This window comes from Gemella cuniculi DSM 15828, from assembly GCF_000425665.1.
GTDB classification, from domain to species: Bacteria; Bacillota; Bacilli; order Staphylococcales; family Gemellaceae; genus Gemella; species Gemella cuniculi.
The window spans coordinates 1-50,493 of record NZ_AUDW01000022.1; the positions used below are offsets into that span (position 1 = coordinate 1).

Sequence of the window (50,493 nt, forward strand, 5' to 3'; positions counted from 1 at the left end):
TAACATTTACTTCTCTTTTCTTCTCTATCGTTCGTCTCTTCTCTAAGACTTTTTTATTCTATCATCTTCTTCCCTCTATGTCAAGGCGATTTTTAAAAAAAAGTAAGTAATTATTAGATAATAATTACTTACTTTTTTTACATTCAATAAATCAATGTCTTTAAGCTAAATGTCTACTATAAGTGTACTATCTTCTCAACAAAGAAATATTCAACTCTAATAACTGCTCTAAGTCTACTGTAGATGGTGCTTGTGTCATAGGATCTGCTGCATTTGCAGTTTTAGGGAATGCTATTGTATCACGTAGATTATCACGTCCTGCAAGTAGCATGACAAATCTATCCAACCCTAATGCACATCCTCCATGTGGTGGTACCCCGTATTCAAAAGCATCCAACAAAAATCCAAATTGTTCTTGTGCTTGCTCCTCAGTAAATCCTAACGCTTTAAACATAGATGACTGTATATCTTTATCATAAATGCGAATACTTCCTCCACCTAATTCATAACCATTTAAGACTATATCATATGCTTGTGCATATGCTTTTTCTGGTGAAGTCTCTAATAGCTCAACATCCTCTGCTTTTGGCATGGTGAATGGATGATGTGCCGCACTATATTTTCCTTTTTCCTCATCATATTCTAGTAAAGGCCAATTTATAACCCACAAATAATTATATTTGTCTTTATCGATTAGATCCAAATCTGTTGCTAGTTTTTGACGTAATGCTCCCAAAGAGGCATAACAAACTTTTTTACTATCGGCTGCAAATAGTATTATATCCCCGACTTCTGCGTCAACACGAGCTACCAATTCTTGGGCAACTTCATCAGTAAAGAATTTGGCAACAGCTCCATTCAAACCTCCTTCAGTTACTTTAACCCATGCTAGCCCTTTTGCTCCATAATTAGATACGTATTTTGCTAAAGCATCTATATCTTTGCGTGAATATTTTTCTGCACAATTTTTGGCCACTATACATTTTACAGCACCACCTTGTTCAATTGCATTAGAAAAAACTTTGAAATCCAGAGTTCCAACAAGATCACTAACATCTTTAAGCTCCATTCCAAAACGAGTATCAGGTTTATCACTACCAAATCTTTCCATAGCTTCTTCATAATCCAGTCTTGGAAATGGTAACACTACATCTATATCTTTTACTTCCTTCATAACATGAGCTATTAATCCTTCTATCATGGTAAGAATTTCTTCTTGTGACATGAAGCTCATTTCCATATCTATTTGTGTGAAGTCTGGTTGCCTATCCGCACGTAAATCTTCATCTCTAAAACATCTAGCAACTTGATAGTATCTATCAAATCCTGCAACCATTAATAGCTGTTTAAATAATTGTGGTGATTGGGGTAATGCATAAAATTCTCCTGGATGAACTCTACTTGGAACTAAATAATCACGTGCTCCTTCAGGAGTTGATTTTGTTAAAATTGGTGTTTCTACGTCAATAAACATATTGTTATCTAAATAATCGCGTGTTGCTTTTGTAATCTTTGAACGAAGTTGTAACACTTCTGCTAGTTCACTTCTTCTAAGATCAAGGTAGCGATATTTCAAACGAAGTTCTTCGCTTGATAGTGAGGCATCATCTAAAACAAATGGCAAAGTTTTAGCTTTTGAAAGGATTTCAAGTTTATCCGCGATAATCTCTACTCTTCCTGAAGCAATCTTTTCATTTATCGTATTTTCATTTCTTAATACGACTTCCCCTTCTATAGAAACCACGAATTCATTTCTCAAAGTTTCTGCGACCCCATGTGTTTCTAAGTTTTTTTCTCCTGAGAAAACACATTGAACCACACCCATTCTATCTCTCACATCTATAAATATAAGGTTTCCTAAGTCACGACGTTTACTTACCCAACCTTTAACTGTAACTTTCTTTCCTACATATTTTTCATCAATACGTCCAGCATATTCTGTTCTTCCATATGCACCCATTATTTTTCTCCTCTCAGTTCTCTTTTTAAATATTCTACTATTTCTGTACTTTTAATATTTTTTTGCTCAGAATTACTCATATTTTTCACTACAAATTCATTGTTTTGAAGTTCACTTTCTCCGATTATAATAGAAACTCTTGCTTTGTATCTACTTGCAATTTTCATTTGAACTTTCATTTTTTTATCAAAATAATCATTTTGAGCTTTATAACCTGCTATTCTCAACTCATTAGTAAGTTTAACACTGACATCAGCCGCTTTTTCTCCCATGGCTACTACGAAAACATCAATGGTGTCTTCTATAGGGAGCTCTATGTTCTCACTTTCTAATGCTAAAAGTAATCTTTCTATACTCAAAGCAAAACCAATTCCTTTTTTATCCTCAGGACCATCTAATAATTTTACAAGTCCATTGTAACGACCACCCCCACAAAGAGTCTTAAGTTCAACTTTTGGGTTATCAATCATTATTTCAAAGGCTGTATGTGTATAATAATCTAATCCACGTACCAAGCTATGATCAATTTCATATTTCACACCAAGCGCATCTAAATGCTTCAATACTTGTGCAAAATATTTTTTTGATTCTTCTCCAAGATATTCCAATAATTTAGGTGCTGTTTTTATTAACTCATGCTCTGCATCTACTTTACAATCTAATATTCTCATAGGATTTTTATAAAGGCGATTATTACAATCTTCATCAAACTCATGGATTCTTGGCTCAAAATGTTTAATTAGCGCCTCATTATAAGCTTTTCTTTCTTCTGGATTCCCCAACGAATTTATACTTACTTTTATATTTTCTATTCCAAACATTTTATATATATTATAGGCTAAACTTATTACTTCTGCGTCAATTTTTGGGCTTTCTTCCCCAATAACTTCAACTCCATATTGAACAAATTGACGATATCTTCCTTTTTGCTTTCTCTCATACCTGAACATTGGACCAATATAATAAAGTTTTTGTGGTTGAATAGTTTTAGCAAATAATTTATTCTCAATATATGAACGAACTACACCTGCCGTACCTTCTGGTCTTAAAGTTATTGAACGATTTCCCTTATCTAAAAAAGTATACATTTCTTTTTGGACTATATCTGTTGTATCTCCAACTCCCCTGCTAAACAATTCAGTTGATTCAAACATAGGTGTTCTAATTTCTTCATAACAAAAATTATCACTAATTTTTCTCAATTTTTCCTCAATATATTGCCACTTTTTACTCTCTTCTGGTAAAATATCTTGTGTTCCTCTAGGCATCGTTATTACCATTATTCTTCTCCTTTCAAAATTTTAAAGATTATAAACTAAAATCGTCCCATATAGATTAATTATCTACATGGGACGATTGGAATTTTCGTGGTGCCACCCTGATTCGTACCAAAACTATTTGATACCTCAAATAATACTATTTTATTGTGCAAAAAGTGTTCCTTATTTCAATCAATAATGCTTAATTTTTCAGCCTGCGAATTAAACTCTCTTTTATTAAAACATGAAATAAAATTCTTTTTACTCATACATTGTCACGGTTTATTTAAATATATTATACCAAACTATATTTCTTGTCAAGATATTACACAGATTTTATTCTTCAAAAAATAGAATTATTATTTACATTATTCAATAATAAACAAGTAAGTTTTTGTTAGTTATTAGACTTTAGAGTATATATAATTCTATCACTATTTTAATCTTAATATTTTTATTTCCTTGATTTTTTATTGTAAAAATTGTACAATCAAGTTGTTCTATAATTTATAAATAAAAGGAGATAAATATACATGAAAAGATTTTTTGCTATACTCACCCCGATTATCATTATCTTTTTAGTTATTGGTGGTACATACTTTTACATGAATTCAGGTGAAAGTAAATTGAAAAATGAGCATAAAAAATATATTTCTCTAATAAACGATTCACATGATTTTGATGCAGGATTGTCAGGATTAGAAACTTTAACTACAGAAAAAGCAAAACAAGTTTTAAAGAATATTGAAAACGAAATAAATATCGCCTCTGAATTAAAAAATACAGATTCTTATTTAAAGAAAATTGATATAAACTCAGCTTCTGAAAGTCTAAATAAAGCTGAAAAGCTTGATAATGAAAAAATTTTTTCTAAAGCTATAGATTGGTTAAACAATGATATAGAAAACTATAAAAAGGCAAGTTCTGAAATCTCAGACCTAGACAAAAACGACAAAAATTATGACGAATTATTGAAAAACATTATTGATAAGTATAGTTTTAATTATAATAACCTAAAAGAAAGTTTACTTGATTCTAATAATTCAAATAAACGAGCACATACAGAAAATATTAGCGACAATAATGAGAAAGATAATAAACCAAATGAAAATACTCAACAAAACAATAGTGAACAGTCAGAAACAAAAAAAACATCTTCTATTTCTGATTCTCAAGTTCACCCACGTATAGCAGGGCAACAAGTACCAGAAACTTATTATACTCTTAGATACACACAAGAAGGTAGTGTTAGTAGAAATATTATCGAAAATGAGTTAAAAGGAGATATTTCTAATTTTACTAATGAAGAAATAAATGCTGCTATAGCTAGATATAATGCAAAAAATGCAGGATAACCATATGGTTACCTTGCATTTTTTCTATTTTTTCATTAGTGAAAACCTCCACTAAATTTAATAAATCTTTACATAATATATAAAAATGAACTTTATATATTTTTTTCATTAATTGTTCTTATACATAAACTTATTTAAAATTCACAACAAAACTGAAATATCCTACTTCTCTATAGCGATTACTTCTATTTCAATACTTCCACCTAGTGGCAAAGCTGCAACTTGAAACGCAGATCTTGCTGGCAAAACATCTTGAAACTGCTCTGCATAAATTTTATTTACTTCTGCAAAATCAGAAATATCTTTCAATAAAACTAATGATTTAACTACATGATTCATAGAACTACCAGCTTCTTCTAATACTGCTTCTATATTTTTAAAAATTTGTTTTGCCTCTTCTAATACGCCACCTTCAACAATTTTTCCAGTTTCTGGATTAATACCAAGTTGCCCTGAACAAAAAATTAAATTTCCTACTTTATTCGCTTGAACATATGGTCCCACCGCTTTAGGTGCTTTTTCTGTATTTATTTTTTTTATTTCCATTTTAAAATCTCCTTTGTCATTCATTTTATTTTTTATTGTTTATAAATTAATATTTTACTTTAATGCTTGTTCTAAATCTTCTAAAAGATCCTCTATGTCCTCTATCCCACACGAAAATCTTAGAAGCGTTTCTGTCACTCCTTGAGCTAACCTATCCTCTTCACTCATACAAGCATGTGACATAGTTGCTGGATGGGAAATTATTGACTCTACCCCACCTAAACTAATAGCATAAATAGGAATCTCTATTTTTTTTAAGAATGACTCCATATCTTCCTTTTTAAAAAAGTCAAAAGAAAATACTGCTCCACCAGAACCAGATTGTAAACTATGTATATCATAATAAGTACAACTTTCTAAACTTGGGTAGTATACCTTTTTTATCTTCTTATGCTTTTCCAAAAAAGCAGTTAATAATTTTGCATTAGACACGGATTTTTCCATACGAAGTCCCATAGTTTTCATCCCACGTAGAACTAACCAGGCATCTTCTACACCTAGTATCCCACCAAAATTTTTTTGTAACAACCTTATGTCTTTTGCAATCTCTTCATCATTTGTCACTAATGCTCCTGCAGTAACATCACTATGACCATTGACAAATTTTGTTAAACTTTCTATTACTATATCACAACCCAAATCTAAAGGTTTCTGATACAATGCAGTCATAAAAGTATTATCAGCTATAGTTTTTAAATTATATTTTTTTGCAAGATTCGTTAACCTTTTTATATCTGAAACTTTTAACAGTGGATTTGAAGGCGTTTCAATGTAAATTAATGTTGTATTTTCACGTATAGAATTTTCTAATTTCTCTAAATTTTGATAATCTAAAAAACTAGCTTCTATTCCATATTTCGGCAAAATTACTGAACTAAACTGAAAAGTTCCACCATAAACATCTTTTGGCAAAATAATATGATCACCGCTATTTAACAACATTAATGCCGTTGTTATGGCAGACATCCCAGAAGCAAAAGCAAAGCCAAACTTTGCCTTATGTAAATTTGCAACTGCATCTTCTAACGCTAATATTGTTGGATTCCCAAATCTACTATAAGAGTATTTCCCGCAATCTCTATAACAATCTTTCTGATCAAAAGTTGTAACTTGATATTTTGGAATCGAAGCAGCCCCAGTATAATTATCAATAACTGGATAACCATGAAGTAAATTTGTATTTGTACCTTTCATCATTTAATCTCCTTTTTTTATCTCTTGGATATATTTATAAATACTTACCTCTGACATATTAAAAATATTAGCAATTTGAGAAATAGATTCTTTGACTGCAAAAAAACCACGTTCATTCAATATGCTCACTATTTTTAATCTATCATCTTTTTTTAATTTTTTATCTTTTATATTATAATATCCTGTAACCTTATATATCGTATCTTCAACTATATTATCCATAGTTCCATAAAGGTTCTCAATTTCTTCATTTGCTTCTTTGTTATAAAATTCCTTATCGTTAACTTTTGAAAATTGTTCAAGAAATTCTTCCAGTTTATCAAACATCAACATTTCTTCTGAATAATCTATGTTAACACAAATCATACCAATAAGTTCATTTTCATCATTTTTTATGAAAAAGCTAGATGACTTAAATTTTTTTCCTCCATCTCCCTTACTTTTGTAATTTGTTAAGTAAGATTTTTCTTTATAAATTTCTTTATTGAGAATATCTACTAATAAATCAGTAGCAGGAGAACCAACCTTTCTTCCAGATAAGCTATTTTTTATATAGATTATCGTTTTATTCAAGTCACCTCTAAGATCATGAAGGACAACCTCACATTTATTTCCAACTATTTCCGAAATAAAATCAACTATTGGAATATAATTTTCCATAATCATCACCTTTATAATAAATTATATTTTATTTATAATTTATTATAATTTATTTCTTAAAATTATGCAAATGTTTTCCTAAAAATAATACCCCTATACGGTATTCAAATAAAAATAGAAGTTTTAAGAAATATTTCATCACTTAAAACCCCTATTTTCTGGCTGTATACTAAATATCAGAGTAAAAATATTAATTCTTTTTATTCAGTGTCTTTAGCTATTGCTCTAGCTTCATCTTCCAATTTATCCAAGTGCATCATTTTATTTAAATACCCTTTTACTAATATCAGTAAAACACCAAAAATCAGTACGACTACACCTATATAAGTGAATACTTGAGTAAAATTTAGTTTAACTGTTAATTTTGCTAAATATCCAGAAATTATATTTGCTAAAGAAAATGTTAAATACCAAATTCCCATTGCTAATGAAGCATATTTTGCTGGTGCAAGCTTATTAAACATTGCCATACCAATTGGAGATAATAATAACTCACCTACAGTTAATAATACATAAGTTATTAAAATGTAAATAATATTAATTTTTGAACCACTCTCTATATTTCCTCCAATGGTATTTAATCCTAAAATCATAACTCCAAATGCTAATCCTGATATTATCATACCTAATCCCATTTTGGTTCCGGTATCTAAATCACCATGTTTTGTTTTACTAAGTTTAATCCATAATGATCCAAAAACTGGTGCTAAAACTGCACATAACAATCCATTAAATGAAACTAACCATGGGGTAGGTATTGTCCATCCAAAAATACTTCTATCCACTGCTTTTTGTGTAAGAATAGTGAACGAAGTTTGTGTTTGATACCAAGCAGACCAGAATAATGTAGAAAAAATAAACATCACAGCCATTGCTTTCATTCTATCAACATCTATATTTGTAAGTGGATGATTAACTGATTTTTTTGCAGTTTTAGCTGCGACTGGGTATTTTCCTTTTTCTTTCAACCAAGATGGTGCTAATAACATAAATACTAAAAATTGTGCAAAAGCCAATGCCGCTGCTGCTAAAAATCCAAAACGATAACCATAAGACAATACTTTCCCGTCAGCACCAATTTTTGCAAACCAATTATCTGTGATCAACCCAAAAACTATAGGGCCAAACAAACTTCCAATATTAATTGCCATATAAAAAATACTATATGCCGCATCTTTCATGGTTACCTGGTCTCTTTCGTACAGTGCTCCAACTAAAGCACTAATATTTCCTTTACCTATACCTGCTGCTATTAAAAGTAGCGCCAAACTACCAAGCACAGTCCACAACTCACTTGTAGAAAAATATAATGCTATATATCCTAAGCAACTAAACAGCGTACCCAAGATAATTGACTTTTGTAAGCCTAAATATTTATCAGCAAGCCATCCCCCTACGAGAGCCATCATATATCCTGCTGCACCATAGTAGCCGTAAAGTTCTACTGCGAATCCTCTTTCCAATCCAAGACCATTCTCAGCTGTACTAGCAGTAAAGAATAAAACAAGAAAACCTATAATACCATAAGCATAAAAGTTCTGCATTACAGTAACAATATTAACCAAGTGAAGCCCTTTAGGATGCTTCATTTTTTCTACATTTTCCATAACGTATCCTCCTAAAATTTATATTTATTTTATTTTGCTTTACGCTTTCATTATATAATATTAATCATAATAAATCAATTAGTCTTTTAATAATCTAGCATCTTGATTCAACTCTCTTCACATATATATTACTATAAAATTTATTATCTTTTTTAATTTAACAGTAATTTTTTTATTAGGTAATGAAATTTTTTTCTCATTAATTAAATTTATAAAATATAAAAAAGACCCCCTACAAATATAGGGGGTTTCATTCTCTAAATTAAAGAACCATTACACTTGCTGCTTGTGGTCCACGAGAACCATCTTCAACTTCAAACTCAACTTTATCGCCTTCTTTTAAAGTCTTAAATCCATCTTTTTTAATACTTGAGAAGTGAACAAAAATATCTTTCTCACCTTCAACTGCGATAAATCCAAATCCTTTTTCCTCGTTAAACCATTTTACTGTACCTTGTTTCATAAGTTACAATCTCCTTTTTATTTTATATTATCAATAATCAATCGTATTCTTGCTCTTAAAGATAATAAATAAAATAAATGGGATATTTGTTATTATTCACTTACAAAACTTAAAACCTGTATTACAATTCTTACTATATGTTTTATTGACTCAGTATATTATAACTTATTTTTAAAAAATAAGCAAGTCAGTTGTTTATACTAATTAAAATTCTTCCTCTTCACTTTTTATATTGAATTTAGATACTATACCTTCATTGTCAAAGTCATATACATCCTCATTCTCTTCCATATCTTCATCTTCAATTAAATCATCGACTTCATCATGAACATCTTCTTGTTCTTCATCTTCAATCAATTCTTCCATATCTTCATCTTCAATTTCAAATTTTTGAACACTTGGTTCAACAAAGTTTTTAATATCCTCTACTAATAAATTATCTCTTAATTTCCAACTTCCATCTTCTACACAAACAAATCTTCCATCTAAGTTCAAATCTGTGTAAAAGTAAGCAGCTTGTGATGAAAACTCCTCATCATCTACATTCCTTAGAGGTTTAATATAATCAAGAAAGTCATAAATATTTAATTTTTCTATATCCTCTTCCACCATATATGTATAACATAAATCTATTAATGACATTTCCTTAATTTTTTCTGTACTCAATTTATTTAATTCTACCATTTATATATTTCCCTTCTTAACTTACATTTTTTCTGGAGCCGACACTCCAATTAATTCTAACGCATTTTTTATTGTTATCCTTACTGCTGTTACTAATGACAAATAACTTTGTGTTTGTTCTATATTTTCTGTTATAACTTTATTATTATTATAAAACTTATGGAATGAACTTGCTAAAGACTGTAAATAATTACAAATTCTGTGTGGTTCATAATTTGTTGCAGCTTGTGCAACTATTTCAGGATAGTAGGCTAAATCTTTTAATAATTCTACTGAATATTGATCTGTTAACAATTCGTAGTTACATTTTTCAAAATCAAAATTCCTTTGTTCTTCAGCTTGTCGTAATATTGAACAAATTCGTGCATGAGCATATTGCACATAGTACAATGGATTGTCACTTGATTGCTCTTTTGCTACTGCAAAATCAAAATCTAAATGACTATCTGCACTCCTCATTACTAGGAAATACCTAGCTGCGTCTGCTCCTACTTCATCTATCAAATCACGAAGAGTTATAGCTTTCCCTGTTCTCTTACTCATTTTTACGACTTCTCCATTATTTAAAAGTTGCACCATCTGCATTATTAACGCTTCTAATTGATCAGCTTTATATCCCATCGCAACAACACTAGCTTTTAGCCTTGCCACATACCCATGATGATCAGCACCTAATACATCTATTAAAAGATCGAAACCACGATCTAATTTATTTTTGTGATACGCAACATCGCTAGTTAAATAAGTTAATGAACCATCAGCTTTTATTAAAACTCTATCTTTATCATCATTAGTTCCCAGAGCTGTTGTTTGCAACCAAAGTGCACCATCTTTTTCATAAACATAACCTTGTGCTTTAAGTGAAGCCAGTGCTTTATCAACCGAACCATCTTGGTACAATGATTTTTCACTAAAATAAACATCATACTCTACACCAAAATCACCAAGATCTTTTTTAATGTTATTCATTTCATATTTTATTGCATACTCACGAATAAAACTATCCAAATCTTCTTTCTTTAGTAAAGAATCTCCAAATTCATCTTTCAATTTCTGACCTAAAATTTTTATATCCTCGCCATGATAAGCATCTTCAGGGAGTTTAGCTTCCAATCCTAACGCTTGTTTATAGCGAACTATAGCTGATATTACCAAATTATTAATTTGATTTCCTGCATCATTTATATAATATTCACGTGAAATATCATACCCAGACTTTTTCATAATTCTAGCTAAAGAATCTGAATATGCAGCGTTTCTTGCGTGCCCAACATGAAGCGTTCCAGTAGGATTAGCTGAAACATACTCTAAAAGAACCTTCTTACTTTTTCCTACGTTATTTTCTCCATAGTTATCTTTTTCTTTCAATATTTTTGAAATTATACCTCCAAGGCTTGATTTTTTAACATAAAAGTTTATAAATCCAGGTCCTGCTATTTCTATCTTTTCCACAGAATCGTCTTTTTCAATCTTACTTACTATTTCTTCTGCTATAATCTTAGGATTTTTTCTCAAAACTTTTGTGAGTTGCATGGCTACATTAGAAGAAAAATCACCATTTTCCGTATTTTTTGGAGTTTCTACATAAATATCGACTCCTTTAATTTCTAATTTTAATAAAGAATTCTCTAATAATTCTATTATTTTAGTTTTCACCAAAGATACCCTCCTTATTTTATAATTCTTAATTTTTTTGCACTAATATCTTCAATTTATTTTGTTGTTTATTTTTTTCATCTAAAAATATATTATAGATAACTTCATACATCACTAGATTATTTCTAGCCATTTTCTTAAACTTAACTAGTTGCGTCTCTATTTTTATATTTCCATAAAATGTACTATAATCACTAACTTTTCTAATATATTTAATGTGTGTTTTTAAGTTATCTTTCTCTATACTAACACTTTCTTTTATTTTGTCAATAAAAATATTTATTTTTTTTCCATTTTTATCATTATACTCAATTATTTCTTGTGTTGCTTTTTCTTGATAATTCCCAAAGTGAACTTCTTCTGCTATTTTTTCATTATCTACATATGTTATAATTTTTATTTTCATAATTTATTGTAAACTCTCTAGCTCTTCTTCTATTTCTAACCATAGATTATTTAAATTTTCTAATTCTTGATTTAGATTACTTAATCTTTCTTGAAATTTTTGTGTTTTTTCGGCATCAGTGTAAATTTCTTCTTTTATCAATTCATTATTTATATTGAAAATATTTTGTTCCAATTCATCTATCTTTTGAATTAAATTATCTCTCGTTCTCTCAAGTTTTCTAACGCGTTTCTTTTCTTCTTTTCCCAATATATAATTATTTACTTCCTTTAATTCAGTAAATTCATCTTTTTTTGCTTTTAGTTGTTCGACTATCTTTTCTTGCTCCCTTTTTTCTAGATAATAATCATAATTACCCAAATAAATACTATATCCTTCCTCTGTTATATCCAATACTTTATTTGCTATTTTATTTATAAAATATCTATCATGACTTACAAATAAAATCGTACCTTCATAATTTTCTAAAGCCTTTTCTAATACTTGCTTACTGGTTATATCAAGGTGATTGGTAGGTTCATCTAGTATTAAAAGATTATTTTTTTCCAACATCAATTTAGCAAGTTGCAATCTTGCCTTTTCTCCCCCTGATAAATCCCTTACTATCTTTAACACATCATCCCCTCTAAATAAAAACCGTCCTAAAACTGTTCTCACTTCCGCTTCTTTCATGGTAGAGTATTCATCCCACAACTCATTTAAAATGGTTTTGGAAGACTCAAACTCTGCTTGTTTCTGATCATAGTATCCCACCGATACTTTACTTCCATACTGGATATTTCCGCTAATCTTATGATGTTTTCTAGCAACTGTTTTTATAAGTGTTGACTTCCCTATACCATTTTTCCCAACTACTGCAACTCTATCTCCTTTATAAATAGAAAAATTGTATTTGCTACCTATCCTTTTATCGTTATAACCTACTTCAAGATCATCTGTTATTAAAACATCCCGTCCACTCTGCTCTTTTATTCTAAACTCTATATTAGCCGCTTTATCATCTTTTTTCGGATTATCAATTAACTCCATTTTATCTAAAACTTTTTGTCTACTTTTTGCCATTTTGCTAGTTGAGGCTCTTGCTATATTTTTTTGAACAAAATTTTCAAGTCGTCTTACATCTTTCTGTTGGCTATTATATTCTTTTAATTGTTTTGCATAATCTTCTTCATATTGACGTAAAAAATTAGAATAATTACCTACATATTTCTTTAATTTACCAAACTCTAAGTTATAAACAATATTGACTACTTTATCTAAAAAGTACCTATCATGACTTACTATAATAATAGCTCCGTTATACGAACTTAAATAATTTTCAAGCCAAGCTACATTCTCCATATCTAAATGGTTAGTAGGTTCATCTAGTATTAGCACATCTGGCTCACTTAGAAGAAGCTTTGCCATGGATAGTCTAGTTTTTTCACCACCTGAAAAAGTACTTATTTTCTTATCAAAAACATCTTTCTTAAAATCTAATCCATATAAAACACCCTCTATTTTACTCTTGTAATGATAATCTTTATGCGTAAAAACCTGATTTTGTAATCTATCATATCTATCCAACAAACCAGAATCATTTTCTATATTTTCTGCTGTTAATTCATACGACAATTTCTGCAAGTTATCTTCTAGACTGGTAATTTCTTCGAAACAAGTTATCATTTCCTCATAAATGGACAAATCTTCTCTAACTATAAATTCTTGTGAAAGATAGCCGATAGTGGTATTTTTAGAAATCATTCTTTCTCCACTATCGAAACTAAGTAATCCTGCTATTATTTTCAACAAAGTACTTTTCCCAGCACCATTTCTTCCAACAATTGCAACTCTATCTTTATCATTTATTTCCATTTTAACATTAGAAAAAATTTTGTTAACAACAAAATTCTTCGTGATATTATTTAATTGAATTAACACACTACCTCTCCTTTCAAATTTATTTTTTTACTACATGTGATATTTAACTAAAATATTATACCATAAACTTTTGACTAGCGCTATTATTCTAATAGTTTTTTATATATTTAAACTAAAAACTTAATGCACGTTATCTAGTTGATATTTATTATCATTTATGACGGATGTTTTTATTTGTTTTTTTATATTTTTAATTATAATTTTTATAAGATTTTCTTTTTTATTCTATCTGTCTTTTTATTTTTAAATTAATATTCTTTATTTTTTCTTTTTTATTTATAAAAAAATATTTTTTAATAAATAATATATAATTAAATATTTTTTTTCATATACAATTTATTTCCCAAAATCTCTATTGTTGTTATTTTTGATAAATGTTATAATACAAATATAAAGTAATTTTATAGGAGGATTTCTTAATGAAACTGAAAAAAATATTATCCGTTCTTATAGCTGCAGGACTTTTAACAACTGCTGCTGGATGTAGTAGCAAATCTAATTCTACTACACAAAATCAACCTGCCGATTTTGTAGCTGGAGTATCTCTAGACAAGCCGATTAAAGTTGATAAAGAGGCTGGCACTGTGACTGTGCTTACAAAAATTAACGGAAAATACTTCAATGAATCTACTAGACATAATTCTGTGGAGCAAAGTGGAACCAATGGTGCTAAATCAGTTTTCACAGCTTATGCTAAACCAGAGGAATTTTACAATGCTCTTATTGAAATAGGTGCAAAACCTGGAGAAAATATGAATCCTAATAATGCAACTACTACTCATGTTGAAGGAAGCCCTATTAAAGTAGAAGTTACCTGGAATGGTGCTGAAAAAAAATATGATATTAATGAAGTAGTAAAAGACAGCAATGGTAAACAAATTGATTTTCGTTTTGGAGGAAATTTACAACGTGCCATCGAGAAAAATACTGGTTGCCTATCTTGCTTTGACAGTTGCCCAGTTGGAATTATTTCCAATACAACTTATACCTATGGTGCAGTAGAAACTCGTAAAGAAGTTAAGTTTACAGGTAATGAACAAGTTCTACCTGAGGATGGAACTTATGCTGCAACTATTTATAGCATTAAAAAATAAATTTCAAATATCGGGGTTTCATTTTTGTCACCCCGATATTATAACTAAATTAATGATTGGAGAGATTTAATGCAACGTTTAAGACTATTATTTTATTTTACAAGTGTTGGAGTAGCTATAGGTTACTTCTTTGCATTCTTGCTATTCTTTTTTGTTCAATTTGAAATGCTTGCGGATCAGAGCTTAGTACTTTTTGTTTGGACAATTTATGGGATTATGACAGGATTATATTTCAAGAGAATTAATAGAAAATACACTTTCTTTATTATAGAAGCAATAATTATAACTCTTGCTGTTATTTCTGGAAAAACTACTACCCTTCTTTATATAGCAAGAGAAGTTCTTCATGCTGGCTCTCTTAGCCAAATAAAAGTACCATTTCTTATTGGTGTAGTTGTGGTTAACTTAATTAACATCTATATTATTGCTACACTTCCTAAGTATCAAAAAGTTTATACTAAAGAAGAACGTAAAGCTCTTAAAGAAAAAGAAGTTAAACTAAGCGACCTACGTGAAGTCAATCCTGAAGAAGAAAAAAGAGAAAAGGTTCAGCGTAAAACAGCTCGTTACATTACTATAATCTGCTTTGCTGTTTTCTTTGCTTTCTATTTTACCGTTCCTAGTTTTAAAGAGGGCATTAATACGGCATTTGCTACTTTATCACAATTTGATACTAACGCAGTTATCGAATATTTACGTAGTTGGGGAGCATGGGCTGCTGTTGTATCTGGTGTTCTTATGGTGCTTCAGTCAATCGCTGCACCTATACCAGCATTCTTAATTACCCTATCTAACGCCGCTATTTTCGGTTGGGTGATTGGAGCTGCACTTTCATGGTCTACAGCCATGATTGGGGCTGCTGTATGCTTCTATATTGCACGCGGACTTGGTCGTGATGTAGTAGAAAAACTTACAAGTAAAGGAGCTATGGCTAGTATCGATGTATTCTTCGAACGTTATGGAGATAAAGCTATTCTTATTTGTCGTCTGTTACCATTCGTATCATTTGACTTTGTAAGTTATGCTGCTGGTCTTACTAACATGGGATTCTGGAGATTCTTCATCGCAACAGGTATTGGACAACTTCCTGCTACCATCGTTTACTCTTATGTAGGTGGTACATTATCGGGTGGTGCACGTAACTTATTTATTGGTCTAATGTGTCTGTTTGCATTATCAATAGTCATAGGTATTATGAAACGTGTTTATACTGATAAACATAAAAAAGAAGAAGAACTTAAAGCAACGAAAAATTAGAAAAATAAACGTGGTCTTAAATGAACCACGTTTATTTCTTATCCTGTACATCTTAAAGCTCCAAAACTATTTTTTTCTTTCGAATATTTTTTCACCTTATCTAATTTTTATTTTTGTTATATCTCCTATTCTATTGCTTTGAGAGATTCTACCATATTAACTTTTCTTAATCTTCTGTGCATTATGGCCACCACAAATATTATTATTAATAATGTTACTCCAGTTGATAATGCATATACTGCTATAGGAACCCTACTATTAAACATCATCGTTCTACTTGCTAATTCTAATATTATTTTCAAATACAATTTGTATGCTATATAGTTACCGACAATAATACCTATCATACTTAAATAAAATATTTCTCTGAATATATAAATTGTTACTTCGCGAGGATAAAAACCAAGAACTTTAATAGTCGACAATTCTCTTTGACGTTCTGACACATTGACATTTATCAGATTATAAAGTACTACAAGTGCTAGTGCTAGTGAACATAAGACCATAACAATAACTATAATATCTATACCTTCAATAGAATTGTCAAGATTTTCTTGAATTTTTGAATTGTCGCTCACATTCACCACATGGGGATTGTCTTGAAGTTTACTTGCCATTTTTTCTACTTCATCTGGATTATTCATTTTTATTACAAAGCTATTGTCTGAGTACGTTTTATTAAATACTTTAGAAAAGTATTCTCTATCCATATATAAAATATTACCAAAGTAATTTTTATTAATAGCACCTATCTTCAACGTATATTCTTTTTCATTTATAATAACCTTAAAATCATCACCAACCGACAAATTATGCAAATAAGCTAGTTTTTCATTTATTACAATCGAATTTTTAGGTAGCTCTATGCTACTTCTGTTATCCATTAATGTTATATAATCCCTATAGTTATCCCGATTCAAGGTAACTAATTGTGCTGTATCTAATATTTCATGATTTTTCTCTACTGTAGCTTTTTGTACATTTACTTTAGTAAAATTTTCTACATTGGAAGTAGCTTCTATTTCTTTAGTTATTTTATCTACATCCTCTTTTCCTACGTAAGAGTTATATGTTGCCAAAATATCAATCTTATTAATTGTCTTGAATTGCTCATTTGAAATATCTACAACCCCAAAACGGATAGCAAATCCAATAAACATTAATGTCAAACATCCCATAACTCCAAATACAGTCATAAACATACGAATCTTATAACGAAAAATATTTCTAAAAGTTACTTTCCTTAAAAAAGATAATTTCTTCCAGATAAAACCTATATTTTCTAAGAAAATTCGACTACCACTACTAGGAGCTTTAGGTCTCAATAGATATGCACTTCTTTCTTTTAGATTTTTTCGAAGGGGAATAAATACTGCTATCAGTATACACAAAATAGATATTAAAAATGCTAAAGTAATTATGTGTAGGCTATAAACTACAAAAGGTTTTTTCAACGTATAAAATCTTGCGTATGAATCATATATTATTGGAACAATAACTAAATAACCTGCAATAATACCTAGGATAGTTCCTATTATAGTTGATATTCCTCCATAAATATAATATTTTTTAAAAATCTCTCTATTCAAATAACCTAGCGCTTTATAAGTACCTATATTAGTTCTATTTTCATCTATCATACGCGTTAATGTTGTTAACGATACTAAAATAGATACTGAAAATAAAAATATTGAAAAAACATTTGCTAAAAATGACAAACTATTTGCAGAATCAATAAATTGAGCATAGTGGATTAACCCTCTTATATTTTCTACATTAAACCTGGGATAATTAGTTTCTTCAAAAGCTCTTTTAGAAACTTCCAATTGTTTTTTATTATCCTCTAGTTGTTTTTGTGCTTCTCTTAATTTTAAACTTTGCTCGGTATATTTTTCTATGTCAATATTTTTCAAGAATTCTAGTTGTTCTAAATTAGATTTTAATTCTTTTTCGATAGAAAATAATCTTTTTTCATTTTCTGAAATTTTTTGTGATGTTATAGATTTATAGTTTTTCTCGTCAACTAATTTTCTTTCTTCTAATATATTTATAATCTTATCACGATTTTTATTTACTTTTTCTATATAATTCTTATCGCTATATTTATATGGTATACCTTTTAATTTTATATTAACTCCTGTCATACTATCAAATTGGAAATTTTCTCTATTTACATAGCCAAAATAACTATTATTCGTAGGATTATTATTAGATACCTCAATATGATCAGCTCCATAAACATATCCTACAACTTTATATGAATAATTCTTTAATTTCTTTTCTTCACTTTTATCGTCCATCAATTTTATAGTATCACCAATTTTATAAAATTTTTCCAATGAATCTACTACAGCAATCTCATTATTATTAGTTGGCAATTTCCCTTTAACTAGCTTTGGTGTTGCTAATTCTTTTGGTAATGTTTCTATATCGATACTATTCGTACTATTTTCCAATTTATAATTTTTTTTATAATATATTTCTAATTTATCGATATTATCTAACTTTCTTATTTCATTAATATCTCCATCATTGATTCCAAAATCATTAGTTACTCTCAAATCATATATATTATGCTGTTCTAATGTTTTATTATAGGTATTTATCATTGCTGGTGTTGTTTCTTTAAGCCCTACAAAAACAAAAACACCCAAAAAAATTATAGTCATAATTGATAAAAATTTAGATTTTGTTTTTGATATCTCTCTTATTATATCTTTATTCAATGCTTTCATAATTTCTACCACTCTATTTCGTCTATGTTTTTTGGCATTTGATTAACAACAACATTCTTTACTTTTGCATCATAAATTTCTATTACTTTATCTGCTGTTTGTGCTATCGAACTATTATGAGTAATTACTATAACTGTTTTCTTCTCATTTTTGCAATATTCTTTTAAAATTTTTAGAATATGTTTTCCTGTTTTATAGTCTAGGGCTCCTGTAGGTTCATCACAAAGTAATATCTTAGGATTTTTAGCGATAGCACGAGCTATTGCTACACGTTGCTGTTCTCCTCCTGAAATTTGGCTTGGAAAATTATTAATTCTATTTTCCAGACCAACTAATTTTAGAATTTTTAGTGCATCTTTTGAATCTTTTACAATCTGATTTGCAAGTTCAACATTTTCTAAAACAGTTAAGTTGGGTATTAAATTATAAAATTGAAAAACAAACCCAATATATTCTCTACGGTATGTAGTAAGTTCTTTCTCACTAAGGCCTACAATTTCTTTATTAAATATTTTTATAGAACCACTAGTAGCATTATCCATTCCTCCAATTATATTTAGAAGCGTACTTTTACCTGCACCACTGGGTCCTAATATTACCACAAATTCACCTTCATCAATTTCAAAATTGATTTTATCATTCGCTATAACCTTATTGTCTGATATTCCATATACTTTTACCAAATCTCTTACAATAATTTTATCCATAATTATTCTCTTTTCTTTTTCTTTTTCTTTTTCTTTTATATTATATCAAATATTCACAATACATTCACTAAAAAAACGCACCTTCATTTCATATAGAAACAAATCTCTTTACATCCTATTTTTTTAGTATTATAATAACATCGTCTAAATAATAAAAAAGTTTTTACAATACTTTTTTTATCTTATCAAAACTATATAATTAAAATTATTAGAAAGGAGAATTTATGCTTTATATTTACGAATACCCTACTTGTTCTACATGTAAGAAAGCAAAAAAATTATTGACTGAACACAATGTTGAAGCCATATATTTTAATGTCAAAGAAACAACACCAACAGTAGAAGATTTCAAAAAAATATTAAATACTTTTAATATTCCACTAAAAAAATTATTTAACACTAGTGGTTTGGTTTACAAAGAGTTAAATTTAAAAGATAAACTACCTACACTTTCTATTGAAGAATCACTTAAACTTCTTACAGAAAATGGAATGTTAATCAAACGTCCCTTAGCGTTTGATTTTGAAAATGACATATTACTTCTTGGCTTTAAAGAAGAAAACTGGGAAACAGCACTTTTATAAATTAAAAAGTATCAAATAACTCTTGCTATTTATTTTCAAAAATGATATAATCATAAAGATGTGAAAACATTAATTACGATGTTCCTCTGCTAATCTAAGTATTAATAATGAACATTTTGTAAAAAAGGAGAAAGATAATGAGCAAAATCATTGAAGCGATTACTAAGTCGCAATTAAGAACAGATATTCCTGAATTTAAAGCTGGGGATACAGTAAGAGTACACGTACGTATCGTTGAAGGTGGACGTGAGCGTATCCAACAATTTGAAGGAGTAGTTATTAAACGTCGTGGTGGTGGAATTTCTGCTACTTATACTGTACGTAAAATTTCAAATGGAGTTGGTGTTGAAAGAACATTCCCAGTACATACTCCAAAAGTTGAGAAAATTGAAGTAGTACGTAAAGGTAAAGTTAGACGTGCTAAATTATATTACTTACGTAATCTACGTGGTAAAGCTGCTCGTATTAAAGAAGTACGATAAAAAGAATTTATAAAAAGCCCTATTACATCAAGTTTTAGGGCTTTTAATTTTGAAATAGTAACTATATTGTAACTACCTACCACGTATTAAAGAAATAAGATGAAAGTAAGACGGATTTTAAACCGTCTTATATTTATACTCCTAACTCATTTTTCAAAGCCTGCTGCAATACTTGCGAAAAATTAACCTTTCTTTCTTTTCCTAAGTCTACCAACCATTTTGGTAAAGTAACCATTTTATTAACTGATTTATTTTCTTCTTTACGTCTGACAAATTCAGTATCAACATTGATTAATTGTAATTGCTGATTTTCGTTTAAATTACTTTGTAATTCTTGATAAGTACTTGATTTAGGTATATTCTTTTTTTCATCTTCCAACACTAATAAATAACCCTCTAGTGCGTCCTTACTCATATATAAAGCTTCTTCCAAATTATCTCCAAAAGTGATACATCCTTTTAAGTCTGGAAATGTAATATCTATATAGTCATTTTCTTGAGTAAATACTGCATAATACATATATTTCATGTGCTAACCTCCTAAAAGTCAAGGGTCTTTATTTTAAGCCCGCTTGTTTTAATATCTTATCTGCTGTACCTTTTGGTAAGTCTTTTTTAGGGTGTGGTACAGTAATAAGATAATCTTTGTTAGGGTGCTTAAAATGGTGGGGACTGCCTTTTATTCTGACTTCTTTCCAACCTAGTTTATTAAGCTGTTTTATTAATTCTTTCGAACTCATGAGTTTTACCTCCTAACAATATATATTATAACATATGTTAAAACATATGTAAAATTTTTAATATAATTTTATAACAACATTTTTTCGGGCATTATATTTTATACCTAAGCAATTCTAAGCATTATATATATTTTTTACCTTAGCATTTCTTAGCAATTTTTATCTAAATATTAAGTTTTGCATAGTTTCCAAAAGATACTTATTGATATAATAACCTTTATAATTCTACTTAAAATTAAAAAGCTTTTATTTGGGTTTTAAGCTGTGTATTTTATCGTTGGTAGTTTTCCCCAATCAAAAAACTTTCTGAAAGGCTCTGACGTTTAAATTATGAGGTGTTTTTTTGTGTTATTGCTAGCAAAATGGAAAAAATAAAAAAACATTGCTAATATTTAGTAGCAATGTTAAAAATTTATAAAAGGTTTTTATTTTTTTAATAAGGGAAAAACAACAGTTTTGGCAAAGTTCACTATCATTATATCATGTTTTTAGAAATATAGATACGTGCTTTATTTATATTACTTTCAAAAATATCAAAATAGTTAATACTTACTTTTTCAACAATGTCGTTCATTTCTTTTATTTCTTTGAAAAAATCATCATGCTGTTTTTTCTGTTTCTCGTCTAGTTTTTTAGCTTCGTTTGTTATTTCCTCTAATTTGCTATTAATCAAACTTTTTAAATTCTCATTAAATGTCTTTTCTTCGTTCTTTTCTTTTTCGTTCCGTTTTTTTGCTAAATAGTCGCTTATTACTTGAACTTGAGAATTACAGAAGTTTTCTTTTTCTACTTTGATATTTTCTAAAATTTCTACCAATGATTTTACTTCTTTTTCTAATTCTTCTATTTTTGTAGATTTATCTTTTCTTTCTTGAATTGTACTAACTTCTGACTTTTCCACCTGTTCCAATTCGTTTTTCTTCTCTTGATATTCATTTTCAAGATTTGAAATATCACTATTATAGCTATTTAATTTTGATTTTATTTCTTGAATTTCCATTTTTATTATCTCCTATATATTTAATTTTTTCAATAACTCTTTATACATATTATCCTTTACATTTTCTTTGTTTTTTTCTTCTAATTTTTTAAAATCTCTTGTATCTCCATAGGGTGTTTTTTTAAATTCTATTTTTTCATCTAGATTAGTAACATTAGTATACAGTGACCACTCCCCGTTTTTAAAATAAATACCAACCTCTTTTACCATTGTTTGCACCTCCTATATTGATTTTTACCGTTATTTATAGTATAATGAAAGTAATAAAAGAAGTAATCTTGTTCCCCTTAATCACTTTTGGTGATTGGAATGATGGTTACTTCTTTTTAGTTAGTAAACTTACTAATGAATTTTCACGTTTTACTATAACTGTGTCAACTTTTCTACGACCGCTTTTATATATACTATATAGTTGATTTAAAACTTCTTTATCGCTAAGTTTTGTTTTCGTCAAATCTAATATGAAATTATCTGCTTGTTTTTTTGATTTTCTCATATTATTATCTATTACATTTTTACCTTCACCCTCAATTTCTTTCAAATCAAATTTTTTATTCTTAATTATGTAATCAGGTGTAGGAATTCCCAGCGGATAATTTACCCTAGGTACCATTTGAACATGAGTACCTAATTTATTAGCTAACCATTCAGCTACTTCTTTTTCTTTTTTAGAATAACTTAAAACAACATGTTTCTCATCAACAAAATACTTTATTCCACTATGTTCCCAATATTCCATATCGGTTACTTTAGGTTTATCAAAACTTTTCAACCATTTAGTTTTTACACTTTTATAAGGCAATTCTTTTGTTTCTTCTTTTTTATCATACCTTACTTTTTTTGTATGAACATCTTGCCTTACACCTTTTTTAGAAATATATTCAACAGTACACCTGCAATTCCTATGCCGCCTGTATACATCTCTATCCTATTGATTTTTCGCGCGAGAAAAAATGTACAGTGACGGCGTGAAGGTCAGCCGAAACCGAGGGGAGGGAGTCACCCCCCCATAAACCTTGATAAATCAATGTTTTTGAAATTATTCTTCTTCAAAACCTTGATAAATTAGGTTTTTTAGACCAAAAATCACTTTTTTTACATTTTTTTCGATTTTTTTTCAATTTTTTTGTGATTTTCATTAAAAATTGTATATAATTCTTCTTTTATCACCTTTAATTGCCTTTGTACTGTTCTTTCAGATGTATACATTATTGTTGATATTTCTTTTATTAAAAAATTTCTTGTTTATCTCAACTCAACTATTTTATACTTGAGTTCATTAGTTTCTTTTAAATGATTTTTGTAACTATCTAATAAGTTCAATACGTTTCTATCTTTTTCATAATCATAGTCGCTAAACTTACTAATTAGATTATTATCATACTCATTACTATTATTGTTGCTTATAAGATTATCATTGTTATTATCTAGTTTATTGATTAAATATATTTCTAGTTGTCTTTTTATTTTCTTATGTGCTTCTAAATAAAAGTCTATATCGTTAAGGGTGTATTTAAAATCATACATAAGCTATCTATTTTCGGCGATATAGTACAGCTGTAACGCTATCATGTGCGTATTGAAATGCTTTTAATACTTTTCTAATGGTGTGCGTTGTACCTTGTCCGTTTAATATATTATCGTTGTTTATTAATTCACTTTTCATTACTTCAACTAGTTGGTTTGCTTTATCATCTATTCTCCTTTCACGCAACAGAATATTTTCAAGGTTATCAACTAATGGTTTAGCTTGTTTATATAGTTCTTCTATTTCTTCTGTAATTGAATTTTCAATTTCTTTTATTTTTGAAAAGTATTCATCGCCATTATATATGGGTTGATTCAGGTTTTCAAGTCTATTTTGGATAAATTCTTTTTCTTTCTTTTTTTCATCGATTTTTGTTTTTATTTTATTGAAAGTTTTAAAATCATTGTTTCGCTCTGCTTCTGTACGTTCTTTTATTAAATTACTGATTTCATTTTGATTTTTTTGTAACTCTTTTTTTACTTCTTCTTTTGCTTTTTCTCTATCCTCAATCAAGCTATTTATTTCTTTTTCTAAGTCTTCTATTTTCATTTTTTTTAATCCTTTCTTTTTTCTTACTTAAAATTACAAGCCATTTAAAAGCCGTTTAAGCCGTCTATTTTTATTTTTGATTAATATATTAGTCTAACAACTTACTACGTTGATATTTTCTATCGATTTTGACTTTTAACGGCTTGTTTGTTTTGTTCCACCTATTTCCTCAATTGCCTTTTTAGTTTCGATAATTTCATCTAAATAATTAAGATTAAAGCTATAAGGCCTGTTACTGCTCTTAACCTTATCACGTGAATAGTCCATGGGTTTTATTTGGTTAGCTTCTGATTGTAACTTTTCTAACAACTCAAGTCTATCTTGTAAGATTTCTAACAACATTTGGTTTTGGTCTAATGAGGTAGTCTCGTTGTTCATTCGTTGTTCAACTGCTTTTTTCGTTTTTCGTTCACTGTTCAACCGTGGGGTGGTTCTCTCATTCTCATCTTGTTTAATTAGTCCTTTCTTTTCTAAATAGTTGTTTAATTTCTCAATATGCTTATTTAATACCCTAAGTTCAGAAGCGGTTTTAATTTGCCTTTTCATTTCAATAAATATAGTTTTCACAATTTCTTTATCTTCATCAGTAATTGAACTTAAATATCCGTCCACCGCTTCCGTTAGTTCCTCGGTGGGGTTGTCTAAATATTTCTCAATCAAGTTATTTAATTGTGAATATCTCATTAGTGCTTTTCTCCTATATGTAATATTGCTTTAGTCGGTTCTTTCCTAACACTTTCAGATATATATTTAATATCTAGCAATAACTCATCTTCTGCTAATTCCTCTTGTATATATTTATTAACACAAGTAGTAAGACTGTAAAACTTCTTAGGTCTTCCGTTGATTTCAATTAATTCTTCTGTTATTTCTTCAACTCTTTTTATCATTTAATCACCACCTTTCTATTTTTTAGGGAACTTTTTAAGAATACTATTACATCAACGTTTATAAAGGTTTTTCCTTTTTTTGTTCCATAAAGTTCACCTAATTTTTGCAACAGTGAACCTTGTTCAGCTTTGGTAATATAATGTTTTCGCTGCAAAAAGTTCGCAGTTCCCTTTTTTCGTTTAAATTCTTTTTTATATTATGTATATGTATTGTAAGACTATTATTTTTATTTTCTTATTAATTTAATAAAAATAAAAGAACCGTGAACTTTTTAAACCATCAATGTTGTTATACCAGGGTTTTGAGTCGGTTCACTTTTCGTTTTTTTTAGTGAACTTAGGAGAACTTTTGGGGAACTTTCTTTTATTTGCTCTTTATTTCTTGCATTAAACTCAACCTACTATCTCCAACGTGTAACATATCAACTAGATGTTTTCCTAACATATCGAACCTTTTCAATTCCTCCAAGTGGGCTAAATTATATTTAGCTTTTTTTGTAACATAATAATAATCGTTATTCTTAAATATTTTGTTTAACCGTTCTTCTACCTTTTTAACAGGTCTTTTTAATGAGTTATAACCGTTATCGTGGCAAAACTGTTCATAGTCAACCTTTAATATATTAGTAGGTATTCTACTAATATGGTGTAAATTCCTATCAACATAATCAAGAAAATAGGCGTGGATACTGTCATTATCCTTTCTGTATTCCTCTACAACATCTTTTACTACTTTTGGTATTGTGAAGCTCTCAAAGTCTAAATGTAAAGCCTTATATAGTGCGTATTCAAGTATTATCTTATTATTTAACTTATTATCTTTTATAGATGTATCTTCCTTACCTTTAAAATCAGCATTGAAAGGGACAATTAACAACCTTTCCAGTACTGCGTCCGACTTTTCTTTAATGGCTGGTAACTGATTACTATTAAACATTAATAATGTTTTAAAATCGTAGTATCGAACATCTTTATTTTTTCGCTCGTATGCTATTACTTCACCGCTTGCTATTGATTTTATTTTATCAACCTCATCAAGTGGCTTTGTTCCAATCTCATCAGCATAGTTACATATTTTACCCTCTAGCCCTCCAACTCCAAAACGTTGTTGAATTTCGTGGGGTGTTATCGAACTTACATTATTAGCACCTATTAAATTCACTATAAAACTTTGAAATGTTGATTTTCCATTTTTCCCCCCTCCGTACATTATGGCAATTTTCCGTCTAGTCTTGTTAGGATTAACCGCTTCATTGATTAACTGCCAAAGTAACTCTACTACCTCACTATCATTACAAGCAATTTCATTAAACCAGTTATCTAGATTAAAAAATTTCACTTTTGTTGCTTCGTAGTTCTGTAATGCTTTAAAATTATAATGAGTGTCAACCTTTGCTGTAATAAAATACTTAGGGCTAAACGGCTCTAAACTCTTATCATCAAGATTAAAAATTCCATTCCCTACAGCTATTGTGTTAGGATTTCTGACAGGTCTTTCAAAGTTTAATTTAGTTTTCAAACCCTCGACTATAGCTTTAACATTATCTAGCTTATACCTATACTCTAGTTTTATTATAGCTTTTTTTAATACATCTTCGTTAGGGGTGTAAATACCTTTGTCAAAATCATAGAAATATAATAATGCTGTTTGTTCATCGTATCCACCATATTTACAAGGTAATAACTTTATTATCTTATTAGCAATAGTGTAATGTTGCATTAATGGCACTTTTTCAACTCCAGTTTTTTCGTTTACAGTCGTATGTTCTTCTCTCCACTGTTGCCCTATTATATTAAGTCTATAATACAGTTCGCTGTTAGATATGATTTCGCTATTTAACTTATATCTGACTAGATTAATTAAATTCTTATCCTTAGTGGCTTTTACTTTTTGCCAGAATGTATATGATTTTGGATTATCAAGGAAATACCTATTATTATCACCATAACTTTTTATTGCGTGGTTAATCTTAGCTAAATTATCATTAATGTATTCATTTTTAAAGTTAGGGTCGTTATTAGCTAACAGTTCTGAACACTCCAAAGCTATGTCGTAACTGATTTCTTTTTCGCAAACTGCTCTAGCTAATGCTAGTAATACGCTTAAACATCTATCGTATGTGGCTTCATTGTTGTATAGGTTATTATAATCAACCTTAATATATTCTATAAATATTTGGTAAAAATCATCATTCATTAGGGTATTAGGGTATTCATCTTCACTTGGGTGATGTTCTTTTTTGTCTTTAACTACTTCTTTTTTAACAGCTTCTTGAACTGGGAAAGGCGTACCCTCTAAATGTTTTATACTAACTGGCTTGATACCTCTAACGGCAATCGGGCCACCTTGTAGTTGTGCCCACGTCTTACTACTATAGTCATAATTCAAACCTACTAATTTCATTACTGCCTTAATTGTCGGTTCGTACTCATCTTTTAAAATGTTTTTATTAGGTTCTAATATAAGCCTTAATCTCGGGTTATCATCTCTATGAGAAATAGTTGAGTATAAGTAGTATATAAACCCCTCTAATGCTCCTGTTACACTCTCAATAGCTTCTTGTGTAGTAACTTTGGTATCTTCAATGTCTATTATTATTAAATCTCTGAATTTTAAACTTTCATTACTTCGCTTATATGTACCATCCTCACCTGTCTGTATTTCTCCACTAATGAAATATATCATTTCATTTTGTTTGTATTGCTTCTTGTCTATATTGGTGTCTATCGTAGGTAAAAAACTATCTGCTAATATCTCTATCGGTTTCTTCCCAACTACTTCTACTTTGCTTAGCTTATTACTCTTAACCCCTATTTGTTTGAAGATTGCCAACTATTCCACCACCTTGTTGTAATAACTATTAAGTAACTCGTTTTGTATATTTTCAATAGATTTAATTAAATCTCTAACCAGTATTAATAGAGTTTCGTATTTTTCTTTCTCGACTAAAAAGTCGATATAATCATACTTATCTAGCTTCACAATGTCGTCATAACTCTTTTGGTATAGGTTTTTACCCAAGGTCTCTATGTAAGTATATATGTATATATCCAACAGGTTGATTGCCTCTTCTGTTTTAATGTTTATATCTTCTAATTTCGCTATCATTTTTAATTTCCTTTCGATTATTACTAAAAAACATATTGCAGTATATTATAGAAAAACTTGCAATGTTCTCGTTACTTTATTCTAAATTTTGGCCATGCTCGACTAATAAAGTTTTTAATTTTTCGTTAAGTAAACAACTTAAATTAAAGTATTCTGATTTACCTAACGTTGTTTTTACAAGAAGTTCGGTAGCCTTGTTTTCTTCGTTAAGTGTTGATAAGAATTGTACTATTAAAGCAAATACCTCTTTGAAACATTCCAATTCTCCGATTAATTTTTCATATTCTATATAATAATCATGTTGAGCCACATATTCCACCTCATCCATCTTTCATTTAGTTATTTCTGTTAAAATTTGTTTATTTATAAATTTTCGTGTTACCTTATTAATCTGTTAAATTTTGGCAATAGGGTAGCAAGTTTTTTTATTTTGTCTTTGTTGTGTATATCATACTAGAGTATTGCAGTACTCTTCATTTACTTCTTTAATACGTGGTAGAGGGATTATTTATAATTGATGTTCTCTTAAAAAGTTGTTTACTTCGCTTTCTAAATAAATGTATTGCCTACCAACTTTTGTTGGCCTAAGTCCTTGCTTGTTAAGTTCTATTAATGTATCAACTCCGATATTTAAAGATTGGCACAATTCTTTTTGGTTATAACGTTTATCTTGTTGTAAGTCCGCCAAACATTCCCTAATAATTTCTTTTATCTCTTCTTTAAGTGCTGTTTTAAAATTTTCTGTTAGCATTGTGTCCACTCCCTATCCATGTAATATATCCATTAATAAAGCTACTGCATAAGTTATTAATATTGTAATAGGTGTTAGGATTATAAACGCTCCTAACGTGTTTTGTAATAATTCTTTTGTTTCTTTATTTTGACCTGAGTCGGTAAAACGCCTTGTCAGCTTAGCTAATTCTTTTCTAGTTAGTCCCTTAGCGTTCCTATAGTCTTTTAGTTTTTTCATCTTTTTTGTTCCTTTCTCATTAATTTATGTTATAATTAAAGAAAGTATTTTTGTTAAATACTTCTTTTAAACCTTTTAAACTGCTTTAAGTTGGTAGCTTGTCAGTTTAAGAGGTTTTTTTATATTTCATCTTGATTTTTTTCTTTGTAAAAATCTACTGCATACTTGTTGTTTTCGTACTTGTATTCTCTTTGCCTTAATTCAATAGCTTTTAGTTTGTCTTTTGTAATAGTAGTACTATTAAATATAATCTTGTCTAGTTCCTCGATAACGTTAAGATGTGAATATATAATCTCACGTTCAACCGCTTCAAATTCTGCACTAGATTTATACTTGTTTATTATCTTTTCATCTGTAACTACTAGATTGATATAGTCTTGATTTTCACTATCATATTGATATATAATTTTATTCTTTTTCGCTAGCTTCCACATTTTAGTTTTAACGCTGTTATAGTTATAATCAACATTGTAATGTTTATATATCTCTTTAAGTGAAGTGGTTGGGTTTTCTTGTAAATAATCGTGTATTTGTTTTAAACTCATTTTTGTTTGTTTCATGTTGTTAGCTCCTATTTTTATTTTTTATTCTTTGTAATAAATATTTCATATATGTATCTAAAAAATGATGTACTCCTCAAACTGCGAACTTGTCGACAAACTCCCAAAACAAGTCGATATTAGTATATAACATAATTTTTAGCGTTGAGTAGTTGTCTTGAGTTTGTTCTAGTTCTAAAATCTCAATCACTTTATTTATATTTATTCTTTCTACTGCGCCTGTTACTATATCAAACTGCAAGGGTTTTTATATATCGTTATATTTATTCGATACTTGGTATTTACTTTCTAATTCATCTATTAATTGTAGTGTTCGCATGTTGTTATCTACTATTTTGAGTATTTTTTTCTACTTTGTATTTAAAAAAATAATTCCTCTATGTTTGTACTTGGAAAATAAGGTTTAAAAAAGTTTAATAACGCTACTTTTTCGGCATCTTTAAACGGTGCCAGTCCTCTTTCTTTTCTTCCATAAACAATTTTATTTATATTTAAAACTTCGCTTATCTCTTTTTGTGTTTTCCCTAAGGCTTCACGATATGCACGAACTTTATTTATTTTGATTCCTTCCATTTGATTCACCTCCTATATTAGTTTTTGAGTATTTTTTTCTACTCTACGATTAGATAATAACACTACTTAAGGAAAAAGTCAACACTTTTTGAGTTCTTTTTTCTACTTTTTTCGTTTATTTTTTCACTTTATTAGTGTATAATGTAAATATAAAACAAGTTTAGAGGACGTATAAATATATGAAAATAAACATAAATAAAAAAGCTGTTGGCGGACGTATCAAACAAATAAGGACAAATAAAGGTTATACCTTGGAAAGCTTCGGTAAACTATTCGGTGCTAGTAAAAGTAATGTTCAGAAGTGGGAAACTGGTTTTACTCTACCCAATAAGGAAAGGTTAGCTAGTATTTCTAAAATATCTGATATCACAGTGAACGAACTTCTATACGGCTCTATTGATGAATTTGTCACTAATAATTTTGAAAACTTGGTACTAGATAGTCAATATCCTTATCCAGCTTCATTTGATGTGTGGAAAATCTCAAGAAGATTTAAAATAGATAGTGAAGAATTTTCTATAGATGTGAATGATTTATCAAGGCTACAACGATTTTTTAATAGCTATGTTAATGAAGAAGTGGAATATATATTAAAAGAAATACATATCTATTGTGATTACTTTCTAGAAAACAAAGAAAAACTTGGGAATACTTACCTTGGACATATGCAAAGTATAAATTTACTAGATAATACTAGAAATGTGCTTGAAAGGTCTTTTAAATTAGATTTAGAAAAGCACCATTTTTACGACAGTTGGGATTTTTTAGACTATTCAACATATGATTTTAAAGATAAGATAAAACTTTATGTGAAGTACTATCCATTACTAAAAGAATTGTATAATAAAATGAGAATTTCACATTATGATGAAAAAACGGATATAGAAAAAATAAAAAATGAGTATAAGTCTTGGGACGTTATACTGAAAGATTATAATCAAGACGAACAACAGATAATACTTGAGTTTTTCGACAAATTAGAAAACAAAGGTACTATTATAAAAGAAAATGACTTTGACGAAGTCAAGAAGATAGTTACTAATAGACTTGATGAAGTAGAACAGAATGGAAAAGAAAAAGTCGTTATAGATTTAACTAATGATATAGTCAATTACTATAAAGGTAAGTGAAAATAAAAAAACATTCAACATGTGCAATATTTCCCACGTGCTAAATGTGAATTATATTATATATTTCTATACGTTATTATTCAATTATTTTGTTCAAAAAAGTATAATTTTATTTTCTGTGTTTTTCTATGTGTTTCTAAACTAATTGTCACTCTTAAATAATAGATATAAATAAAAAAGTAAAAAAATGAGGGTAAATAATTGACAATATTTAAAAATAATACTAAAATATACACAAGAGGTAAGCATATAGATAGCCTACTTTTAGTTCATAAGGGGCTCTATGTGTGCAATACACCGTGTATATTTTAAATATATACGGTGTTTTTGTTTTAATTTAAAGGAGAATAAACGTGAAACCTTTTAAAAATTTAGATGAACAATTACAAATTTTAGAAGACAGAAATCTAAAATTTGAAAATAAAGAAAAAGCTAAACGGTATTTACTCGAATATAATTACTATAATGTTGTAAATGCTTATAGTAAATTTTTTATAAATACTGATACAAATACATACTATAATAATGTATATTTTGAAAATATCCTTGAAATACACCATTTTGATAAAGTAATAAAAACAGTTATCTTTGAGGGGATAATAGAAGCTGAAAGGCACTTCAAGTCGATTTTAGCTTATTGTTACTGTAAACATTTTAAAAATGATTTATATTCATACTTAGACATAAAAACTTATGCTAGTAAAGATATTATAAAAGTAAGTAGACAAATTTCTAATTTTGCTAATACTTTAAATAAATACAAAGAAAAAATAAATAATAACTCTATAAAACATTATTATAAAGTTCATTCAGTTGTACCGTTTTGGGTTTTAGTTGATTATCTAACACTTGGAGAAGTTACCTATTTTTATAGCTTATTGCCTGATAAAATAAAAAATGATGTTGCTAAGGAAATGTCAAAATTTGTTAAAGATAATTTAAATACTAATTCAATTAAAGATGTACACTTCAATATAATACAAAAAGGATTAGAAAATCTTACTGAATTAAGAAACATAACGGCACATAATAATAAAATGTTAGGCGCTAAACTTAGAAATGATTTACCTTTCTATTATAATTTACATACCCCTCTAGATATTCTTAATAGTGATAATAGACAAAGTATTTATAACACTATACTATATCTTAAATTTTTTATTAATTATAAGCAATATGCAAAAGTTAACAACACAATAAGAAAACGAATGATTAACCTTAAGATAAAAATAAAAAATGATAGTTATACTGACAAAGTATTTTCATCTTTAGGGTTACCGGCTGAATTAGATAAAATAGTATTGAAATAACAAAAAAAAGCACCTGTAAAAAACAAGTGCTGAAAAACAAAAATGATATATGTTAACAAAATACATATAAGACCTAACAATATAATGTCATTATATCATATTTATGTAGTATTTTCTACTTGAAATTAAAACACATTTTAAGCGCTTCTAAGCGTTCAGATATTTAAGAGGTAATAATTTTTACTTTTTGAAAGGTTCTAACGTGGACGTGGTAAGCTGTATTATGGAAATATCTCCCCTTTTTTCCGTTTTGATTTAAAAATCATAGTCCAAAATGGAAAAATCAGCTATATTTTCCATTATCATTTATTTCTTTAATACGTGGTAGGTACTAAAGAAAGGAAAAAGAAAAATGATTAAACAATACACAAAAAACGGAAAGAACTACTATAAGTTTAGAAATATATACATAGGTATTGATACTACAACTGGTAAGGTAATACAACGGTCAAAATCAGGGTTTAAAACTAAAAAAGAAGCAGAATTGTACATCGCAAGGCTGCGAACAGATTTCGAAAACAATATTTACTTAAACAATAATATCACTACATTTAAAGAATTATTTGAGTTATGGTATGACGGTTATAAACATACTGTAAAAGAAAATAGCTTAATAACCTCTAATGCTGTATTTAAAGTAATTTTAAAAGAATTTGAAAACTGGCCATTAAAAAAAATAACTCCAACTTACTGCCAAAAAATTTTAAATAAATGGTATAAAGAATATAAAACTTATAAAAAACTAAAATCTTATGTTGTAAACATTCTTAACTATGCTATTGATTTAAAACTAATAACTACCAATGCTATGGCAATTACTAAAACTCCAAAACAGATTAAAGAAATAAAAGACAATAAAGAAATATATTACACAAAAGAAGAATTACAACGATTTTTTGAGTTGTTAGAAAGTTCAGAAGAATATTACACAATAGTTATGTTTAGGTTATTAGCTTTTACCGGTATGAGAAAATGCGAGTTACAAGCCCTTGAGTGGACAGATATTGATTTTACAAACAGCACCATAAATATAAATAAAACACTTGCTTATAATTTAAAATACGAACTTATCTCTCAAACTCCAAAAAGTGTAAGTAGTATAAGAAAAATAAGTATAGATAATAAAACCAGCCAAATGTTGCGAAAATGGAAAATACAACAACGTGAATTATTATTTAAATTAGGTTACCATACTAATAAAAAACAGCCTTGCTTCACTAATCTAACTACTAACACTTATTTTAAGAAAAATTATCTCAATTATCGACTTAATGCCATCTGTGAAAAACACAACTTTAAGAAGATTAAAATACATGGGTTTAGGCACACCCATTGTAGTTTATTATTTGAAAGTGGAGTTAGTATCCAGGAGGTACAAGAAAGGCTAGGACATTCAGATATTAAAGTTACAATGAACATTTACACACATGTAACAGAAAAACAAAAAGAAGAAGTCGGCAACAAGTTTCAAAAATACGTTAACTTTTAAAATAGTAACTACACGGTAACTATATTTAAAAATTAACTGTTATTGATAGGAAATATAAAAAATAAAAATGTTGATGTAATAGGGTTTATCAACGTAAAATATTTCATAGAAAATAAAAACTTAAAGAAGTACGATAAAATTATTAAAAACCTGGAGCATATAAGTTCTAGGTTTTTGTTTTTGTCTAAAAAAACAAAAAACTGATTATAAGGCAGAAATATTTTCTCTTACCTAATCAGTTTTTTTATTTTACCTATTTTTCATTTTTATTTTTATTTTCCTGTAGGAGTAAACTACCAAATTCATTACTACACTCGCAAAGAATATTGGCATATAAACATTTAAAAATGATACTCCAACTTCTTTACCTTGAACTATCTTAAAGTATATACCCAAAAATAGAACTAAAAGTGCTATTGCATTTATCAAAAGTGGTGATAACCATAATTTTTTAAAAGCTATGTTCATAATGTAAGTTATAAACCATGATCCTAAAATATACCATTTACTATAAGTATACCAATACGCAAGTAAAAATAAAATATTCATTATCTTAATTCCGCTAAAAACCTTGAAGTAATTTCTTGTGGTCTTGTTATAGCTCCACCAACTACAACACAATGTGCCCCAGCCTCTAATGCTTCTTTAGCTTGTTTAGGTTCATGAATTTTCCCTTCTGCTATGACAGGAATTTTTACATTTTTTACTATCTCTTTTATCAAATTAGAATCGAATTTTTTGGATTCCTTAGTATAAGGGGTATAGCCATTCATTGTAGTTCCTACATAATCTACTCCTGCTTTTTCCGCTTCAATAGCTTCTTCTAAATTCGAGATATCAGCCATAAGTACTACATCTGGATATTTTTCCTTAATTTCTTTTACGAATTCACTTGGTGTTTTCCCATCACCACGTTCTTGTAAAGTACAATCAAGTGCAATAATATCAGAACCAACGCCCACTAATTTATCAACTTCATCCATAGTAGTCGTAATATAAGATGCATAACCTGGATAAGATTTTTTTATAATTCCAATAACAGGCAAGTTAGTCTGCTTTCTTATCTGTTCAATATCTATAATTCCTTGTGCACGAATAGCTTTGACTCCTGCATTTTTCGCAGCTTGTGCCATAAGGCACATTACTCCACCGTTTTCTTTATACAGTGGTTCTCCTGGAAGTGCTTGACATGATACTATCAATTCACCTTGTAAATATTCAAATAACTCTTGTTTATCCATAGATTTATCCTTTCACTGCTCCTAGCGTTACACCTTGTGTAAAATAATTTTGGAAACATATAAACACTATAATCATTGGTAAAGATGCCAAAGATGCACCAGCCATCAATAATCCATAATCATTAGAAAATTCTTGTCCTTGTGCTAATGCCGCAAGCCCAAGTGGTAATGTAGACATATCTGGTGTATTTGAAAAAATAAGTTGTGAAAAATAATCATTCCAACTAGCAATAAACGTGAAAATTGCTAAAGCGCCTATACCTGGTTTAATAATTGGTAATGCTATATTGGTAAATGTTCTAATCTCTCCACATCCATCTATTCTAGCTGATTCTAATAATTCTCTAGGAATTGCTTGAGAAAATTGTCTCATTAAAAATACTCCAAAAGGCCATCCTACGGCTGGTAATATAAGTGCATAATATGTGTTCATTAAATTAAGCTCTGTTATTAGATTTAACAAAGGAATCAATATAACTTGTTTAGGTAACGCCATAGCTGCAACAAATATCATAAAAATAATTTTTACACCTGGAAACGTTTTTTTTGCTAAAGCATACCCGGCTAATGCTGAAGTTGCACACACCAAAAACGTTGTCATTACGGAAATAAATACTGAGTTAAAAAACCATCTTAATGTATTTGGTGTGAATAATTTTTCATAATTTTCTAAAGTTGGAGATGTTGGCCACCATTCTGGAGGAATAGTAATCGCAACATCCTGAAGTTTAAATGACCCAGTTGCTATCCAATAAAACGGAAAAATAAAAAATATAGTTAATCCTATCAAAATTATCATGGATACAATTTTAAAAATACTAATGTTTTTCATACTAAAATCTCCTTAATCATCCTCACTAGATAAGAACTTAAATTGTAAAATCGAAATTATGCCAATAATAATAGCAAGTATAATTCCCATGGCACTAGCAACACCATGATTACCATTTTTTATGGCAGCTTCGTAGACTAAATACATTATTGTACTCGTTCCATAGTTTGGTCCTCCTGCAGTTAATAGCTGAATCAAAGCAAATATTTGGAACGAGTTAATTGTTGTTACCACAACTATATACAGAGTTGTAGGTTTTATCAAAGGCCAAGTTATTTTAGTAAATACTTGCCACTTCGTTGCTCCATCTATTTCAGAAGCTTCCAGCAATTCTTTGGGTACATTTCCCAACGCCGCTACATATAAAATTATAGGTTGTCCTAAAGAAGTTGTAATAAGTATTGTTATAATGGCGTACAATGCTGTTTTAGGATTTCCCAACCAGTCAATATTTTCATTTATTAAATGCATAGATTTAAATACATAATTCAATATTCCATATTCTGGATGATAAATCCAAGCCCATACAACAGTTACAGATACAACTGATGAAATTGCAGGAATATAAAATACTCCACGGAAAAATGATCTCACTACTGCACTCTTATTATAAATAGTTACAGCCACAAAAATAGATATAATTACAACTATTGGCACAGCTACAATCGTAACAATAACCGTATTAACTAATGATTTCATAAATGGCTCATGTATGGTTGCACCATTTCCACTAAAAAGTAAATCTGAATAATGTTTTAAACCAACAAAAACTGGATTTTTTTTAGCAAAACTATACAAAGATAATTGTAATCCACGTAACATTGGAACTAAAACAAATGTTATAAAAAATAAACTAACTGGTAGTATAAATAAATACCCACTATAATCTATTTTTCTTTTTTTCTTTATAGCTCTCATAAGACCTCCTCAAATAATAATTATTTTATGGTATAAAAAAGGGATAGAAGCAAATCTATCCCTTTTGTTAAATTATAATGCTTCTTTTATAGTTTTGTCTGCATCTGATACAAATTTATCTAAACCTTCTTTTGGTGTAGTTTTTCCATTTAATACACCTTGAACCATGTTAAACCAAAGCGGTCTCATTTTAGCAAATCCTGGTATAGTATTATAATATGGCCCATATTGTTCTGTTAAACTTTCTGCAAACTTAAGTTCCTCTGAATCATATAAACCTGTTTCTCCTTTTTTAGCTGAGAAATTTCCAGATGCTAGTAGAGTACGTTTACCCCAATCCTTATCATTTATCATAAAATCAACGAATTTTTTAGCTGCATCCGCTTTTGCTTTATCACCATTATCAAAGATAGCTGGTCCTGCTACTAGGTATTCATACTGTGCTTTTCCTCCACTATTTGGGAATGGTAAAAACTTATAATTGAATCCAGAAGCATGTGAAGCTGCTGTCCCTGGTGAGAAAAGAATAGTGGTTGCTGCACGACCAGACTTAAACGATTCTAATGCGTCTTTACCTTCTAGTGCTACCCCTTGTCCTAATAGACCATCATCATACGCTTTTTTTACCCATTCTAATCCTTTTACACCATTTTCATCGTTTATAGTATATTTTGTAATATCTTTATCTGTAATCCAAGAATTATAAAGGTTAGATACAAAAGCTCTTGGCCCTTGATCACCAGCTTGTGATTTAGTATAAAATAACGCTGGATTGATATTTGGATCTTTTTCTTTTACAGCTCTTAAGAATTTTTCGTACTCTTCTACTGTCCAACTTCTATCTGCTTTATCTAATGGCAGCAAATGACTTACACCTAGTTTATCTGTTAAATCTTTGTTTACTCCCATTAAGAAAGGTGCAACACCTTGTGGATACATATAAAGCTTATCTTTATAGGTCGATGCTTTCACTGCTGCATCATTTAATTTTGATGTATCAACATTATCTAATGGAACTAACAAGTCTTTTGCAGCCCATGAAATAACTCTTCCTGGAGCATCATAAATTACATCTGGTGCCGTTTTTGATTGAATTGCCGTCTCAATTTTAGCTGGTCCATCTGTAAACTCAATTTTTTGATAGTTTACTTTAATATTAGGATGTTTTTCTTCAAATGCTTTTATTAATGCGGCATCATAATCCTCCGTTTTAGTAAACTCCTTGTCTTTTGTAAATTGTGGAAAATCCCAATAAGTAATTTCTACTTTTTGATTGGGATCTGAGGTTTTTTCTTCTTTTTTACCTCCCACACACCCTGTAAGAACAATAGCTGTTGTAGTAATTACAGCCAATATTTTATTTATTTTTCTCATAATTGAGTCCTCCTTATTTTTATTTATAAAATTTAACTCCTTAAATTATTTTTACCTTAATCCTAAAATAAAACTCTAATCTAGTATACTTTTTTCTGTTTGTGCATCAAAATAGTGTGCTCTATTCATATCAAGTGCAAATGTTATTTCATCACCCATTTTAATATTTTGTCTCGAATGAACTATCGCTTTTACATTTTCTCCATTCAAATCTGTATGAACTATATATTCTGAACCTAATAGCTCTGCAACGATTACTTTCGAAGTTATTTTAGAGTGCGAATATGTTTCTAATACTAGAGGATCATTTGAAATGTTCTCTGGTCTTATTCCAAGCACCACTTCTTTTCCTTCATAGCCTAAATCATTCAATTTATTATAATGTGCTTCTGGTATTTCTATTGAGCCTCCATCTTTAGTCAAAAAGTTCTTATCAACAATTCTCCCATGTAAAAAATTCATTGTTGGTGCTCCTATAAAACCAGCTACAAAAAGATTCTCTGGATGATCATATATTTGCTTTGGACTACCTACTTGTTGAACAACACCTTTTTTCATTACAACAATTCTATCAGCCATAGTCATAGCTTCTGTTTGATCATGAGTTACATATATAGTTGTCGCTCCAAGTGTATTATGAATTTTTATTATTTCGGCACGCATATTACTTCTCAATTTTGCATCAAGATTAGATAAAGGTTCATCCATCAAAAAAACTTTGGGACTTCTAACTATAGCACGCCCTAATGCTACCCTTTGTCTTTGACCACCAGACAATGCTTTTGGTTTTCTATCCAACAATTCTTCTAAACCTAAAATTTTAGCAGCTTCTTCCACTTTTGCTTTTATTTCTTCCTTAGGAACTTTTCTAAGTTTTAGGGCAAATGCCATATTATCAAAAACAGTCATATGTGGATATAGCGCATAACTTTGAAATACCATAGCTATATCTCTATCTTTAGGTTCAACATCATTTACTAATTTTTCTCCTATATAAAACTCTCCTTTTGTAATGTCTTCCAATCCCGCTATCATTCTTAGCGTTGTTGATTTACCACATCCAGATGGACCTACAAACACAACAAATTCTTTATCAGCTACTTCTAAATTAAAATCCGTTACAGCACAGAAACCATTATCATATTCTTTATATATATTTTTTAGTGATAAACTTGCCATGTCAACCTCCTAATTTTTATATTATATATTTAATGTGTCAACCACATGGTAGCATATATTTTTTATTTTGTAAAGGCTTTTATTTATTCATTTATTACTTATCAATAAAATATTAATTTTATTCTTAGTATATTATTTTTTTATTTCTATAAAGTAATTCTTTAACTTATAAATACTGGAATTGTATTTTATAATTTCTAGAAAAAAATCAAATAAAACAAGATAAAAAAAAGAAAATAAAGTAAATATTAATACAATATTGAATTTAAATAAATCATATTTCTTAATTTAATGCATTAATCGAAATAAAAGTTTATTATTATTTTTTCTTATATTACAAAAAATATATTTTATCTAATAATATCATAGAATTCTTCTTACTTTTACTTTTGCTACACCTTACAAACTTAACACTTTTTATAAGAAAAACACATATAATTTCAAATAAAAAAAGAAAATTCATAGACTAATTAATAATATTTTTTATAATCCTATATAATTTTTTATTATTATCATATTAAGAATATAAAAAAAGATGAATCTTCAACTAATAAAAATTTTCTAAAATTCATCTTCTCATATTTATACAGCAAAATTATAAATTCTAAATTTTAAACTGTTAATTCTATTTTTAGATTATATTGTTTTCCAAACCTGAAGAAAAATAAATTTCTCCTTTTTTTGTTATAACTATACCTTCTATATCTTCGTTATCTTCTATTTCATCCATCACATCTTCAATGTCTCTCCCAAATAATTTTGTTGTCCAAATCTCCCCGTCTACTGATGAATTAGAAATAATGGTAAGTCCTGCAACTTCTGATTCAATCGGATATCCTGTTTTAGGATTTAAAATATGATGATAAACTTTTCCATCTTTTTTTAAAATTCTTTCATAAATACCAGATGTAACTACAGATTTATTTTTTACTTTTAAAACACAAACATAGTTTCCCCTACTTAAATTTGGATCTTGAATTCCTACTCTCCAATATTTATCTTCACTATGCAGCGCTTCGCCAAATGTTAAAAAATTTCCTCCCAAATTTATAAAACCAGATTTTACACCCACACTTTTCAAATAGTCTATTATAAGATCTGCTATATAACCTTTAGCTATTGCTCCTAGATTTATTTGCATACCTTTTCTTAAAAGATAGACACTCTCTTTTTTATCATTTAGAATTATATCTTTTGGATTAGTAATTTTTAATAAGTTATTTATTTCTTCCGAAGTAGGTACTTTGGCATCAAGGAAACCAATTTTCCAACATTGAATAATTGGTCCTATAGCTACGTTAAAAAAACTATTTTTTTCATCACTATGTTTTTTAGCTAATTTTATTAAATTATATAAATCAGGGCTTACATTTAATTCTTTAATCCCCGCATTATGATTTATTTCCATTAATTCAGAACTATCATCATTTGCACTAAATCTATGTTCATATAAACACAATAAATCAACAACTTTTTCCAAAATTATTTCTGCATTTTCTTTATGATAAATTGCTATATCAATAGCCGCTCCCATTAACCTTATAGACTTTGTTTTCAATTTCATATGATACTTCACCACTTTTATTTTATATTTTTTCATGAAGTTGACTTAAAATCTCAAACTTTCACTAATTGTAAATAAGTATAATAGTTTATCCATTTTCTAATCTACTTCTTAAAAATTCTTTAAAAATTTGACAAACTGCGTAGAAACTGTTTAATAAACTCCCTATCAAGATTGCACAAATTGAAATTTTCAAGAAAACTTCTCTTATTATAAGGCTTTATACACCTGCATGTTTTTAAAATCTAAGTTTGCAATCTTAATACAAGAACAATCCTAAAAATTTCTACGAAATTACGATTTTAAGTCTTTTCCTCTAAAAGTATACTAGAAAAAGGGATAGAAATCAATACGATTTCTATCCCTAATATTCTCTTAAATAATTAACGTTTTATGTTGTAGAATGCTTTAACTCCTGGATATTCAGCTGTTGCATCTAATTCATCTTCGATACGTAATAATTGATTATATTTAGCGATACGGTCTGTACGGCTAAGAGAACCTGTTTTAATTTGACCAGCGTTTGTAGCTACTGCGATATCAGAAATTGTTGAATCTTCTGTTTCTCCTGAACGGTGAGAAATAACCGCTGTGTAACGTGCACGTTTAGCCATTTCAATGGCATTTAGAGTTTCAGTTAAAGTACCAATTTGGTTAACTTTGATTAAGATTGAGTTCCCAACCCCTTGCTCAATACCTTGAGATAATTTCTTAGTATTTGTTACAAATAAATCGTCTCCTACTAATTGTACACGATCTCCAATACGCTCAGTAAGCAATTTCCAACCTTCCCAGTCGTTTTCATCCATACCATCTTCAATAGTGATAATTGGATATTTGTTTACTAACTCTTCTAAATAATCAACTTGCTCAGCTGAAGTACGGTGTGCTCCACCATCTCCTTCAAATTTAGCGTAGTTATACACTCCATTTTCATAGAATTCAGATGATGCACAGTCAAATCCTAAGAATACATCTTTCCCTGGTTCTAACCCAGCCGCTTTAATAGCTTCTAAAATAGTTTCAACTGCATCTTCTGTCCCCTCGAATGTTGGAGCAAATCCACCTTCATCTCCAACTGCTGTTGATAATCCACGAGCATGCAATAATTTTGCTAAATTATGGAATACTTCCGCTCCCCAACGTAATGCTTCTTTAAATGTTGGCGCCCCAACTGGTAAAATCATGAATTCTTGGAATGCGATTGGAGCATCAGAGTGTGAACCACCATTAACGATATTCATCATTGGAGTTGGTAATTCTTTTGAATTTGTCCCTCCTAAGTATCTGTATAAAGGTACTCCTAGTGCATCAGCTGCTGCATGTGCCACTGCTAGAGATACACCTAATATTGCATTAGCTCCTAAACGACCCTTGTTTTCAGTTCCGTCAAGTTCAATCATAGCGTAGTCAATTCCTACTTGATCAAATACATCGAATTTACCTTCCAATAATGGGGCAATTTCTTCATTAACGTTAGTTACTGCTTTAGTTACACCTTTACCTAAGTAACGTCCTTTATCTCCATCACGTAATTCAACTGCTTCATATTGACCAGTTGATGCTCCTGATGGCACTAATGCACGACCAAATGCCCCTGATTCAGTTGTTACTTCAACTTCAACAGTTGGATTCCCACGTGAATCTAAAACTTCTATTGCGTATACTTCTGCGATAATATCAAATGTTTTTGCTAACATTAACTTTCTCCTTGTTATTTAATTTATTTACTTACTTTTCTTAAATTAAGCTAATTTCCCGCCCTCTAAAAGCGCTAAGAATGAATCAACTTTTAGAGAAGCTCCACCTACTAAAGCACCATCAACATCTGGGCATGCTAAATATTCTTTTACATTTTCCGGTTTTACTGAACCACCATACTGCACACGAACTTTATCAGCTACTTCTTTGCCATAAAGTCCTTCTACAATATCACGTACAGATTTACACATTTTTTGTGCATCTTCTTTAGTTGCAGATTTACCAGTTCCAATAGCCCAAATTGGTTCATAAGCCACCACTAATTTTTCTGCTTGCTCTTTAGTTAACCCTGCCAAGTCAGCTTGTAACTGAGTAGTAATAACTTCTATTGCTTTTCCAGCTTCATATTGTTCTAAAGTTTCTCCACAACACACAATAGGTACCAATCCGTTTTCGAATGCAGCGATAGTTTTTTTGTTGATTAATTCATCAGTTTCTCCAAAGTACTCTCGTCTTTCAGAATGGCCTAAAATGACATATTTTACACCAAGGTCACTTAATACAAATGGAGAAATCTCTCCAGTAAAAGCTCCACTTTTTTCAAAATGGCAGTTCTCTGCCCCAATATTTAATTCACTATTTTTAGTTAATTCTACTAACGAATCTAAATGTGTTGCTGGTGCACAAATAGCCGATTCCACTTGCGTTGAAGTTGGAACTTTACCAATCACTTCTTTTGCAAATTCTCTTGCTTCAGCTACTGTTAAGTTCATTTTCCAGTTTCCTGCTATAAATGGTATTCTTGTCATAGTGATACTCTCCTTGAGTTTTTTATTATTTGTTTGATAATGAGTCTATACCTGGTAATACTTTTCCTTCAAGATATTCTAATGAAGCCCCACCACCAGTTGAGATATGTGAGAATTTTTCTGCATACCCTAAAGAAATTGCAGCTGTTGCACTATCACCACCACCAATAATAGTAGTAGCATCTTCTAAATTTGCAATAGCTTCACAAACACCAATAGTACCTTTAGCAAAATTAGGCATTTCAAATACACCCATAGGTCCATTCCAAATTACTGTTTTTGCTCCCACAAGAGTATTTTTAAATAATTCCACAGATTTAGGTCCAATATCTAGTCCTTCCTCATCTGCTTGAATGTCATCTTCTGATATGCGGCTTGGTGCATCATTAGAAAATTCTTTAGCTACAACAGTGTCTACTGGAAGCACCAGCTTGTCACCCGCTTTTTCCATTAACTCTCGCGCATAATCAACTTTATCATTTTCACAAAGTGATTTACCAATTTCTTTACCTTGCGCTTTCATAAAGGTATATGCCATACCACCACCGATGATAACTTTATCAGCTTTTTCTAATAAATTCTCAATAACGGCAATCTTATCAGAAACTTTTGCTCCACCTAAAATTGCAACTAAAGGTCTTTCAGGATTATCAACTGCTCCACCAATAAATTTAATTTCTTTATCTACCAAGAAGCCAGATGCAGAATTACCTTCTCCAATATTAGAAGCAATACCCACATTTGATGCGTGAGCGCGGTGTGCAGTTCCAAATGCATCATTAACATATAATTCCCCTAGCGAAGCCCAATATTTAGCAAGTTCAGCATCGTTTTTAGATTCTTTCTTACCTTCTACATCTTCAAAACGAGTATTTTCGAACATCAAGATTTCACCATCTTTTAGCTTCTTAACAGCCGATTCTAATTTTTCCCCACGTGTTTCAGGCACAAATACAACATCTTTTCCTAATAATTTCGATAATCTTTTTGCTACAGGTGCTAAAGATTTAGAAACTTTATCAGCTTCTTCTTTTACACGTCCCAAATGAGAAAATGCAACAACTTTTGCTCCTTGATTTAGTGCATACTCTATTGTTGGAAGTGCAGCTGTAATACGATTATCATTTGTAATTTCACCATCTTTTAAAGGTACGTTAAAATCAACACGCATCAAGACAGTTTTTCCCTGCAAATTACCTAAGTCTTTTATAGATTTTTTCATGGAAAGCTCCTTTATTAAAATATTAGAATATATGAGACAAGATATAAGTTAATTAAACTTATATCTCATCTTACTATACTTAATTATATATTATTTAATTAATCCTGCAAAGTATTTTAACGTTCTTACTAATTGTGAAGTGTAAGACATTTCGTTATCATACCAAGAAACAACTTTAACTAATTGTTTATCACCTACTGTTAATACTTTTGTTTGAGTTGCATCAAACAATGATCCAAATTCAATTCCCACTATATCTGATGAAACGATTGGATCTACATTATATCCAAATGATTCGTTAGCAGCAGCTTGCATTGCAGAATTAACTTCTTCAGCAGTAACAGTTTTTTCAACTACTGCTACTAATTCAGTTAATGATCCAGTCGGTACTGGTACACGTTGTGCTGCTCCATCAAGTTTACCATTTAATTCTGGAATAACTAAACCAATCGCTTTTGCAGCTCCTGTTGTGTTAGGTACGATATTTTCTGCAGCTGCACGTGCACGACGTAAGTCTCCACCACGGTGAGGTGCATCAAGTGTATTTTGGTCACCAGTATATCCATGAATTGTAGTCATTAATCCTTCAACTACTGTGAAGTTATCATGTAATGCTTTAGCCATTGGTGCTAAACAGTTTGTCGTACAAGAAGCACCTGAGATAACTGTTTCTGAACCATCTAAAGTTTCATGGTTTACATTGTATACGATAGTTTTAATATCATTTCCACCTGGAGCTGAAATAACAACTTTTTTAGCTCCTGCTTGAATATGAGCTTCTGCTTTTTCTTTAGAAGTAAAGAATCCTGTACATTCTAATACTACATCTATTCCTAATTCTCCCCATGGTAATTCAGCTGGATTTGGATTAGCAAAGCCTTTAATTTCTTTTCCATCAACTATTAAACTTCCATCCTTCTCAAATACTTCACCTTTAAAACGCCCTTGAGTTGTATCATATTTTAATAAATGAACTAGTTGATTAACTGGTGTCAAATCATTAATCGCCACTACTTCAATTCCTTCTACATTTTGAATTCTTCTTAATGCTAATCTTCCGATACGCCCAAATCCATTAATTGCTACTTTTACTGTCATTTTTTTAGTTCCTCCTAAAAAGTTTTATTAACTTTATTTATAATTTTTTTGCAAATTGCCTCATCAATAATCAGTGTAGCATTTTCAGGTTTAGTATTCAAATAACTAAACACTGCATCTGACTTTTCACTTCCACCAACTATTGTAAAGACATCGTCAATGCCATTAACATCTTTAAAACTCATACCTATAGTAGAGGTTTTAAAGATTTCTCTGCCAGCTTCATCAAAATAACTTCCGAATGATTCACTAACAGCATCTTTTTCTTCCAATACTTCTAAAACTTCTTTAGAAGATCTTCTTCTAAAGGCCATCTCAAAAGCATTCCCTATACTATGAATAATTATTGACGTCTTATCTATAACATCAAGTGCATTCCTTACGACTGGTTCTTTAACAAGTTCATCTAGTGCTTTCTTACCTATGTTATCTGGTGCGTGCAACAACTGATAATTATTTTTAGAATTATTAGCCATTTTTGTTGCAATATCATTTGCTTGATATTCTGTATTAACCACAGATAATCCACCTCGAATAGGTGTTATAGTAACATCTTTTCCATAACCAAATGTTTCATCAGCCTTACTCGCAACATAGTACATTGTACTTCCGCCGCTAACTCCAATTACGCATTCTTTTGTTATTTTTGCATTAACCTTGTCTAAAAGTAAATTTGTCATCTCCGTTCTAGTTGCTTCATTATTTACAAAATCACCAGCAACTATATAAACCTCTTTCACAGAAAAATGTTTTTTTATAAAACTTCTTTCTTTACCAAAGCTATCATTCATCAAAGAAGATTTTATTTCCGTAAGGATTTCTTCTCCTTTTTCTGTAATACTCATTCCTGTTGTTTTTTTAGAGATTAATCCTAACTTAGATAACACTTCACATTCTGTACGTAATTGTCTTTCTGTCATATCTACAAAATTTAATAATGTTTTTCTTCCAACAGGTTGATTAATTTTTATAATTAACAACAACTCATAACGATTATTAAATTTCATGAACATCTCAGGTACAAGTTTACTTTGCATATGTAACAAATGTAAAATATCCATCTTAATCATGCCCCTATTTTTATGAAAATTTATCACTGGTCAATACTCGTCCTAATAGGTCGAATTATGACCAACAAATGATAAAAAAATAAACTTTCTGATTAGAATTATAACAAATCCTTTTGGAAAAATCAAGATATTTAGCTATAATTCTATCAAAAAATTTAAATTTTATTTTAAAATCGCTACCAATTCCACTAAAATTATAAAATAAAAGACGAAAATCATTTCATATTCTTTATAATCTATTGGAAGTTCTGATAAAAACTGACTTGGATAGTCTAACTCTATTTCTTTTCTCAATCCTTCTATTTTAATATTCTCGAAATTATATCTATTCAAAATAGAATTCAATTCTCCTTGATTGTAATAAAATATTTTTCTTACCTTTGAAAAAAACAGGCTATCTGATGCATTAATATTTTCTATAACATTTAACACTGATAATAATTCTTGTGCTGCGTTTAAAGAATTTATTTTTATAACATCATAAATATTTTTTATCAACAGATTTGGAATCTGATATTTTAATTCCAATTTTTCAAAGTCAATTTCTTTTTTTATTTTTTTGTTTTTTTCTTTGATATTTGCCTTTATTATATTGTTCTGTTCCTTCTCAAAGAAGATTACGTATTCATCAGGTATCACGATAATTTCATCTTTTTTAAAATCTATTTTTTTCCCCAATTTTTTTATTGTCTCTTCTTGAGCTAGTTTTTGGTACGGGCGCTTAAACTTCTCATTCTCTAATAAATAGAACCCTCTATACGACTTGTGATACTTAAATTTCAAAATTACACCTCTTTACATTAATAAAATCCCTATCTATACTATCATATTTAGAACAATTATTCAACGTAGATTTTTTAATATTTTATAAATTTATTTTAAAAGTATTCCTTTAGTTCCTTTTTTGTTATCCCCGCTTCTAATAAAACCAGTAGCTTTATTCTAGCTTTTTGTCCACTAAGTCCCGTGGTAAAAATCACTCCATCTTGATAAAATCTTTTTCCTCCACCTTCATAGTCATATACATCCTGTGTTACTCCATTAAATGCTCTTGATACAAAAACCACCGATATGTTTTTTTCTAAACATCTCTTTATTGCTGGAACAGTTTTTGGTGGGAGATTTCCCGCACCAAGTGCTTCTATTACTAACCCATCAACATCCAATTCACACACTGCATCTATTAACTCACTTCCCATTCCTGCATATGCTTTTAATAAAAATACTTTTTTACTATTAGTACTTACATTATAATGTTCTTCTTTTATTAATTTTTGAAAATATATAACTTCGTTTTTTGATAATAATCCTATCGGTCCAAATGTTGGAGTTTGAAACGTTGCTACATTAGTAGTATGTGTCTTAGTAACATAAGTTGCTGTATGCACTTCATCATTCATCACTACAAGAACACCTTTATCACAACTTTCATCGCTAGCCGCAACTATTAAAGCACTTCTTAAATTAGCTAATCCATCTGAGCCAATTTCATTACTAGATCTCATAGCACCTGTTATTACAACTGGAATATTTAAATCCAAAGTTAGTTCCAAATAATACGCTGTCTCTTCTAACGTATCTGTTCCATGTGTAATTACCACACCTTCATATCCTTCATCTACTGCTTTTTCAATTCTTGTTTTTATACTTAACATCTCTTTTTCAGTAATTTGTGGGGATGCTAAACGATATAATTCTTCTACATTGATATTTCCTATATACGAAAAAATATCACCACTTATTTTCATCGGATTATCGTTCGTTGGTGCAACTTTTCCTGTTGTGTAATCTTCACTCATTGATATAGTTCCACCAGTATTCAATATTAATATTTTTTTCAATTTATCATACCTCTTATCCTTTTCATTTTAATTCCTAATCTTTATAACCATTTACTATTAAATCTACTTTCCCATTTTCTGGATTTATGACAAGTCCATGTACTGGTACATCTTTTGGAATAAGTGGATGATTAGTTATCATATTTACATCATGGCTAACACTTTCTTTAACATCATCAAAACCATGAAGCCATTTATTTAAATCAATTCCTGAATATCTAAGAATATCCAGAGTTTCTTCATTAACTCCTCGATTTTTCATTTTTTCCAATATTAAATTAGTATCTATATTTTGCATTCCACAATCGTGATGTCCCATAACTATAATTTCATCCGCTTTTAACATATAAACTGCAATAATTAAACTTCTCATTATTGAACCAAATGGATGCGTTAAAATTGCTCCTGCATTTTTTACAACTTTTACATCTCCTTGTGATAAGTTTAAGGATCTTGTTGCGAGTTCCACAAGTCTTGTGTCCATACATGTAAACATTACCATTTTTTTAGCTGGGTATTTATCTTCTGTTTTATATTTTTTATATTTTTCAAACTTAACAAAATATTTATTGTATTCAAGCATTGATTCTAATAACTTCATTTTTTCTCCTTTAAATTCTTAATAACAACAGTTCTAAATATCAACTTACAAAACTATTTAATTTTCTTCATTTTATAATTATAAACATTTTAAACCTGTCTTCCAATTATACTATACTTAATTACTCACGTAAACTTTGAATACAGAGATTTTTTATAAATGGTGAATTGCAAATAAAAGTGCAACACCTAACTCAATAAATTAATCTCGTGTAACAATGCTTCGAATGGTGTTGAAAAATTTAGACATTTTCTTGGTCTATTATTCAATTGGACTAAATTTTCAATTAGTTCAGTCAAATTAATATTACTCAAATTAGTCTTTTTAGGGTAATACTCCCTAAAAAGACCATTACTATTCTCATTAGAACCTCGTTGCCAAGAAGAATATGGATCTGCAAAGTAAAAATCTATTCCCATCTTTTCTACATCTTTATAGCAAGAAAATTCTTTTCCTCTATCAGAGGTAAAGGACTTTAAAGCTTTATTAGGAAGTAATAAACATAGAACTTTAATAGCTTTAAACATAGAAGACTTACTTCTATCAACCATAGGTATAGCTATATAAAATCTAGTTTTTCTTTCTACAAATGTGGCTAAACAACCTCTACTCTCTCCTCTAGAAGA

At 29.3% G+C, this 50,493-nt stretch carries 55 protein-coding genes; 8 read left to right on the forward strand and 47 right to left on the reverse strand.

Features of this window, described 5'->3' with window-relative positions; genetic code table 11:
* Positions 1-187 precede the first annotated feature (187 nt).
* Both aspS and hisS read right to left on the reverse strand, forming a co-directional pair.
* Positions 188-1,960: an aspartate--tRNA ligase gene (aspS, locus tag H612_RS0102695; protein ID WP_027130059.1), complete on the reverse strand. Its 1,773-nt coding sequence runs from the start codon at positions 1,958-1,960 to the stop codon at positions 188-190.
* Positions 1,960-3,240: a histidine--tRNA ligase gene (gene hisS / locus H612_RS0102700; RefSeq protein WP_027130060.1), complete on the reverse strand. Its 1,281-nt coding sequence runs from the start codon at positions 3,238-3,240 to the stop codon at positions 1,960-1,962. The genes aspS and hisS overlap by 1 nt, the downstream gene beginning before the upstream one ends.
* Positions 3,241-3,752: 512 nt before the next feature.
* Between hisS and H612_RS0102705 the strand changes: the two genes are divergently transcribed.
* On the forward strand, positions 3,753-4,574 hold the full coding sequence (locus H612_RS0102705) for a hypothetical protein (protein ID WP_027130061.1): 822 nt from the start codon (positions 3,753-3,755) through the stop codon (positions 4,572-4,574).
* A gap of 162 nt (positions 4,575-4,736) precedes the next feature.
* Here H612_RS0102705 and H612_RS0102710 read toward each other — a convergent pair whose 3' ends face one another.
* The 9 genes from H612_RS0102710 to H612_RS0102750 form a co-directional block, all read right to left on the reverse strand.
* Positions 4,737-5,120, reverse strand: coding sequence for a RidA family protein (locus H612_RS0102710; RefSeq protein ID WP_035500223.1), 384 nt, complete (start codon positions 5,118-5,120; stop codon positions 4,737-4,739).
* 54 nt (positions 5,121-5,174) lie between these two features.
* The gene (locus H612_RS0102715; RefSeq protein ID WP_027130063.1) at positions 5,175-6,314 is read right to left on the reverse strand and encodes a trans-sulfuration enzyme family protein; all 1,140 of its coding nucleotides are present in this window, start codon (positions 6,312-6,314) and stop codon (positions 5,175-5,177) included.
* Between the two features lie 3 nt (positions 6,315-6,317).
* Positions 6,318-6,974 (reverse strand): helix-turn-helix transcriptional regulator, encoded by a 657-nt coding sequence (locus tag H612_RS0102720; RefSeq protein ID WP_051210105.1) that lies wholly within the window; start codon positions 6,972-6,974, stop codon positions 6,318-6,320.
* 200 nt (positions 6,975-7,174) lie between these two features.
* Positions 7,175-8,581, reverse strand: coding sequence for a peptide MFS transporter (locus H612_RS0102725; protein ID WP_027130065.1), 1,407 nt, complete (start codon positions 8,579-8,581; stop codon positions 7,175-7,177).
* Positions 8,582-8,843: 262 nt separating this feature from the next.
* On the reverse strand, positions 8,844-9,044 hold the full coding sequence (locus H612_RS0102730) for a cold-shock protein (RefSeq protein ID WP_027130066.1): 201 nt from the start codon (positions 9,042-9,044) through the stop codon (positions 8,844-8,846).
* 204 nt (positions 9,045-9,248) lie between these two features.
* Positions 9,249-9,728 (reverse strand): DNA-directed RNA polymerase subunit delta, encoded by a 480-nt coding sequence (rpoE, locus tag H612_RS0102735; RefSeq protein ID WP_027130067.1) that lies wholly within the window; start codon positions 9,726-9,728, stop codon positions 9,249-9,251.
* A gap of 21 nt (positions 9,729-9,749) precedes the next feature.
* Complete coding sequence (gene argS, locus H612_RS0102740) at positions 9,750-11,384, reverse strand: arginine--tRNA ligase (protein ID WP_027130068.1); 1,635 nt, start codon at positions 11,382-11,384, stop codon at positions 9,750-9,752.
* 28 nt (positions 11,385-11,412) lie between these two features.
* Entirely contained in the window at positions 11,413-11,790 is a 378-nt protein-coding gene (locus H612_RS0102745) for a hypothetical protein (RefSeq protein ID WP_027130069.1), read from the reverse strand.
* Between the two features lie 3 nt (positions 11,791-11,793).
* A complete protein-coding gene (locus tag H612_RS0102750) occupies positions 11,794-13,710 on the reverse strand; it encodes an ABC-F family ATP-binding cassette domain-containing protein (RefSeq protein ID WP_027130070.1) in 1,917 nt (638 codons plus the stop codon).
* Between the two features lie 419 nt (positions 13,711-14,129).
* On the opposite strand from H612_RS0102750, the gene H612_RS0102755 reads away from it, so the two are divergent.
* Together H612_RS0102755 and H612_RS0102765 are read left to right on the forward strand one after the other, a co-directional pair.
* Positions 14,130-14,804 carry a YdjY domain-containing protein gene (locus H612_RS0102755; protein ID WP_027130071.1) on the forward strand — a complete coding sequence of 225 codons (675 nt, stop codon included), beginning with the start codon at positions 14,130-14,132 and terminating at the stop codon, positions 14,802-14,804.
* Positions 14,805-14,873: 69 nt separating this feature from the next.
* A complete protein-coding gene (locus tag H612_RS0102765; protein WP_027130072.1) occupies positions 14,874-16,061 on the forward strand; it encodes a TVP38/TMEM64 family protein in 1,188 nt (395 codons plus the stop codon).
* A gap of 125 nt (positions 16,062-16,186) precedes the next feature.
* Here H612_RS0102765 and H612_RS0102770 read toward each other — a convergent pair whose 3' ends face one another.
* Positions 16,187-18,796: an ABC transporter permease gene (locus H612_RS0102770; RefSeq protein WP_027130073.1), complete on the reverse strand. Its 2,610-nt coding sequence runs from the start codon at positions 18,794-18,796 to the stop codon at positions 16,187-16,189.
* Positions 18,797-18,801: 5 nt separating this feature from the next.
* Positions 18,802-19,503 carry an ABC transporter ATP-binding protein gene (locus H612_RS0102775; protein ID WP_027130074.1) on the reverse strand — a complete coding sequence of 234 codons (702 nt, stop codon included), beginning with the start codon at positions 19,501-19,503 and terminating at the stop codon, positions 18,802-18,804.
* Between the two features lie 224 nt (positions 19,504-19,727).
* Here H612_RS0102775 and H612_RS0102780 point away from each other — a divergent pair, with 224 nt between their 5' ends.
* Positions 19,728-20,087 (forward strand): Spx/MgsR family RNA polymerase-binding regulatory protein, encoded by a 360-nt coding sequence (locus tag H612_RS0102780; protein WP_027130075.1) that lies wholly within the window; start codon positions 19,728-19,730, stop codon positions 20,085-20,087.
* A 137-nt stretch (positions 20,088-20,224) separates the two neighbouring features.
* A complete protein-coding gene (gene rplS / locus H612_RS0102785) occupies positions 20,225-20,569 on the forward strand; it encodes a 50S ribosomal protein L19 (protein ID WP_027130076.1) in 345 nt (114 codons plus the stop codon).
* Positions 20,570-20,702: 133 nt separating this feature from the next.
* Here the strand turns inward: rplS and H612_RS0102790 are convergent, their stop codons facing one another.
* The 18 genes from H612_RS0102790 to H612_RS0102880 form a co-directional block, all read right to left on the reverse strand.
* Positions 20,703-21,098: a type II toxin-antitoxin system HicB family antitoxin gene (locus H612_RS0102790; RefSeq protein ID WP_027130077.1), complete on the reverse strand. Its 396-nt coding sequence runs from the start codon at positions 21,096-21,098 to the stop codon at positions 20,703-20,705.
* A gap of 28 nt (positions 21,099-21,126) precedes the next feature.
* Positions 21,127-21,309 carry a type II toxin-antitoxin system HicA family toxin gene (locus H612_RS0102795; protein ID WP_027130078.1) on the reverse strand — a complete coding sequence of 61 codons (183 nt, stop codon included), beginning with the start codon at positions 21,307-21,309 and terminating at the stop codon, positions 21,127-21,129.
* A gap of 475 nt (positions 21,310-21,784) precedes the next feature.
* Positions 21,785-22,309, reverse strand: a complete 525-nt coding sequence (locus H612_RS0102800; protein WP_027130079.1) for a hypothetical protein — start codon at positions 22,307-22,309, stop codon at positions 21,785-21,787.
* A gap of 12 nt (positions 22,310-22,321) precedes the next feature.
* On the reverse strand, positions 22,322-22,519 hold the full coding sequence (locus H612_RS0102805) for a hypothetical protein (protein WP_027130080.1): 198 nt from the start codon (positions 22,517-22,519) through the stop codon (positions 22,322-22,324).
* Positions 22,520-22,625: 106 nt separating this feature from the next.
* On the reverse strand, positions 22,626-23,111 hold the full coding sequence (locus H612_RS0102810) for a CdiA C-terminal domain-containing protein (protein WP_027130081.1): 486 nt from the start codon (positions 23,109-23,111) through the stop codon (positions 22,626-22,628).
* Positions 23,112-23,554: 443 nt separating this feature from the next.
* Entirely contained in the window at positions 23,555-23,836 is a 282-nt protein-coding gene (locus H612_RS0102825) for a hypothetical protein (protein ID WP_027130082.1), read from the reverse strand.
* 7 nt (positions 23,837-23,843) lie between these two features.
* Entirely contained in the window at positions 23,844-24,386 is a 543-nt protein-coding gene (locus tag H612_RS0102830) for a hypothetical protein (RefSeq protein ID WP_027130083.1), read from the reverse strand.
* Between the two features lie 135 nt (positions 24,387-24,521).
* On the reverse strand, positions 24,522-24,998 hold the full coding sequence (locus H612_RS0102835; protein ID WP_156882777.1) for a hypothetical protein: 477 nt from the start codon (positions 24,996-24,998) through the stop codon (positions 24,522-24,524).
* A gap of 71 nt (positions 24,999-25,069) precedes the next feature.
* A complete protein-coding gene (locus H612_RS0102840) occupies positions 25,070-25,276 on the reverse strand; it encodes a hypothetical protein (RefSeq protein WP_027130085.1) in 207 nt (68 codons plus the stop codon).
* On the reverse strand, positions 25,273-25,431 hold the full coding sequence (locus H612_RS09855; protein ID WP_156882778.1) for a hypothetical protein: 159 nt from the start codon (positions 25,429-25,431) through the stop codon (positions 25,273-25,275). Before H612_RS09855 ends, H612_RS0102840 begins: the two co-directional genes overlap by 4 nt.
* 209 nt (positions 25,432-25,640) lie before the next feature.
* The gene (locus tag H612_RS0102850; protein WP_027130086.1) at positions 25,641-28,109 is read right to left on the reverse strand and encodes a DNA primase family protein; all 2,469 of its coding nucleotides are present in this window, start codon (positions 28,107-28,109) and stop codon (positions 25,641-25,643) included.
* Positions 28,110-28,385: a hypothetical protein gene (locus tag H612_RS0102855; protein ID WP_027130087.1), complete on the reverse strand. Its 276-nt coding sequence runs from the start codon at positions 28,383-28,385 to the stop codon at positions 28,110-28,112.
* 76 nt (positions 28,386-28,461) lie between these two features.
* Positions 28,462-28,695 (reverse strand): hypothetical protein, encoded by a 234-nt coding sequence (locus H612_RS0102860; RefSeq protein ID WP_027130088.1) that lies wholly within the window; start codon positions 28,693-28,695, stop codon positions 28,462-28,464.
* Between the two features lie 198 nt (positions 28,696-28,893).
* Positions 28,894-29,136: a helix-turn-helix domain-containing protein gene (locus H612_RS08975; protein WP_035500228.1), complete on the reverse strand. Its 243-nt coding sequence runs from the start codon at positions 29,134-29,136 to the stop codon at positions 28,894-28,896.
* Between the two features lie 12 nt (positions 29,137-29,148).
* On the reverse strand, positions 29,149-29,355 hold the full coding sequence (locus H612_RS0102870; protein WP_027130090.1) for a hypothetical protein: 207 nt from the start codon (positions 29,353-29,355) through the stop codon (positions 29,149-29,151).
* Between the two features lie 119 nt (positions 29,356-29,474).
* The gene (locus H612_RS0102875) at positions 29,475-29,915 is read right to left on the reverse strand and encodes a hypothetical protein (protein ID WP_027130091.1); all 441 of its coding nucleotides are present in this window, start codon (positions 29,913-29,915) and stop codon (positions 29,475-29,477) included.
* 76 nt (positions 29,916-29,991) lie between these two features.
* On the reverse strand, positions 29,992-30,156 hold the full coding sequence (locus H612_RS09860; protein ID WP_156882779.1) for a hypothetical protein: 165 nt from the start codon (positions 30,154-30,156) through the stop codon (positions 29,992-29,994).
* Between the two features lie 119 nt (positions 30,157-30,275).
* Positions 30,276-30,488 (reverse strand): transcriptional regulator, encoded by a 213-nt coding sequence (locus tag H612_RS0102880; RefSeq protein ID WP_027130092.1) that lies wholly within the window; start codon positions 30,486-30,488, stop codon positions 30,276-30,278.
* Positions 30,489-30,667: 179 nt separating this feature from the next.
* Between H612_RS0102880 and H612_RS09510 the strand changes: the two genes are divergently transcribed.
* The 3 genes from H612_RS09510 to H612_RS0102895 all read left to right on the forward strand — a co-directional run bounded on the left by H612_RS09510 (position 30,668) and on the right by H612_RS0102895 (position 34,417).
* Complete coding sequence (locus H612_RS09510; protein WP_027130093.1) at positions 30,668-31,618, forward strand: helix-turn-helix domain-containing protein; 951 nt, start codon at positions 30,668-30,670, stop codon at positions 31,616-31,618.
* A gap of 353 nt (positions 31,619-31,971) precedes the next feature.
* Positions 31,972-32,928, forward strand: a complete 957-nt coding sequence (locus H612_RS08985; protein ID WP_051210107.1) for an Abi family protein — start codon at positions 31,972-31,974, stop codon at positions 32,926-32,928.
* A gap of 352 nt (positions 32,929-33,280) precedes the next feature.
* Positions 33,281-34,417 (forward strand): site-specific integrase, encoded by a 1,137-nt coding sequence (locus H612_RS0102895; RefSeq protein WP_027130094.1) that lies wholly within the window; start codon positions 33,281-33,283, stop codon positions 34,415-34,417.
* Positions 34,418-34,666: 249 nt separating this feature from the next.
* On the opposite strand, the gene H612_RS0102900 is transcribed toward H612_RS0102895, so the two are convergent.
* From H612_RS0102900 to H612_RS0102975, 16 genes are all read right to left on the reverse strand, one after another.
* A complete protein-coding gene (locus tag H612_RS0102900; protein WP_027130095.1) occupies positions 34,667-34,966 on the reverse strand; it encodes a hypothetical protein in 300 nt (99 codons plus the stop codon).
* Entirely contained in the window at positions 34,966-35,658 is a 693-nt protein-coding gene (locus tag H612_RS0102905) for an N-acetylmannosamine-6-phosphate 2-epimerase (protein ID WP_027130096.1), read from the reverse strand. Before H612_RS0102905 ends, H612_RS0102900 begins: the two co-directional genes overlap by 1 nt.
* A gap of 4 nt (positions 35,659-35,662) precedes the next feature.
* The gene (locus H612_RS0102910) at positions 35,663-36,490 is read right to left on the reverse strand and encodes a carbohydrate ABC transporter permease (protein WP_027130097.1); all 828 of its coding nucleotides are present in this window, start codon (positions 36,488-36,490) and stop codon (positions 35,663-35,665) included.
* 12 nt (positions 36,491-36,502) lie between these two features.
* On the reverse strand, positions 36,503-37,408 hold the full coding sequence (locus H612_RS0102915) for a carbohydrate ABC transporter permease (protein WP_027130098.1): 906 nt from the start codon (positions 37,406-37,408) through the stop codon (positions 36,503-36,505).
* A 72-nt stretch (positions 37,409-37,480) separates the two neighbouring features.
* Positions 37,481-38,782, reverse strand: coding sequence for an ABC transporter substrate-binding protein (locus H612_RS0102920; protein ID WP_027130099.1), 1,302 nt, complete (start codon positions 38,780-38,782; stop codon positions 37,481-37,483).
* A gap of 75 nt (positions 38,783-38,857) precedes the next feature.
* On the reverse strand, positions 38,858-39,961 hold the full coding sequence (locus H612_RS0102925; protein ID WP_027130100.1) for an ABC transporter ATP-binding protein: 1,104 nt from the start codon (positions 39,959-39,961) through the stop codon (positions 38,858-38,860).
* A 631-nt stretch (positions 39,962-40,592) separates the two neighbouring features.
* Positions 40,593-41,525 (reverse strand): FAD:protein FMN transferase, encoded by a 933-nt coding sequence (locus H612_RS0102930; protein ID WP_027130101.1) that lies wholly within the window; start codon positions 41,523-41,525, stop codon positions 40,593-40,595.
* 383 nt (positions 41,526-41,908) lie between these two features.
* A complete protein-coding gene (eno, locus tag H612_RS0102935; RefSeq protein ID WP_027130102.1) occupies positions 41,909-43,225 on the reverse strand; it encodes a phosphopyruvate hydratase in 1,317 nt (438 codons plus the stop codon).
* Positions 43,226-43,270: 45 nt separating this feature from the next.
* Positions 43,271-44,035 carry a triose-phosphate isomerase gene (tpiA, locus tag H612_RS0102940; RefSeq protein ID WP_027130103.1) on the reverse strand — a complete coding sequence of 255 codons (765 nt, stop codon included), beginning with the start codon at positions 44,033-44,035 and terminating at the stop codon, positions 43,271-43,273.
* Between the two features lie 25 nt (positions 44,036-44,060).
* On the reverse strand, positions 44,061-45,257 hold the full coding sequence (locus tag H612_RS0102945) for a phosphoglycerate kinase (RefSeq protein WP_027130104.1): 1,197 nt from the start codon (positions 45,255-45,257) through the stop codon (positions 44,061-44,063).
* Positions 45,258-45,347: 90 nt separating this feature from the next.
* Complete coding sequence (gene gap, locus H612_RS0102950) at positions 45,348-46,355, reverse strand: type I glyceraldehyde-3-phosphate dehydrogenase (RefSeq protein WP_027130105.1); 1,008 nt, start codon at positions 46,353-46,355, stop codon at positions 45,348-45,350.
* A gap of 14 nt (positions 46,356-46,369) precedes the next feature.
* Entirely contained in the window at positions 46,370-47,416 is a 1,047-nt protein-coding gene (locus H612_RS0102955) for a sugar-binding transcriptional regulator (protein ID WP_027130106.1), read from the reverse strand.
* A 171-nt stretch (positions 47,417-47,587) separates the two neighbouring features.
* The gene (locus H612_RS0102960; RefSeq protein WP_027130107.1) at positions 47,588-48,208 is read right to left on the reverse strand and encodes a hypothetical protein; all 621 of its coding nucleotides are present in this window, start codon (positions 48,206-48,208) and stop codon (positions 47,588-47,590) included.
* A gap of 95 nt (positions 48,209-48,303) precedes the next feature.
* Complete coding sequence (locus tag H612_RS0102965) at positions 48,304-49,266, reverse strand: asparaginase (RefSeq protein ID WP_027130108.1); 963 nt, start codon at positions 49,264-49,266, stop codon at positions 48,304-48,306.
* A 34-nt stretch (positions 49,267-49,300) separates the two neighbouring features.
* Positions 49,301-49,867 carry a beta-class carbonic anhydrase gene (locus H612_RS0102970; protein WP_027130109.1) on the reverse strand — a complete coding sequence of 189 codons (567 nt, stop codon included), beginning with the start codon at positions 49,865-49,867 and terminating at the stop codon, positions 49,301-49,303.
* Positions 49,868-50,055: 188 nt separating this feature from the next.
* The coding region (locus tag H612_RS0102975; protein WP_027130110.1) for an IS30 family transposase at positions 50,056-50,493 on the reverse strand (438 nt) is incomplete at its 5' end.

Excerpts from the sequence above, each read along its gene's own strand:
- aspS (WP_027130059.1), bottom strand. The coding sequence starts at position 1,960 with ATGGGTGCATATGGAAGAACAGAATATGCTGGACGTATTGATGAAAAA.
- hisS (WP_027130060.1), bottom strand. The coding sequence starts at position 3,240 with ATGGTAATAACGATGCCTAGAGGAACACAAGATATTTTACCAGAAGAG.
- H612_RS0102705 (WP_027130061.1), top strand. The coding sequence starts at position 3,753 with ATGAAAAGATTTTTTGCTATACTCACCCCGATTATCATTATCTTTTTA.
- H612_RS0102710 (WP_035500223.1), bottom strand. The coding sequence starts at position 5,120 with ATGGAAATAAAAAAAATAAATACAGAAAAAGCACCTAAAGCGGTGGGA.
- H612_RS0102715 (WP_027130063.1), bottom strand. The coding sequence starts at position 6,314 with ATGAAAGGTACAAATACAAATTTACTTCATGGTTATCCAGTTATTGAT.
- H612_RS0102720 (WP_051210105.1), bottom strand. The coding sequence starts at position 6,974 with ATGGAAAATTATATTCCAATAGTTGATTTTATTTCGGAAATAGTTGGA.
- H612_RS0102725 (WP_027130065.1), bottom strand. The coding sequence starts at position 8,581 with ATGGAAAATGTAGAAAAAATGAAGCATCCTAAAGGGCTTCACTTGGTT.
- H612_RS0102730 (WP_027130066.1), bottom strand. The coding sequence starts at position 9,044 with ATGAAACAAGGTACAGTAAAATGGTTTAACGAGGAAAAAGGATTTGGA.
- rpoE (WP_027130067.1), bottom strand. The coding sequence starts at position 9,728 with ATGGTAGAATTAAATAAATTGAGTACAGAAAAAATTAAGGAAATGTCA.
- H612_RS0102745 (WP_027130069.1), bottom strand. The coding sequence starts at position 11,790 with ATGAAAATAAAAATTATAACATATGTAGATAATGAAAAAATAGCAGAA.
- H612_RS0102755 (WP_027130071.1), top strand. The coding sequence starts at position 14,130 with ATGAAACTGAAAAAAATATTATCCGTTCTTATAGCTGCAGGACTTTTA.
- H612_RS0102765 (WP_027130072.1), top strand. The coding sequence starts at position 14,874 with ATGCAACGTTTAAGACTATTATTTTATTTTACAAGTGTTGGAGTAGCT.
- H612_RS0102770 (WP_027130073.1), bottom strand. The coding sequence starts at position 18,796 with ATGAAAGCATTGAATAAAGATATAATAAGAGAGATATCAAAAACAAAA.
- H612_RS0102775 (WP_027130074.1), bottom strand. The coding sequence starts at position 19,503 with ATGGATAAAATTATTGTAAGAGATTTGGTAAAAGTATATGGAATATCA.
- H612_RS0102780 (WP_027130075.1), top strand. The coding sequence starts at position 19,728 with ATGCTTTATATTTACGAATACCCTACTTGTTCTACATGTAAGAAAGCA.
- rplS (WP_027130076.1), top strand. The coding sequence starts at position 20,225 with ATGAGCAAAATCATTGAAGCGATTACTAAGTCGCAATTAAGAACAGAT.
- H612_RS0102790 (WP_027130077.1), bottom strand. The coding sequence starts at position 21,098 with ATGAAATATATGTATTATGCAGTATTTACTCAAGAAAATGACTATATA.
- H612_RS0102795 (WP_027130078.1), bottom strand. The coding sequence starts at position 21,309 with ATGAGTTCGAAAGAATTAATAAAACAGCTTAATAAACTAGGTTGGAAA.
- H612_RS0102800 (WP_027130079.1), bottom strand. The coding sequence starts at position 22,309 with ATGGAAATTCAAGAAATAAAATCAAAATTAAATAGCTATAATAGTGAT.
- H612_RS0102805 (WP_027130080.1), bottom strand. The coding sequence starts at position 22,519 with ATGGTAAAAGAGGTTGGTATTTATTTTAAAAACGGGGAGTGGTCACTG.
- H612_RS0102825 (WP_027130082.1), bottom strand. The coding sequence starts at position 23,836 with ATGTATGATTTTAAATACACCCTTAACGATATAGACTTTTATTTAGAA.
- H612_RS0102830 (WP_027130083.1), bottom strand. The coding sequence starts at position 24,386 with ATGAAAATAGAAGACTTAGAAAAAGAAATAAATAGCTTGATTGAGGAT.
- H612_RS0102840 (WP_027130085.1), bottom strand. The coding sequence starts at position 25,276 with ATGATAAAAAGAGTTGAAGAAATAACAGAAGAATTAATTGAAATCAAC.
- H612_RS0102855 (WP_027130087.1), bottom strand. The coding sequence starts at position 28,385 with ATGATAGCGAAATTAGAAGATATAAACATTAAAACAGAAGAGGCAATC.
- H612_RS08975 (WP_035500228.1), bottom strand. The coding sequence starts at position 29,136 with ATGCTAACAGAAAATTTTAAAACAGCACTTAAAGAAGAGATAAAAGAA.
- H612_RS0102870 (WP_027130090.1), bottom strand. The coding sequence starts at position 29,355 with ATGAAAAAACTAAAAGACTATAGGAACGCTAAGGGACTAACTAGAAAA.
- H612_RS0102875 (WP_027130091.1), bottom strand. The coding sequence starts at position 29,915 with ATGAAACAAACAAAAATGAGTTTAAAACAAATACACGATTATTTACAA.
- H612_RS0102880 (WP_027130092.1), bottom strand. The coding sequence starts at position 30,488 with ATGGAAGGAATCAAAATAAATAAAGTTCGTGCATATCGTGAAGCCTTA.
- H612_RS09510 (WP_027130093.1), top strand. The coding sequence starts at position 30,668 with ATGAAAATAAACATAAATAAAAAAGCTGTTGGCGGACGTATCAAACAA.
- H612_RS0102895 (WP_027130094.1), top strand. The coding sequence starts at position 33,281 with ATGATTAAACAATACACAAAAAACGGAAAGAACTACTATAAGTTTAGA.
- H612_RS0102900 (WP_027130095.1), bottom strand. The coding sequence starts at position 34,966 with ATGAATATTTTATTTTTACTTGCGTATTGGTATACTTATAGTAAATGG.
- H612_RS0102905 (WP_027130096.1), bottom strand. The coding sequence starts at position 35,658 with ATGGATAAACAAGAGTTATTTGAATATTTACAAGGTGAATTGATAGTA.
- H612_RS0102910 (WP_027130097.1), bottom strand. The coding sequence starts at position 36,490 with ATGAAAAACATTAGTATTTTTAAAATTGTATCCATGATAATTTTGATA.
- H612_RS0102915 (WP_027130098.1), bottom strand. The coding sequence starts at position 37,408 with ATGAGAGCTATAAAGAAAAAAAGAAAAATAGATTATAGTGGGTATTTA.
- H612_RS0102920 (WP_027130099.1), bottom strand. The coding sequence starts at position 38,782 with ATGAGAAAAATAAATAAAATATTGGCTGTAATTACTACAACAGCTATT.
- H612_RS0102925 (WP_027130100.1), bottom strand. The coding sequence starts at position 39,961 with ATGGCAAGTTTATCACTAAAAAATATATATAAAGAATATGATAATGGT.
- H612_RS0102930 (WP_027130101.1), bottom strand. The coding sequence starts at position 41,525 with ATGAAATTGAAAACAAAGTCTATAAGGTTAATGGGAGCGGCTATTGAT.
- eno (WP_027130102.1), bottom strand. The coding sequence starts at position 43,225 with ATGTTAGCAAAAACATTTGATATTATCGCAGAAGTATACGCAATAGAA.
- tpiA (WP_027130103.1), bottom strand. The coding sequence starts at position 44,035 with ATGACAAGAATACCATTTATAGCAGGAAACTGGAAAATGAACTTAACA.
- H612_RS0102945 (WP_027130104.1), bottom strand. The coding sequence starts at position 45,257 with ATGAAAAAATCTATAAAAGACTTAGGTAATTTGCAGGGAAAAACTGTC.
- gap (WP_027130105.1), bottom strand. The coding sequence starts at position 46,355 with ATGACAGTAAAAGTAGCAATTAATGGATTTGGGCGTATCGGAAGATTA.
- H612_RS0102955 (WP_027130106.1), bottom strand. The coding sequence starts at position 47,416 with ATGGATATTTTACATTTGTTACATATGCAAAGTAAACTTGTACCTGAG.
- H612_RS0102970 (WP_027130109.1), bottom strand. The coding sequence starts at position 49,867 with ATGAAGTTATTAGAATCAATGCTTGAATACAATAAATATTTTGTTAAG.